The sequence below is a fragment of the Yersinia artesiana genome, assembly GCF_902726545.1.
Classification (GTDB): Bacteria; Pseudomonadota; Gammaproteobacteria; order Enterobacterales; family Enterobacteriaceae; genus Yersinia; species Yersinia artesiana.
This window is the reverse complement of sequence record NZ_CACVAD010000023.1, coordinates 1-57,671: the sequence shown is the minus strand read 5'-3', so window position 1 is coordinate 57,671 and position 57,671 is coordinate 1. Positions and strand designations below refer to the sequence as shown.

The following is a 57,671-nucleotide window of genomic DNA, read 5'->3' as shown; positions in this document are numbered from 1 at the left end:
TTCGTACACAAATTTTCGTCACCCGCAGTGATGTGGTGCTGGTTGCGGGCATCCAATCTGGTCAACCCACATTGCTCGGAATTTTTGATAGTCAGGGCAATACCATTCCAACGTCCACCGGACAGGAGGGATTATGAGTAAGTTTATTGTACTGGTCATCGACAGCTTTGGTGTGGGTGCGATGCCTGATGTCTCTGACGTGCGTCCACAGGATCTGGGGGCGAATACTTGTGCCCATATTTTACAAACTTATCCGGAATTGCGTTTGCCAAATTTGGAGAAAATGGGGTTACTTAATGCCCTGCATATTGGCTCACCGGACTTTCATGACACGGTGATGCAAGATAATCCCAATGCCAGTTTTGGTGTAGCGCTATTGCAACATGAAGGTGGCGATACCTTTATGGGCCATCAGGAAATCATGGGCACCCTGCCCCGCGCGCCCTTAAGCATGCCGTTCTCCACCGTAAAGTCACAGGTCGCTGATGCATTACGCCAGCAGGGTTATCAGGTTGAAGAGCACAGTGCGCCTGATGATAACAGCGATTTGCAATTTCTATGGGTCAATAACTGCGTCGCAATTGGCGATAATCTTGAAGCAGATTTAGGTCAAGTATTTAATATTTGTGCTAATTTAAACGCCATTGATTTTGAGCAGGTCGAAAAGATAGGTCGGATAGTTCGCGGTTGTGTGGAAGTAAACCGCGTTATCGCCTACGGGGGGCAACTGATAAATAGCCAGGCAATCATCAGTGCAGCTGAAGCTAAGCAACAACATTATATTGGCATTAACAGTCCAAAATCGGGTGTTTATGATACCGGCTTTCAGGTTATTCATCTCGGTTATGGTGTCGATGCCGATGTTCAAGTGCCTCATCAGCTTGATAAAGTGAATATCCCTACCGTACTGGTCGGTAAAGTCGCGGATATTGTAGCCAACCCGGCGGGGAGAAGTTACCAGCAATTGGTTGATTCCCAAGTTATTTTAGATATCACACTGGAAGAAGTACAACGCGCGGGTAGTGCATTCATCTGTACCAATATTCAGGAGACTGACTTGGCGGGCCACGGGCAAGATGTTGCACGCTATGCAGAACGCCTGCAATTAGTCGATAACATGTTAGGGAAAATCACCGCAGCCATGGCACCCGGTGATTGTTTGGTGGTGATGGCCGATCATGGCAACGACCCGACCATCGGCCACAGCAAACACACACGCGAGCAAGTTCCATTGCTGGTCTATCATCCGGGAATTAAACATTCACAGCAAAAAGCCATCCATCTGGGCATCCGGAAAACCATGTCAGATGTTGGCGCGACAGCCTGTGAGTTTTTCGCGGCAATTGCGCCACAAAACGGTCACTCTTTCTGGCGGCAACTTACTGACGCCAGTTAATAATGGAATATATTCAGATTATTTAAAATATATTCAGAGTTCTTAAGGGGAAGTCATGATGTTTAAAATTGCTATTGGTGGGCAACTGAATAAAAACGAAATACAAGATTGTTTAATTAAATATGGGGCGGGGAAAATCACCGCTGACATATTTACCGATATGGATGCCGCCATGAAAGTCAAAAATGGTAGCTTCGACTATTACGTAGGGGCTTGCCAAAGTGGTGCCGGTGGTGCTTTGGCGATGGCTTATGCCCTGATTGGGCGCGATAAGTGCGCCACAATAGCCAATGCTCTGACCCAACCCTCGGAGGCCAATATCAGCCAATTGATAGATCAGGGGAAAAAGGCATTTGGCTTTACCAATGACCGTGTTGAAAATTCTGTTAAAGCCTTATGTGCCGTTTTATTGGCTGAAAAGTAATACTGCAAATCTATTACAGTCATTCATTTTGTTCTAAAAAGACTGACGCAACTGACAACAATAATAAACAAATTAGCCAGGGGCCAAATGGCCCCGATGGGGTCGTGATATGGAATCGTTTAATTTAGTCAAGATTATTCTTTTCTCGCTAATGGGAGGGTATGCCACCTTTCTTGCCAATAAATCTATCGCGGTGTATCACGATGGATTGCGGCCTATCATGCCGGAGTTTATGAACGGCAATATGAGCCGGAAAGAGCTGGCGGGTATCTCTTTTGCTATCAGCATTGGGTTTATTACGGGCTTCGCCATGCCGATTACATTGGCAACTGGCATTATCGTTATTCATATTGTTTTGCTCACAGCGGATATTATTGGGGTATCGCTAAATAATACTAAGTTAGCCGTATTAATTGGCGCGGTTTATGGCGCGCTAATCACTATTGCACTGGATGGATTGATTAAGGGCTTCAGTTATCTGCCAGTCAACTTCCTTGATGCCCTCGCCTCGGTGGGTGATCCGATAATTTATGCCTTTGTGGCCTTCCCTGCCATTGCTGTCGGTTATCAATTCGGTAAGAAAGCCGGATTGATCACCATTATTATCGCCTTCCTCGCCCGTGTGGTGATTGAGCGAATTAACCCAGTAACCATTGCCGGTAATGAAGTGGCACTCAGTCCGGAAGGCATTGCGATGCTGTTTGGTATGATTTGCTTGCTGTTTTTTGCTTCCCGCGATAAACGCCACGGCGAAGAAATAGAACATAGCCTGTTTGATGACAATATTAAACGCATTCGGAAAAACGCGATTTATCTGTTACCAATGGCCGCGTTGATTACCATCACTGCCCACTACCACTGGATTGCGGGCGAACCAATTGCAGCAGCATTACTTGGAAAAGGGCAAATTACCTCTGCGGCCATAGTGGCAATTGTTCAAGCGCTTGCTTTCATGCCACTGATTATCACAACTGCAATGATAAGCGGCGTGTATGGTACTAATGGCTGGTGTGACTGGTTCCTCGGCTTAGGTTATCTGGCACCTAACCCAGTGGTGGCAGGCATACTGGGCGCTGGCGCCATGGGGGTCGAGATCACCAGTTTGAGTCGAATTGGTAAGGCGATGAACCGCTTCCCATCATTGAAAATGTCCGGTGACAACATTCGCACCGCCATGACGCAAATTCTTGAAATTGCACTTTTAGTGGGTGGGGTTAATGCGGCAAATCAGATCTGGCCCGGTACCGGTATTTTTGTGGTCGTCAGCTTGTATATCCTCAACGAAATCTGTGGTCGTCCGGTTATGAAACTGGCGGCAGGGCCGATTGCGGCCATTATCGTCGGTATCCTGGCGAATATCTTTGCTGTTCTGGGACTACACGTGGTCGCGTAATCGCACGTCATGACGGTATCTAAATGAAAAGTCCGCAAATTTCGCTTTGCGGACTTTTTTATTTATTCAGATTTGAAACTCGGACTTGAAACTGACAAATGAAAGGAGCATAATTATTGTTATATTATAACATAACAAATGGAGTTCATATGAAACCTGGCATCCATCCTAACTACCGAACTGTGGTTTTTCACGATACCAGTGCAGACACTTATTTCACTGTCGGTTCAACTATCGCCACAGCACGCACCATTGAGCGCGATGGCCAGACCTATCCTTACGTCACATTGGATATCTCTTCAGCGTCGCATCCGTATTACACCGGTAAACAAAAAGAGTTTTCAAAAGAAGGCAGCACCGCGCGTTTCCATCAGCGTTACGGCAGTTTCTTAACCAAAAAAGCCAGCTAATTCCGAGAGTTAATTATGCAAGTATTGAGTTCATTACGTTCGGCAAAAAACCGCCATCCCGATTGCAAAATCGTCCGTCGCCGTGGTCGGGTGTATGTTATTTGCAAAAGTAATCCACGTTTTAAAGCAGTTCAGGGAGGAACCCATAAGAAGCGTTGATGTTGAGTGTATTCCCTGCCGTTAAAAAGCCCCGTTGCTGCCCAACGGGGCTTTTCTATTTGCCATCAAAGGGTTGAGAACTCAGCCCCTTGGTTCCCTTCGAGGCTGAGCGAATTTCATCCTATTATTACTTCATGGCACCGACAAGGGTATCCACATTGTGTTTAAACGCTTGCGCATAGGTTGTTGCCGGGCCGCCAGCAGCAGATAGCGCCTCTGGATAAAGCTCTCCGCCGGCTTGCGCACCACTGGCTTCGGCAATTTGTTTTACCAACCGTGGATCAGTTTGGTTTTCAATAAAATAGGTTTTTATTTTCTCTTTTTTGATTTGGTTAATCAGCGCAGCAACCCCACTGGCACTGGCTTCAGACTCGGTGGAAAACCCGATTGGTGACAAGAAGTTAACCCCATACTCCTGGCTAAAATAGCCAAATGCGTCATGGCTGGTCAGCACTTTCCGCTGCCCGGCAGGGATTGCAGCAAACTGCGCTTTGGCATAAGCATCCAGTTTTTCCAGTTGCTGAATGTATTCTCCTCCGCGCTTGCGGAAATAGTCTGCATCTTCTGGATCGGCGGCAATCAATGCATTCATTACGTTGTTAGCATATTTGATACCATTCGCCATGCTGTTCCATGCATGGGGATCCGTCACCATTTTGCCTTCCTCATCCATCTTGCGGGTATCAACCCCGGTTGATGCAATCACAACCTGCCCTTTATAGCCCGAGGCGGTGATCAGCCTTTCTAACCACCCCTCCAACCCTAATCCACTGACAAACACCACATCAGCTTTGGACAATTGTTTGCTATTTTTCGGCGTGGGTTCAAAACCATGTGGATCACCATTTGGCCCGACCAAGGTAACCACATTGACGTGCTCGCCGCCAACCTGCTGGACGATATCACCTAAAATAGAAAAACTGGCAACGGCTTCAACCGTTTTAGCCATCGCCAATGGGCTTGACAGTAGGGCAGCTACCGCCAAACTAATAGGTAAATACTTCATTTAACTCTCCTTTAATGACACGGGGTTCTCAATAATAAATAGTTCTCAACGGCGCGCGATGGTTAGCACACCACCGCGCGTTCCAAATAAAATAGATAAAAAGAAAATCAAACTGGCGCTCAGGACTATCGCTGGCCCGGCAGGTAATGAAGCGTAATAAGACCACAGTAACCCGACGATGCTGGCAATCATGCCAATCGTCATGGCTATCCCCAGTGTTTGCGGCAAATTTTTGGCCCAAAAACGTGCACTGGCTGCCGGTAGCATCATTAATCCGACTGACATCAACGTCCCCAGAATCTGAAATCCAGCCACCAAATTAAGCACGACCAACGACAGAAATAGCGCATGAACCACCATCAACCAGCGGCCCATACTCACTCGCAGGAAAATCGGGTCAAATGACTCCACCACCAATGCACGATAAATAGCAGCTAATGTCAGCATAGAGAATGTGGTGATAACACCCACCATGGTCATGGCGTTGGTATCAACCGCCAAAATAGAACCGAACAACACATGTAGCAGATCCATACTGGAGCCACGCAAAGAGACGAGGGTGACACCTAAAGCCAAAGAACCAAGATAAAAACCGGCAAAGCTGGCATCTTCTTTTAACAGTGTTCGGCGGCTCACCCAGCCCGACATCATGGCAACCGCAAGCCCGGCAATAAAACCCCCTATTCCCATCGCAACCAACGACATACCTGAAATCAGGTATCCAATAGCCGCCCCCGGCAATACCGCGTGTGACAGGGCATCACCGACTAAACTCATTCGTCTTAATAATAAAAAAACCCCTAGAGGTGCTGAACTGAGCGACAAAGCTAAACAGGCCACCAATGCTCGCCGCATAAAGCCAAAATCCAGAAAAGGATCGGCGAGTAAATGAAACAACGTCATAAATTGATTGCCCTTAATGTGCCGGGCTGAGGAAAAAAGGAGCAAGATGAGCCGTGCGAGTGATGCCACTGTACTAAAACCTGCTCAGCGGACTGCCAGCAATGGCCCTGAGGTGTTAGCCATAAGGCATGAGGAAAATGTGCTTCCACCATCGACATGTCATGCAAGACAGCAATGATGGTTCGCCCTTCAGTATGTAGCTGATGAATAACCTCAAGTAGCAATCCGACAGTTTGGCTATCGATCCCGGTAAAAGGCTCATCCAATAAAATAAGTTGTGCTTGTTGCACTAAAAGGCGCGCAAATAACACCCGCTGCAACTGCCCGCCGGAAAGCTCACCTACAGGCTGACGAGCCATATCCTGCATTCCGACCACACTCAATGCCTGGCTAATTCGTTGTCTGGATTGATGATTAATCCCGCCGAGTAACCCACTTTGGGGCCAGCACCCCATGGCAACAACATCTTGAATAACAATAGGAAACTGCCAGTCTAATTCGGCTTGTTGCGGTAAGTAGGCCATTTGCGGAACTCTCCCGCCGGTAAAGGTAATCTGCCCCGCGACGGCCGGTTGTAATCCTGCCAAGGTTTTAAGCAACGTGGATTTACCCGCACCATTTGCCCCGATAATGGCGGTAAGCGAACCGGCGACAAAGTGGCCATCAATGGGCGGTGTCAGGGCATGGCCACCATATCCAATCTCAGCATTCTTCAGATTTATCATGGCAATACATTCGCCCAATAAATAGCGCACCACAGCAATACACAAAGTAAGGCAACACCAACAATGCGCTGCAAAGCAGATAATGAGAACAATGTCCAGTGTGGAAGCGGGGTAAGACGAGCTATGAATTTCATCATGTTAGAGAAGAACAGGTTATTTATTGATACAATATAACATCACAATAATTTATTGAGTTCAAGCTCACATCACTGCCTTATCGATTTCAAAAGTAACAAGCCATGACGGGATACCAACTGGATACGGACAATGAGGGGAAGCAAACCTGCCGCTGTTGATAAAACACGCAACACTCTCATAGTTAGTTACAGTAAATTAAACTATCCTTACTGAGGGGTGGCTGGTGAGTACCCGCCAAATTTTGCTAATCTGACAGCCGAATTATTCGCTGGTGCTCGCAAAACGGTAAATGATGTAATAAAAAACAAGTCATACGGTGACCTCTCCTCTTGATCAAATGCGCATAGCATCCTAAATTAATAGAAGAAGATTGAATTAATCGTAAGTAATAGTCTTAAATATGAGAATGACTATTTAGAGATTGTTATTTTATTGCCATACGGCGTTATTGAAGATAGCAGTTTTAATAACACTGCTGAGTGTTAACTAGTCAGGTTAGTTGATAAATCTCATATGATTTGATTTTTTTGATTCAAATCATTGAGTAGTGACTCAAAAACAGTTGTTTTCGCATTTTTTGCGACAATGGCAATGCGCTAATGAATTAATCTTGTCACCATAAGCGAACAATTAATGAACAATGAAATAGCTGGGGACTTCTCCTCAGGGGGTTGCGCAATTTCATTACTAACGGATGTTATCAGAAATAATATTCGTGAAATTGAAGGAAGTTTAGTTTCCGGGTTAATGTATTATTCTGAAAATGCGCAGTATACTGAAGGCTCATTAGAAATCCTTGATATTTCCGTTTTGAAAGATAACCGTTATTCAATGAGTTACTGTTATAAGTGGTATATCTTCAACCCTTGTTTGGATATCAATACTGAAGATTTGCTAACAAATACTGTAACATTTATTGTACATACCCAAAAAATCATCTTTGATATAATTAACAATGACAGACCTTCAACCGCTGACGAATTGTAAGATTAAGTAATAAAGTTGCGCGGTGAGCGGAGAAATGATTTATATTAATAGCAAGACCAGTTTATTTAGTTTCTGATAAGCCCCTGCATTTATATGATTACCGATCTACTCACATTGTGTTATCAACACCGAATTAAGTGTTTACGGAGGGGATGATATGGATGAGTACTCACCTAAGCGGCATGACGTTGCCCAATTGAAGTTCCTGTGCGAGAGTTTGTATGATGAAGGCATTGCAACCCTCGGTGATAGCCATCATGGCTGGGTAAATGATCCGACTTCTGCCGTAAACCTGCAACTCAATGATTTGATCGAGCATATAGCTTCATTTGTGATGAGTTTTAAAATAAAATACCCGGATGGCAGCGACCTTTCGGAGTTAGTGGAAGAATATTTAGACGATACATATACTCTGTTTAGTAGTTATGGAATCAATGATCCGGAATTGCAACGTTGGCAAAAAACCAAAGAGCGTTTATTCAGACTTTTCTCAGGGGAATACATCTGTACCCTGATGAAAACTTAAGAGATAGTTGACCTATATTATTTCTATATTGAGAAGAAAAAACACCATGACAAAAACTGACTACCTAATGCGTTTAAGAAAATGTACGACTATTGATACATTGGAACGTGTAATTGAAAAAAATAAGTACGAACTTTCCGACGATGAGCTGGAATTGTTTTACTCAGCAGCAGACCACCGCTTAGCAGAGCTCACAATGAATAAACTTTATGATAAAATTCCACCTACTGTATGGCAACATGTGAAATAGTCTGCTTAACGCTGGTTAAGACACACAACGTTGAGCCGATAATCGTTATCGGCTTCAATGCAGCAAGCGGGTTGTAAGTGTTTAATGTTAGATAAACGTCCTGATAGAGTTACGGTATTGAAGGTTAACTTTAATCCCGTGTTATTGCATATCTGTGTTTAGATGTAGCCCAATGCGTTATCAGAGTATTTAAGTGATGTACGGTTATGTACTATTTAATTTATTAAAAACCTGCCTGATTGCTAATAATTTAGAGATATTATTAATTATTGGCTAAAACTAAAATACAAATAGAAAATTCCATCTGTAAATAAATGAGAATAATCTTATGTCATCATTCAGTTATCAGATGAATCTGCGCTCGCGGAAACAATACCCGTGACCTACGCCTATCAGGTGAGATATTGATTTATCAGAAATGGTGGAGGCCCTGCCAGCTACATCCCGGCACACACCTCGCCTGCTGCGGCTGCTTCCTTCCGGACCTGACCGAGTTCACAAGTTAGTGTTGCGGGAGAACCAACAGGGCCTCCATTGACGTTAACGGCTCCTTATACTCTGGAGCGGTGGGCATTATCGGCCATGAACTGCGAAATAGCAAGACAACACGCGCTAACTGGTGCTTTCTTGCCCAGGTGTTCAAGGTTAAACCTAAATCTATTTTCTTCTGGCAAAAAATGCACTGATAATGTTATTTATTGCCTTTATTCAATTTATCCTGCTCTATTTCTTACTATCCCGCCCTGCCCCATCATAGTGAAAACAGATCAGAAAGAGGACGCAGTGACATCAACAAAAATAGAACTAAAAAATCCAGATGATGCAGCTGCACACAGTAAAATGGACAGCTTTCGTCAGCGGGTATTTCACGTTGTGGCTGCTATCCCCTATGGGCAAGTCACCACCTATGGTGATATCGCCCGGCTGATAGGCTCCCCCAGAGCCGCGCGTCAGGTGGGTGGTGTTCTAAAGCGCTTACCTGAAGGCTCTGCTTTACCCTGGCATCGGGTGATTAATCGCCATGGCGAAATATCGTTAATTGGAGAAGATTATCTCAGGCAGAAAAATGCATTACTGGCGGAAGGTATTGAAATAAGCCCTGCCGGGCGGATTGATTTACAGCAATATCGTTGGCAGTACGGCTAGCTTCAGCGCCACAGGGAGCAATGCCCTGTAGCGCATAAAGCCAATCAGAAAGTTACTGTATTGACCCAGCACCAGTGCTGGTCGCGACAGGAGCGGTTTCAATGGCAACTGAGGTCACAGGAACCAACAGCAGGTTAGCCTGAGTACCAGTACCATTATTAATCACTTCCTGAATGGTATCAGTAATAAACATTAGCTGACCATTATGGGTAATGGCTGCACTCACAATGATACGTGCATTTGGCTGAATCTCTGCTGGGTTAAACGGCAAGGTAAAAGTAAAGGGTGCTTGTTTACCCTCGGTGCGAATCGCTTTCTGAGCAATAACCCGCGTTGGTGCATCAGCCAGTGAGGCATCCGACAGCGTTACCGTAACGACAGCATCAGGTGGCAAGGCAATGCGCTCACGGATATTCACTGTCCCTTGTACGGCAGGTTGTGCAATAGGTGCAGCGGCTGTCGTGGTTCCTGTTGAAGCCGGAACGGGAACATCAGCCCCTTTGTGGGCACACCCAGCTAAACTGACTACCAATGCTGCCCCACCCGCTATCTGCCAGAATTTTTTTGATTGCCAAGGTTTCATAGGTCGCACTCCTTCTTATTATTAAGATGCGAGTTCTATCCAAAAAAACTCGCGTTTAATAAGTGGCTTCAACCACCTAGCAAGCTAATTATAGCACAATATGCTAGTCCCTGCCGTTTCTCTCCCGATTCAGTCATTTATCAGACTATTCCTTATAAGGCTATCTCCAGCCGTACAGCAGTTTCACAGCAATATATTGACGATAGCCCTGATGATTCAGCACACTGTGTATGAACTCAACCACCAGGGGCCACAACATGAGCCAGGCATTAGAAAAACTGCTCGATTTACTCTTTCTGGAAAAAATTGAAGAAGGGATTTTCCGTGGTCAAAGTGAAGATCTGGGTTTACGTCAGGTCTTCGGGGGACAAGTTGTCGGCCAGGCGATTTATGCGGCAAAACAGACCGTCCCCACTGATCGGGTGGTCCATTCATTTCACAGCTATTTTTTACGTCCTGGGGACAGCAGCAAACCCATCATTTATGACGTAGAAACACTGCGCGATGGCAACAGTTTCAGCGCCCGTCGGGTCAGTGCAATTCAAAATGGTAAACCTATCTTTTATATGACGGCATCGTTCCAGAGTCAGGAAGACGGTTTTGAACACCAGAATACCATGCCGGATGTCCCGCCACCGGAGGGATTAATGTCTGAGACGGACATCGCCCGCAAATTTGCCCATTTAATCCCCGAAAAAGTACGGGATAAGTTTATCGGCCATCAACCGATTGAAATGCGTCCGGTGAGATTCCACAACCCACTGCAAGGTTCAACAGCAGAACCTAGTCGCTACGTCTGGTTTAAGGCTAACGGCGCAATGCCGGATGACTTGCGAGTTCATCAATATTTACTGGGTTATGCCTCTGATTTTAATTTCTTGCCGACGGCCTTACAGCCGCATGGGATTGGGTTCCTTGAACCGGGGGTGCAAATCGCCACAATCGATCATTCCATGTGGTTCCATCGCCCATTCCGTCTTGATGACTGGTTGTTGTATGCGGTAGAAAGTACCTCAGCTTCAGGTGCTCGTGGCTTTGTTCGCGGGCAAATCTATAACCGGGATGGGGTCTTGGTGGCTTCTACAGTGCAGGAAGGTGTAATTCGTTTACATCGCTCATAGCAAAAAATAGAAGGGGCGATGTTTCCATCGCCCCTGTTGCTATCATCATTATTATTTATTCTACTGTCAGCAATAACTTACTGATATTCGTAACTTACTGATTATAAGCATTTTCGCCATGGCTGTTGACATCCAGACCTTCGCGTTCTTGCTCTTCAGGTACCCGCAGACCAACCACCAGGTCAGCAATTTTGTAGGCAACGAAAGCAACCACGCCAGACCAGACCAAACACACACCCACGCTGAACAACTGTACACCTACTTGATGCCCCATGGTGACGCCAGCCGCGTAACCTGTACCACCCAATGAGGCAGAGGTGAAGACACCGGTCAGGATACAACCGACAATCCCGCACACGCCGTGGACACCGAACACGTCACAGGTATCATCCACCCGCAGCCATTTCTTCAGCAGAACCACACCCCACAGACCGGCAACCCCACCCACTAAGCCGATAATCAATGCACCACCGACACCAACAGTACCTGCCGCAGGTGTAATCGCAACCAAACCGGCGATACAACCTGAACATGCGCCTAACAGAGACGGCTTACCACGCAAAATCCACTCAGCAAATACCCAGGAAAGGATGGCACCTGCGGTTGCAACAACGGTGTTCAAGAAAGCCAATGCAGCGATTTCATTCGCGGCGCTGGCTGAACCAGCATTGAAACCAAACCAGCCGATATACAGAATTGCCGTCCCGGTGAACACCATCGGTAAGTTGTGAGGTTTAAATGCCTCTTTACCAAAACCGGCACGTTTACCCAGTAAGTAAGCCCCTACCAACCCCGCGATCGCGGCGTTAATATGCACTACAGTGCCGCCCGCAAAGTCCAGTGCGCCGTCCATTGCCAGGAAACCGCCACCCCATACCATGTGCGCCATTGGCAGGTACGAGAAGGTGAACCACAGCACAGCAAAAATAAGTACCGCAGAGAAACGGATACGCTCAGCAAATGAACCCACCACCAGAGCCACGGTGATACAGGCGAAAGAGGCCTGGAACGCCACATGGATATATTGGTAGAAGGTACCGCTCAAGCTGGTCAGGCCGATGCCTTTGAGCATCGCCATATCGAAGTTACCAAAGAACGCATTGCCCGTACTGAACGCCAGACTGTAACCATACAGAACCCACAAGACACAAATCAGTGCAAAACTCACCATGACCTGAGTCATCATCGACAATACGTTTTTGGAACGCAGCAGGCCGCCGTAGAACAGGGCAATACCGGGCACGGTCATAAACAGCACCAACGCGGTGCAAATCATCATAAAGGCATTATCTGCTTTGTCAGCTACCGCCGGTGCAGCAGCCATTGCCAAAGAAGGTAGCATTGCTACCGAACTCAGGCCCAACACGGATAAAAGTTTTTTCATCATCAACCCATCCCTATTCACTAAATTTGAGCCTGCAAGTTACAGTGCTGCTTCGTCTGTTTCGCCGGTACGGATGCGAATAACACGTTGCAATTCAGCAACGAAAATTTTGCCGTCACCAATTTTTCCGGTATAAGCGGCCTTACTGATAACATCAATCACTTCATCTAATTGATCATCCGCAATCGCGATATCAATTTTCACTTTGGGTAAGAAATTGACGCTGTATTCCGCTCCCCGATAGAGTTCTGCATGCCCTTTCTGGCGACCAAATCCTTTCACTTCGGTTACGGTCAACCCCTGAATACCTACTGAGGACAAGGCTTCGCGCACATCCTCCAACTTAAATGGTTTGATAACCACGGTAACCAGCTTCATATTTGCCCCTTCTCGAATTAAGTCGAATTTATGTCGGCCACGAAATACTTATCTTCCACGAAACACTTACCTTTCTTAAAACAAGTAAAGCAAAGGCTATGCCATAAATAATATTGACGAGAATTTAATACCGAAATGGCGAACTAATGGGGATTGAGATGCGCAGCACAAGAGCGCGGTGATGAAATAGAGAGGATTGAACAATTTTTGCGCACCAAATTAGTGCGATACGCGTCACAGAAGTGCACGGCGGTATATTCGCGCTATGGTTTTGCCTGATTATGGTGCGGCTACATTTCCTGATAGGCGCTGGCAGAGTTATTGACTGAAATGAAAAGTAATAGCAGCGAAATGAAGAATAGTGAAAAGTGATGGGGCCGCTTGACCCCACAACGTATTATTTAACTGACCGCAGTTTCGACTTGATCAATAGCTGCCAAATCTTCACTGACTAATTGCAACTGATACATTTGATAATAACGCCCATGCGCCGCCAGCAACTCTTGATGCTTACCCTGCTCTACTGCCACACCACGGTGCAACACCAAAATAGTATCGGCATCAACAATGGTTGAAAGCCGGTGAGCTATCACCACCAGCGTGGTGTTTTTGCGAATCAGCTGTAATGCCCGCTGAATGGCCTGTTCAGTGCCCGAATCAATATTAGCGGTCGCTTCATCCAAAATCAGAATTTGTGGCGCTTGTACCAACACGCGTGCCATCGCCAATAGCTGTTTTTGCCCGACGGATAGCGTGTTGCCCTGCTCCCCAAGCAAACTGTGTAGCCCATCAGGCAGTGCACGGACTAGCGAGGCCAGTTGCACAGTTTCCAGCGCATCCCACACTTGTTGCTCACTAATATCACGGCCTAATGTCACATTGGCAAAAAACGAATCAGCCAATACCACTGGGTCTTGCTGCACCATAGCAACGCCCTGTCGCAAAGTTTGATGTGATAATTCGGCCAGAGGGCGACCATCAAGTAAAATCTCGCCTTGCTGCACCGGGTAATAACCCATCAGCAGATTTGCCAGGGTACTCTTGCCGCTACCGGTATGCCCAACTAAAGCGACAAAGCCGTGTGAAGGCACATCAAGGGAAATATTTTGCAGCACCATTTTATCGTGGCGATAAGCAAAGCTGACATTTTTCACTTGAATATGGCCGCTGGTCAGCGGGCGATCATCGCTACCATATCCTTGCTGGACGCGATCCATCAAATCGAAAATGCGCTCGCCCGCAACCACCGCCTGTTGCAAGATCGACTGCTGTGATGTCAATTCAATCAATGGCTCATTGAGGCGGCCAAGGTAGTTGATAAATGCATATAGCACCCCAACCCCGACTGAACCTTCCGGGCTGAAACCGAAAAGCAGCAATAAACCACACAGCACCATGGCCGAAAACAGGCTCAGCAGTGGGCGCAGCAGAAAGCCTTCCAGACGCAATGTTTGCATCCGCGCCTTATAATGGGCACGGCTGGCAGACTCCATACGCTCACCAAAACGCGCCTGCTGGCGGAACTGTTGAATAACACCCATTCCGCTAATGACTTCATTAAAACCATCGTTAATATCGGCCAAATAGGCCCGAACCCGGCGCACCACTGGCGTGCTGTAGCGCTGGTAAATCGCCATAACCACCAGCACCGCAGGGAAAATACAAATGGAAATCAGCGCCATACGCCAATCCAGACTGAACATCGCCACCAGCATCGCACCAATTAATGCCGCACTTTTCAATACCGTCGACACCACCATCACATACAAATCTTTTATGACTTCGGTATCGTTGGTTACACGGGAAATCAATTGCCCGACAGGTTGAGTATCAAAAGCACTGAGAGGCTGGCGCAAAGCTGCATCCATCACTTCAATCCTGAGCCGTTGAACCACGCCGACTGCCGCGCGATTAAACAGCAATGCTTGAAAATAGTGCAATGCGGCTGCCAGCAATTGCAGCAGCAAATAAGCCAAGGCCAGCCCACTGACTAATCCCAACGGTAAGGTGCCTTTCGCCACTACGTGGTCAATGAAATAGCTGATCAACAGTGGGCCGCTGACTTCGGCTGCCGCAGCAACCCACAGCATCAGCACCGCCAGCCCTAATGGTTTGCGATAGGGGGAACCATAGGAAAGCAGGCGCTTGAAGGTTGGCCAAAGTTGCTGAACTTTACTCATCGGTTTTGGCCTCCGGCTCACCATCATCCAATGCTGCCTCTAATTGTTGATAGCGATACATTTCCCGATACCAGCCAGACTGATTCACCAATACATTATGCGTACCGCGTTGCATCACTCCACCATGCTGCAACACCAGGATTTCGCTGGCTTCAGTTAAAGCAGAAAGGCGGTGTGCGCTAATAATCACGGTACGATGCTCGCCCCATTCGCGCAGGTTTTTTAAGATTTCATGTTCGGTCTGACCATCAACTGCAGAAAGTGCATCATCAAGGATCAGAATTTCAGTATCCAACAACAATGCCCGAGCAATAGAAATCCGCTGTTTTTGCCCACCGGACAGCATCACACCGCGCTCCCCCACCTCAGTGTCATACCCCTGCGGGAGACGCAAAATATCTTCATGTACGCTGGCTAAACGAGCAGCGCGTTCGATTTGATCCTGAGTGGCATCAGGTTTACCTAATGCAATGTTGCCCGCGACCGTATCAGAGAATAAGAAAGGTGTCTGGCTGACCACTGATAAACGCCCACGCCAGTCATGCAAGCGGATATCAGACAGCGGATGCCCTTGATAACAAATCATGCCGTCATCAACATCGAATTGCCGCTGAATTAATGCCAATAAGGTGCTTTTACCGGAACCCGTTGGCCCACATAAACCTAACATCTGCCCCGGTGCCAATTTCAGTGATACATCGTGTAAAGCTGGTTTTTCAGCTTCTGGGTAATAGAAATGACGAATATTCACCGCTAACGTGCCGCGATCGTTTGATAATGCGATGTCGCCATCTTTCACGACTGGCGCTTCTTCCAGCAAACTACGGATACGACTATAGGCAGCACTGCCGCGTTCAACAATATTGAACATCCACGCCAGCGCCAGCATCGGCCAGATCATTAGCCCTAAATACATCACAAAGCTGGTTAACTGCCCTAAGGTGATGCTGTGATTGACCACCATCCAGCTACCGCCACCGATAGCTAATAAATTTGCGATACCGATAGCAATATAAATGGTGGGATCAAAACGGGCGTCAATACGAGCGACATACATATTCTTGGCACCCGCTTCTTCAGCAACCTTCGCAAATTGTTGCGACTGACTGTTTTCCAGACCAAAGGCTTTGATCATGCGGATGCTGGTGAGGCTTTCCTGCGCCTGATTATTCAGAGCAGAAAATGCTCCCTGAGCTGACTTAAAACGCTGATGCAGTTGATCGCCGTAATATTTGATAACCACCGCCATGACTGGCATGGGAAGCAATGACAGCAAGGTCAGTTGCCAACTGATTTGCGTGCTCATGACAATCAGCACCGCACACCCCATTACCAGCGAATCCACCAGCGTTAATACGCCTTCACCTGCGGCAAAAACGACGCGGTCAACATCATTCGTGGCGCGAGCCATTAAATCGCCCGTACGGTGACGTAAATAGAACCCAGGAGCCTGGCGGCTAAGTTGCCGATAAAAATTCGCTCGTAGCTCCACGGCCAATTGATAGGAGGCCCCGAAAAGTAACACTCGCCAAACATAACGCAACAGATAGACCACGATGGCCGTTACCAGCATCACGCCAATCCAGACCAATAACATATTGGTCGACATCTGTTTGGTGCTGATGCCATCGACAATGACCCCAACCAATTTAGGGGGTAATAATTGCAGGATAGCGATAACGATTAATAGCAACACCGCCCCTACATAGCGACGCCATTCACGGCGGAAATACCAGCCTAGTTGTGCAAACAATCTCACGCAGTTTTATCCATGATCTGACACCGAATAACCTCGGTATTTGCTCGCTAAATGCGACAGGGCAGTAGAATACCATCGTTAAAATGGTTTTTTATACCCAATAGATGCCAAGCAGCCCACACCCCACAATGTGAAAAATAACGGGGAATCACTCAGGAACTGGCAACACGGTGGTGTATTTAATTTTTTCCATCGCAAAGCTCGATGTCACATCAATCAACCCCGGAACGCCGTTAACCATACGTTTGTAAAAGCTGTCATAACTTTTCATATCGGCAACTTCGACCTGCATCAAATAGTCGTACTCCCCCGCCATGCGATAGAAGGCCAGCACCTCTGGCATCTGCTTGGTGAACTCGACGAACTCCTGATACCAACCGCTATTATGCTGCTGTGTCTTGATCAGTACAAATGCGGTGAGTCCTAATCCTAATTTTTCACTGTCTAGCAATGCCACACGCCCACGAATAAACCCCTCATCCTCAAGGCGTTTCAGACGTTTCCAGCAGGGCGTGGAAGTTAAATTAACCGCCTCAGCCAGCACTTGCAGTGATTGTGTGCAATCTTCTTGCAACATGCACAGGAGTTTACGGTCAATTTTATCTAACATAGCGAGTAACCATAGAATAAATTTCTACCATTTGGCGATAAAGAAGGAGAAATGGCAACGTTTTTTTCTTTGATAACAGATAATCTAATCATTATTAGTTTACTACTTACATCGCAGGCCATAAAAATGACCAACACTTGGGTAAAAAATGCGATCAGCGAAATAGAAGCCGATTTCCAACGCTCCGCTGATACACACCTGATCCGCCTTAATCTGCACGCATTTCCTGGTATTTATCTCTATTTAAAAGATGAAAGTACGCATCCAACCGGCAGCTTAAAGCATCGTTTGGCCCGTTCATTATTCCTCTATGGTTTATGTAATGGCTGGATTAAAGAAGGCACAACAATAATTGAGGCTTCATCAGGGAGCACGGCGGTGTCGGAGGCCTACTTTGCTCGCTTAATTGGTTTGCCCTTTATCGCGGTAATGCCAAGCTGCACGGCGCGGCGTAAAGTGGAGCAGATCGCCTTGTATGGTGGCCGCTGTCATTTTGTCGATCATGCCGGGCAAATTTATGCTGCCTCCGAGCAATTGGCGCGTGAACTTAACGGCCACTATATGGACCAGTTCACCTATGCTGAGCGGGCGACTGATTGGCGCGGCAATAATAATATTGCCGATAGCATTTTCCGCCAAATGGCGCGCGAACCTTTCCCCGTACCTGACTATATCGTGATGAGTGCAGGTACCGGCGGCACCTCAGCCACTTTGGGGCGCTACATTCGCTATCAAGGGCATGACACCCAACTGATGGTGGTCGACCCAGAAAATTCCGTTTTTTATGATTGTTTTTGTCATGGTGATCGTACCGTAACCGGCAGTTGTGGCAGCCGTATTGAAGGTATTGGCCGGCCGCGAGCGGAGCCATCATTCATTCCAGAAGTGATTGACAGTATGTTGCGGGTTCCTGATGCAGCCAGCGTTGCTACCATCCATTGGCTGGAAGGCATTTTGGGCCGCAAAGTGGGGGCGTCAACCGGCACTAACGTTTGGGGAACATTACAACTCGCTAAGCAGATGCGCGAGCAAGGTAAAACCGGTGCTATCGTGACGTTACTGTGCGACAGCGGTGAGCGTTATCTCGATACTTATTACGACCCTCAATGGGTCTGCAACAATATCGGCGATTTAACGCCATATCGTGATGAATTAAACAATCTGTAATATCGTGATAAACGGGGCCGTAAACCGGCCCCTTTCAGAAGAAAAAAACCGGATGGTTATCCGGCTGGCTAATAGCTACCCTCAAAGTTATTAGTTTTATTGCACTAATAACCCGTGGATATACCTCAGAATTCGGGGGAATAGGTGAGGTGTGGTGAACTTAGCCAATGTTGCAAATAATGAGCTACGCCTTGTTCCTCGCAGCGACCAATAACCTGTAACTGAGGCAACTCTTGTTTCAGTTGCGGTAATGCATTTCCCATGACTAACCCACGACCGACTCGCGACAACATTTCTTTATCGTTCATCGCATCGCCAAACGCCATGCAATCAGCCAGGGTTAAATCAAGATGATGGCTCAATCGCTCTAAAGCAGCCCCTTTGTTACAACCGCGAGGTAGCATTTCGAGGCAATCGACGGCTGAGAAACAGAAATCGGCTTTATCACCCATTTGTTGCTCAAGCTGAATCTTAAGTTCGATCAGTTCCTGATGTGGCGCAATAAAGCAAATTTTGTGATTACCCGTCTTCGGTAATGCATCTAGCGCAGTCAGTTGGAACTGGAAACTGCTGGTTTTATGGGCTGCCAATAAAGCGGGATCATTGTAATCAGTAAACCAGCCATCATCGCGGAAGATATGAATGCTGGCATTGGTCTGCCAGGGGGTGCGCAGCACAAACTCCACCAGTTCTGCCGGCAAATCCATACCATCTAAATGCACGCCTTCCATGTCACACACTCGTGTGCCATTACCAGTAATTAGATAACCGTTAATCCCTGAATGAGACAGGATCCCTTTCATATCAAGGTAATGCCGACCGGTAGCGAATGTCAGGATCATCCCGTTATCCACTAACTGGTGTAACGCATTCAATGTCGCACCACCTATTCGGTGGTCACGCATCAGTAAGGTTCCATCCATATCAAAAGCGGCTAAACGGTACATTCAAAACCTCACTAAGAGTGAAACTGGTGGTATGTATAAAATTATGGCGTAGTATTTACGGAACTAATAGTGAACAAATAATTTAAACTATTCCGGATTTAGTATGCGCATTATTCACCGGCTCACCCAATATCAGCGCTTATACCAAAAGTTCGGGGATAACCTGGCTTTGACAACAGTAAGTGACGTCGCTGGCCTGCTATTTTGCAGTGAACGCCATGCTCGCACCTTAATACAACAGTTACAGGCAAATGGCTGGCTCAGTTGGCATTCGCAAGTCGGCCGGGGCAAACGCGCGCAACTGCAATGCCTGAAAAGCCCCGATACACTTCGGGCAACCTATATGCAGGCGTTTCTCGAACAAGGTGATCATCAGGCGGCGCTCGAATTGGCTCAACTGGAACCTGAACGCTTGCAGGCGTTACTGAACCCCCATATGGGTGGGCAGTGGCAAGCAGACAGCCCAGTATTACGTATTCCATATTACCGTACGCTTGAGCCGTTAAACCCACTTACCGCCACTGGTCGGGCTGAGCAGCACCTGATTTATACTTTGCACGCGGGGTTGACTCGTTTTAACACCGGCTGCCCCCACCCCCAACCGGATCTGGCACACCACTGGCAAATCAGTGATGATGGCTTAACCTGGCAATTCTTTTTACGCAGCCAGTTGCGTTGGCATAATGGGGAGCGCCTTCACGGTCAGCAATTATTGCAAACACTCAAGCTATTGCGTGCCAATACCCGCAGCCAGCCAAGTTTTGCCAATATTTTGGCCATTACCCTACCCCACGCCCTGTGCCTACAGTTTACCCTTTCTCAACCGGACTACTGGCTAGCTCATCGATTGGCTGATTTGCCTTGCCGACTATTTCATCCAGATAATCCTCTGCTGGGTGCCGGCCCTTTTAAATTGGCGACCTTCGAACAACATCTGGTGCGGTTAGAACAACATGAGTTCTACCATTTGCAGCACCCTTATCTGGAAATCATTGAATACTGGATAACCCCGAACCTCATGGTGCAATCAACCGACGGTAGTTGCCAGCATCCAGTGCGAATTACCATCGGTCAGGAAGAGGACTTCCCTCTGGCGCGCCCCGTTCAGCGTAGTATGAGCCTGGGATTTTGCTATCTGGCGATTAATCAGTACCGCAGTAATATGACATCTCAGCAACTCGCCAGGTTACTGATGTTAGTACAAACCTCGGGCATATTAGAGGAGCTATCAATCCGGCGCGGGATAATAACTCCAAGCCATGAAATGTTACCGGGTTGGCCCATCCCACAGTTTGTGTCTGATGATGACTCACCATTGCCAGCCCATCTGATACTGATATATCAACCGCCAATGGAACTTAAAAGTGTCGCCGAGCAGCTAAAAACGGTATTGGCAGCACAGGGCTGCACATTAGAAATCCATGCCAGCCATGATAAACAGTGGAAAGATAGCCACCAAATTGAAAAGGCTGATTTATTATTAGCAGACCATTTGGTCGGTGAATCACCAGAGGCCGCAATGGAAAGCTGGCTTCGGCTTGATCCCCTGTGGCATGGCATCCTGTCACCATCACAGTGGGAGCAGCAGCAAAAAACACTGGCCCATATTCAGCAAATAGAGCTGGCTTCAGAGCGACATCGCCAATTACGGGAGCATTATAATTATCTGATGCTATCCGGGTTGATTCTACCGCTGTTCAACTATCAATATCAGGTCAATGCCCCACCACGAATTAATGGTGTAACATTAACGGCTTACGGTTGGTTCGACTTCAGTCAGGCGTGGCTCCCTCCGACTGCGACGTGATAACCAAACTCAGGTAGCTACCTTTTCTTGCGCTATCTAAGTACCATACTCGTCATATTTCAAGCTGCATGTGCGTTGGCTACACTCAATAACCCGAATCACTTACTTATGTAAGCTCATCGGGATTATCTCGCTTGCCGCCTTCCTGCAACTCGAATTATTTAGAGTATATACTGCCAGTTTTCAATTTTGCTGTGAGGTTTGCTCTTTAAGGCTCACAGCCACGAGGTAACAGTATGAAACGTGCCGTAGTTGTCTTTAGTGGTGGACAAGATTCCACCACCTGCTTGATTCAAGCATTACAGCAGTATGATGAAGTCCACTGCATTACCTTCGATTATGGGCAGCGACATCGTGCTGAAATCGAGGTCGCTCGTGAACTGGCAATTCAACTTGGGGCTAAGGCGCACAAAGTGTTGGATGTGGGCATGCTCAATGAGTTAGCTGTCAGTAGTCTGACCCGTGACAGCATCCCTGTACCGTCTTACAGTGAAGAGGGTGATGATTCAATTCCCAGCACCTTCGTTCCTGGCCGTAATATCCTATTTCTGACCCTGGCTGCCATTTATGCTTATCAGGTACAAGCTCAGGCTGTCATTACCGGTGTCTGTGAAACAGACTTTTCCGGTTACCCAGATTGCCGGGATGAATTCGTTAAAGCTCTTAACCATGCAATAGACTTGGGCATTGGCCGAGATATTGCTTTTATCACCCCGCTGATGTGGCTGGATAAGGCCGAAACATGGGCGTTAGCGGATTACTATCAGCAACTCGATCGTATCCGTCATGACACATTAACTTGTTATAACGGGATTCAGGGCGATGGTTGCGGTCAATGTGCTGCCTGCCACTTGCGCGCCAAAGGGTTAGCGTTCTATCTGGCTAATAAACCTAAAGTCATATTAAGCCTAAAACAAAAAACCGGATTGGTTTAACCGCTTTAAGCCCAGAAACTAGCAGCGACCTGCCTTTCTCTACCTCCCCCAGAGCGAGGTAGAGCCTTATAAGCACAATTCTTTTTTTATAAACCCCGATTAACAAACTCCTGGAGTTTCTCACGCAACTCCCCATCAATGGGTAATGCCTTTTGATTACGCAAATCAATGCATACAAAAGTCAATTCTGCATCAGCCACTAGAGTAGACCCTGGCTCCAGCGTGATCTTTTGTTCCATCACGCCACTTCTTTCATTCAGCTTTAATAGTTGACTGTCGATCCGTAGCAGGTCGCCCAAAACCGCAGGCCGACGATAGTTAATATTGATATTAACCACAATAAAAGCGATTTTATTTTCAGCCATCCATTGTGCTGTTGGTTCTCCATCCAGCCATTCCCAGCGGGCTTCTTCGAGAAACTCTAAATAGCGGGCATTATTAACATGTTGAAAAACATCAATATGAAAACCCCTGACTCTAATATGAGTATGCATGTGACGAGCTTCTCCAGATAATGAGTTGTTATTTATAGAATGATAGATACAACTGGTATGACCTCAAGAAGAAAGCCTAGCAGAGGAAAATTACTTCATAGCGTGCTTATTATATAAGCTGGATCAACATCACAGTTTTAGCCGTCAGTTGCAATTTACATTATGAAATAATGGAAGTTTTCCGTGGTGAAAAAGCCAGGCAAACACGGCATCTGCCTGACTGCGGTTTTTTTCTAACTCTATTTACATGCTAAGCTTGCTGCGATTTTTCTCTAAGAAAGAGGGGCCAATCCCTGGCACTTCAAGCAGCTGCTCTGCATCTGTAAAAAAGCCGAACTGTTCACGATAGTTAACAATTGCTTCCGCTTTCTTCCGGCCTATCCCGCTGAGGGACTGTGCCAGTTCTTCCGCATTTGCACTGTTAATATTGATTTGGCTCTGTGGGTTATCCTGTAAATGACCAGCGGTAGCTGTTACGATCATTTTGTCATGTGTGGCTTTATCGGGAATTTTTGATTCGACATTTGCCTTGGTTGTAACCTTACCCGGCACTGACGGGTTGAGAACGTTATTATCAGAGGAGCTTGGGGCGGCATAAGCCAAAGTGGGGATATTAAAACCCGCCAATAGCGCCGTGATGACCAATAATTTTCCTATGAATTTCATGCTGTATCCTCCTTGTGTTTGACAGCATGCCTACCTTGCCTGAGCCTCCGATTTGTCGCAAAGGGCAGATTTTAGATATGCGAAAGGCCGCCAAAGCGACCTTTCGTTGTTACATCCAATTGCAAATCAATGCGAGGCTTATTGAGGTTGTTGTTGCTCCGCAGGCCCCATCTTGATAGTGGCCTGTTTGTGCAAGTTCGCCATCAGTGCATCAAAAGTCACACCGCTAGCCCCCTCTTCCATCTTGGCGATAAAGTTCTTCATTTCGCCTTCCGGTAATTTACCCGGAGTCACCGATAACAGTTCAATCAAGACAATATTGTCTTGACGATCCTGAGATAAACCATATACCGGCTGGTCTTTTTGTGGATGAGGTAAGGCAAAAATAGTCTGCACTAATTGGTCATCATCTGGCGCGCGTGACAAGGTTTTCTTCTCACCGAAACTGATACCCGCAGCTTTCATGGCTTCTTCGCCTTTGCCTTGTTTCAGCGCAGTCAGGAGCTTCTCGCCATCAACACGAGCTAATTGCTCTGCTTTCTGACGTTTCACCAACTCGGCGACCTGATCACGAACTTGATCAAATGGTTCGATTCCTTCAGGTTTGTGGCCGTCAATGCGAATAACAAAAGCACGGTCACCGTCAACAGTGATGACATCGGAGTTGCTACCAGGTGCGCCATTCTCACCAACCAGACCACCCTCAAAGATGGCTTGCACCACAGGTTTGAAGTTAATCTCCGCTGGCACCGCATCACGGGTAAACCAACCGGTTTGCTTAGCTTTCGCACCCGCGGCCTCTTCAGCCGAAGCCAGAGACTCATTATCGCTGGTAGCCGCTTCGCTCACTTTTTGTTGTAAGGCGTAGTATGCATCAACCGCTTTTTCCTGCTTAACCTGTTTAGCCAGCGCATCATGAACTTCTGACAACGGTTTTACCTGTGCAGGTTTGATATCGTTAAGACGAACAATCAAATAACCTACGGAGGATTTCACCACATCAGATAACTGGCCTTTCTCAGTCAGATTTGCTTGTTTCAGCTCATCCGCTGTTGTTTCCGGTTCTAACCAACCCAACTCGCCGCCATTTTTGCGGGAAATGATGTCGGTCGATTTCTCTTTTGCGATGGCGGCAAAATCAGCACCTTTTTTCAGCTCATCCAATGCAGCTTTGGCTTCAGCTTCAGTTTTAAACTGAATGACACTGTAGTTACGTTGCTCAGGCTTAGTGTAGGTACTTTTATGCTGATCGTAATACGCGGCGATATCTTCTTCAGTGACAGTAATTTTGTCCTGCATCGCCGCAGCATCCATTGCAATGAAACTGATTTTCATCTGTTCCGGTGCAATGAAGCTATTTTTGTTCTGATCGTAATAGGCTTGCAGCTCTTCATCAGTGACTTTCTGCTGCGCTTGAAGTGCTTTGAGGTCTAGCGTTGCCAGACGGACTTCACGTTGCTGCAAAATCAGCTCTGACATTGCTTGTGCTTCGACAGGCAGCACGAAACCAGTATCACCGAAGGCTTGTAGCAATTGCTGATTAATCAGCTGCTGGCGCTGTAATTGAGCGAATTGATCTGGGGTGTAGCCCATTCGATTGACCAGCTCAAGGTATTTATTGTTATCGAACTTGCCATCAGTCTGGAAATAAGGTGCCTGGCGAATAGCATCTTTCACTTGTTCGTCACTGGCAGTCAGGCCTAACTTTTTAGCATATTGGTCGAGCAACATATTGTTGACCAATTGACCAAGCACCTGCTGGCGCAGTTGTAGCATGTAACCTTCATTCGCGGCCAATGCGGAGAACTGTTCACCCAATTGCTGTTGCAAGCGGCCACGCTCACTTTGTACAGCCTGTTCTAACTGAGCACGACTAATCTCTTGGCCATTAACTTTGGCAGCAAAGTCGTTGGAGCCACCAATCAGATAGCTGCCAACCCCAGTCAGGATAAAGGACAACATGATCAGGGCCAGAATGATTTTGAGCACGACGTTATTAGCAGCCGCGCGTAAATTGTCCATCATAATGTGACAATACTCCGCTGTAATATGGATAAAAACTGTTGCGCAGGTCTAAATAAACCCAGCATTCCTTGCGACAGCCCTTCATGCTGCTGCGCGAAAAAAAAGCGCATCATTAACGATGCGCCTTGTATCTTACCTTACCAACTCAACTGCGTCAGGTTATTGTTAACACAAACACAGGTGAGAATTGACGCGGCAATCAGTTTACAGCGTCTTTCAGGCCTTTACCGGCACGGAAACCAGGTACTTTAGCGGCTGGAATACTGATTTCTTTGCCTGTCTGAGGGTTACGGCCAGTACGTGCAGAACGCTCACGTACTGCAAAAGTACCAAAACCAACCAGAGCTACGTCATCCCCTTCTTTCAAAGATTCAGTAACAGAAGCAATAATTGCATCCAATGCGCGCCCAGCGGCCGCTTTAGAAATATCAGCACCTGCGGCAATTTTGTCGATCAGTTGTGACTTATTCACTCTTTCATCCCCTTTAAAATTCTATTGTCGCGCCGAAAATCCCTACGGACAACACGACAGCGCAGCTGTTATATCAATCCTGTCTGACCTTAGCAAGCAGCCCAAAGACTTAAACTTTTACCAGACAGACGAACTAACTTAGCGGCACAAAAAATAGCTGGCAAGTAGCATTTCACTTACCAGCATCAGTTTTATCAATACTTCTTGCGATCCGTCACTATTTTGACGCTACCGGCTGTGCCCCGAAGGCAGGATTTTGCAAAGCAATGGCTAAAACATCATCAATTCGTTTAACCGGATGAATTTCCAGATCGGCGATAACATTGTCTGGAATCTCTTCCAAATCGCGTTTGTTATCATCTGGAATCAGCACAACTTTAATCCCACCACGGTGAGCGGCCAGCAATTTCTCTTTCAAACCACCGATTGGCAATACCAAACCACGTAAGGTGATTTCACCGGTCATGGCAACATCTGCCCGCACCGGGTTACCAGTCAAACAAGAAACCAGCGCTGTACACATGGCAATACCAGCGCTCGGCCCATCTTTCGGCGTCGCCCCTTCCGGCACATGCACGTGGATGTCGCGTTTTTCGTAGAAATCAGGGTTAATCCCTAATTTATCTGCACGCGCACGCACCACGGTCAATGCAGCCTGAATGGACTCTTGCATGACTTCGCCCAATGAACCGGTGTAAGTCAGTTTACCTTTACCCGGTACACATGCAGTTTCGATGGTCAGCAAATCACCACCCACTTCTGTCCATGCCAGGCCCGTCACTTGACCGACACGGTTTTCAGTGTCTGCGCGACCATAATCGACTTTCTGTACGCCCAGGAAGTCCTTCAGGTTGTCGCCGGTGATTTCAATGTGCTTAACCGTTTTATCCATAAGCAGATTTTTGACTGCTTTACGGCACAGTTTGGAGATTTCGCGCTCCAGACTACGCACCCCAGCCTCGCGGGTGTAATAACGGATAATGCTCATGATCGCACTGTCATCGATGGTCAGCTCGCCTTTCTTAATGGCGTTGCGCTCAAATTGTTTTGGCAACAGGTGCTGCTTGGCAATATTGAGTTTCTCATCTTCGGTATAACCGGACAGACGAATCACTTCCATACGATCCAGCAACGGCGCCGGAATATTCATGGAGTTAGAGGTCGCAACAAACATCACATCCGACAGATCGTAATCTACTTCCAGATAGTGATCGTTAAATGCCACGTTTTGTTCTGGATCTAACACCTCCAGCAATGCAGACGCCGGATCACCACGCATATCGGATGCCATTTTATCGATCTCATCCAACAGGAAGAGTGGGTTTTTCACCCCAACTTTTGCCATTTTCTGGATCAATTTACCCGGCATAGAGCCAATATAGGTACGACGGTGACCGCGGATCTCGGCTTCATCACGTACTCCGCCCAGCGCCATACGCACATATTGACGGCCGGTAGCTTTGGCAATAGATTGCCCCAGAGAAGTTTTACCCACTCCAGGAGGCCCTACCAGACACAGGATTGGCCCTTTGATTTTGCTGACCCGGCTCTGGACTGCGAGATATTCCAAAATACGATCTTTAACCCGCTCCAGGCCGTAATGGTCGGTATCCAGAACTTCTTGCGCTTTTACCAAGTCTTTTTTAACTTTGCTGCGACTGTTCCACGGCACCTGCAACATCCAATCAATGTAACCACGAACGACGGTGGCCTCCGCCGACATTGGCGACATCATTTTCAGTTTTTGCAGTTCAGCTTCGGTTTTTTCGCGCGCATCTTTTGGCATTTTAGCCGCTTCGATTTTGCGTTTTAGCGCTTCATGCTCATCAGGTGCATCGTCCATCTCGCCCAGTTCTTTCTGAATGGCTTTCATTTGCTCATTCAAATAGTACTCGCGCTGGCTCTTTTCCATCTGCTTTTTGACACGATTACGAATCCGTTTTTCAACCTGCAACAGATCGATTTCAGATTCCATCATCGCCATCAGATATTCCAGACGTTCGGTCACATCGAACATTTCCAGAACAGCTTGTTTGTCATTTAGCTTCAACGGCATATGTGCCGCGATAGTGTCAGCCAGACGTGCTGCATCATCAATACTGTGCAACGAGGCCAGGACTTCCGGTGGGATCTTCTTGTTCAGTTTGATATAGCCTTCAAACTGATTAATCGCCGTGCGGACCAGCACTTCCTGCTCACGATCGTCCATTACCGGCGATTCAAGATATTCCGCCTGAGCAGCAAAATGCTCGCCGCTGTCGGAAAGCGTGGTGATACGCGCACGCTGTAGCCCTTCAACCAGCACTTTTACTGTGCCATCAGGCAATTTCAGCATTTGTAGAATCGAGGCTACGGTGCCGACTGAAAACAGATCATTGATACCGGGCTCATCCGTCGAGGCTTCTTTCTGCGCAACCAGCATGATTTTTTTATCATGGTCCATTGCAGCTTCCAGGCACCGAATCGACTTTTCCCGGCCAACAAACAGTGGGATCACCATATGCGGATAAACCACCACATCGCGCAGAGGCAATACGGGGATTTCTATGCGTTCGGAACGCTCAGGGTTCATAGAGCTCTCTCTTAGTTTAGCTTCCGCCAGATTACTGGGAATCTCGTGAAACACGAGTCATCACGAGTTTCACTAAATAGGTAATTGAGTATATGGGGACGAATGTCTTACATTCAACGATTACAATGCGAGGAAAAAGAAATGGGGGATAAAATCCCCCATTGTCATACTAACCATCTGGATTATTTGGCTAATTATTCGCCAGAAGCTTGAGCTTCCGGTTGGCCATAAATCAGCATTGGTGCAGATTGACCAGCAATAACTGATTCATCTACTACCACTTTTTCCACACTTTCCATTGACGGTAAATCGTACATAGTATCGAGCAAAGCACCTTCTACGATAGAGCGCAGGCCACGAGCACCTGTTTTACGCGCCATCGCTTTCTTGGCAATAGCGGTCAGCGCTTCATCGCGGAATTCAAGTTCCACACCTTCAAGATTGAACAATGCCTGATATTGTTTAGTCAGCGCATTTTTCGGTTCTTTCAGGATCTGAATCAGTGCGTCTTCGCTCAATTCACTCAAGGTTGCAACCACGGGCAAACGACCAATAAATTCAGGGATTAAACCGAATTTAATCAAGTCTTCCGGCTCAGCCTGGCTCAATAACTCGCCTTCTGTCGCCTTTTCTGACTTGCCTTTTACCGTGGCCCCGAAGCCAATACCGCTACCGGTGTTAATGCGCTGCCCGATAACTTTATCCAGGCCCGCAAAAGCACCACCACAGATAAACAGAATCTTAGAGGTATCAACCTGCAAAAATTCTTGCTGCGGATGCTTACGACCACCTTGTGGTGGTACGGCAGCGATAGTCCCTTCGATCAATTTCAACAGCGCCTGCTGCACACCTTCACCCGAAACATCGCGAGTGATGGATGGGTTATCAGACTTACGTGAAATCTTATCAATTTCATCGATATAGACGATACCGCGTTGCGCTTTCTGGACGTCGTAATCACATTTCTGCAACAGCTTCTGAATGATGTTTTCAACATCTTCGCCCACGTAACCAGCTTCGGTCAGAGTGGTCGCATCTGCCATGGTAAACGGCACATCCAGGAAGCGAGCCAATGTTTCCGCTAACAGCGTTTTACCACTACCAGTCGGGCCAATCAGCAGAATATTACTTTTACCCAACTCGATACCATTACTGGTGTCGCCATTGCGTAAACGCTTGTAATGGTTATACACAGCAACAGCCAGCACTTTTTTCGCCGGTTCCTGTCCGATAACATAGTCATCAAGATGGCGGCGAATTTCATGCGGCGTTGGCAGCGAACTACGCTCCCGGTGCGGCGCAACTTCTTTGATCTCTTCGCGAATAATGTCGTTACACAAATCGACACATTCATCGCAGATATACACTGACGGCCCGGCAATTAGCTTACGCACTTCATGCTGGCTTTTGCCGCAGAAAGAGCAATACAGCAGCTTTCCAGAACCGTCTTTGCGCTTATCTGTCATCAGTAAACCTCTTCTTCAGTATCTGCCACACCTGAAACTATGCGGCAGGGAGACTATTCTCGCTATTTCTGTACGCCACGTTAGCTTTCAACGGACAGCCGATATAATGGGTAGTGTACAAACAATACGCAATTGGCCTTATTCAGCACTACGATTTGTTCTCGTTACATTCACTATAGTATATCGGCTCACAGAAATAAGTCGCTAGTCACGACGGGTGAACACAGAATCAACTAAACCGTATTCTACAGCCTCATCAGCTGACAGGAAACGGTCACGCTCAGTGTCTCTCTCTATTTCTTCAAGAGATTTACCCGTGTGTTTTGCCATCAGTTCATTCATGCGTGATTTCACTTTCAAAATCTCTTTGGCATGAATCTCAATATCTGTAGCTTGCCCCTGGAAGCCGCCCAACGGTTGGTGAATCATGACCCGTGAATTCGGCAAGCAGAAACGTTTACCCTTAGCACCCGCAGTCAACAGGAATGCCCCCATTGAACATGCCTGGCCCATACAAATCGTGCTGACATCCGGCTTAATGAATTGCATGGTGTCATAAATTGACATCCCTGCAGTAATCACTCCACCCGGTGAGTTGATATACAGGAAGATGTCTTTTTCTGGATTCTCTGCTTCCAGAAACAGCATTTGCGCTGTGATCAGGTTGGCCATATGGTCTTCAACCTGGCCAGTCAGGAAAATGATGCGCTCTTTCAGCAGACGGGAGAAAATATCGTAAGAACGTTCCCCACGTGAAGTCTGCTCAATTACCATTGGCACCAGAGCCATGTTAGGTGCAAATTGATCTCGTTCGCCACTGTATGACATTACCGTCTCCTAATAGAATTTACTTTGGCGCCATTCATAACCGATTCTACTTGAGATGAGGAATGATGACTATGTTCATGCGTGCAAACAGTCCAGTTATACCTATCATACTTCAAGCTGTGTGTGCGTTGGCTACGCTCAATAACCCGAATTATTTAGGGTATATCCAAACTCATTCTGACGGTGGTAATCAGCCAGTGTTTCATCAACATCTTATATGAACGTCTGTTAGATTAATTGGGGGATTAATATTCATTTTCAAGCCCCAACGATATTTTTTTAGCCTAACAACTCTCTTTATTAACCTTAAAACTACCACCATCTTCTGCCGTAATCACGACGCCCTATTGATTATTTATCTGTTAAGCACTTCATTTTACTTTTCAAATATAGCGCAGATTGCAGCGAAACATACCAGGTTAATCATACTATTGAGGGATTATTGTTACTAAAAGAAAAAGCCCGTAGCCAAAGGCAACGGGCTTAATCAAACAACAGACTGGCAAAAATTACAGCCAGTTTGGTGCGCTAAAAAACATTACGCCGTAGTGGTCTGATTCATCAGCTCACTGAAGGTCGTTGGTTTTTCAGTTACTTTGGCTTTAGAAAGCAGAGTTTCTACTGCTTGTTCTTCCAGAGCAACGTTGCGCATATTGTTCATCAGCTCTTTGTTTTTGCTGTAGAACTCAATAACTTCTTGTGGATCTTCGTACGCAGAAGCCATTTCTTCGATCAGTGCTTTAACGCGATCTTCGTCTGCTTTCAGTTCGTGCTGGCTAATTACTTCGCCCAGCAACAGACCGACAACAACGCGACGTTTAGCTTGTTCTTCGAACAATTCACGTGGCAATTCAGCAGCTTGTTTCTCGTTACCACCGAAACGCTGTGCAGCCTGACGGCGCAGAACGTCGATTTCACCTTCAACCAGTGCAGCTGGAACGTCGATTTCGTTCGCGCTAACCAGACCGTCGATTGCCTGAGTTTTAACACGGTTACGTACCGCGCCTTTCAGCTCGCGTTCCATGTTTTTACGCACTTCAGCACGCAGACCAGCTACTGAACCATCAGCAACGCCGAAACGTTTGATGAATTCTTCAGTCAGTTCTGGCAGCTCACGCACTTCAACTTTCTTCAACACGATGTCAAATTTAGCTGATTTACCTTTCAGGTTTTCTGCGTGGTAATCTTCTGGGAAGTTTACGTCGATGGTGAATTCTTCACCGGCTTTATGGCCGATTACACCTTCTTCGAAACCTGGGATCATACGACCCTGGCCCATTGCTAACACGAAATCAGTCGCTTGACCGCCTTCGAACACTTCACCGTCGATAGAGCCGGTGAAATCCAGAGTTACTCGATCTTCAGCAGTTGCTGCGGCGTCAGTTTCTTTCCAGGTAGCTTGTTGCTTACGCAGAGTTTCCAGCATGGTATCAACGTCAGCGTCGTTTACTTCAACAACTGGCTTTTCTACTTCAATGCTTTCCAGATCTTTCAGCTCAACTTCCGGATACACTTCGAACTCAACGGAATAAGTAAAATCTTCACCCTCTTTGTACTGCCCCGGCACATAGTTAGGTGCGCCAGCTGGGTTGATTTTTTCTTTAATGATCGCGTCAACGAAATGACGTTGCATCAGATCACCCAGTACGTCCTGGCGAACAGATGCGCCGTAACGCTGTTCAACGATGTTCATTGGCACGTGGCCTTTACGGAAACCGTCGATACGAACATTTTTAGCAGCTTTAACTAATTCGCTTTTTACGGCTTTCTCAATGCTGTCAGCAGCAACAGTAATTGTTACACGGCGGCCAAGGCCTTGGGTGGTTTCAACAGAAACTTGCATCTTGTTACCTCAAAAAAATCACAGTGCTCGGTCAACTCCAGAAGCTGCAAACGAAGCAGCACCACTCCCCTTTCAGGAATGATGCGAACTCTGAAAACACCCTCTAAGAACCGGGACGGCCGCATTAAACAGAACCGAGTATCCCAGATGTCAGAAGCGTCCCGAAACCATTCCGGAAAAATAAGACGCGACATTATAGCGGCGCACAAGGTATGAGTCGAGGAAAGCAAGCGAATGTTGTCGCGGTAAAATTCACGCGTGAATCGTTCCCTCGGCTAAAACTCCTGTGGCGCACTAATGAAATAAAGATGTCGCCTATACAGAAACACAAGCGGCCCTAAGGCCGCCTGCAAAATTCTCACCTACTAATACCCTAAATCAGACCCGAATGACTACTGTTATCCAGCCTGATTTACTTAATCTTACTGCTTAAGCGAGTGTTCCTGCTCCGCGGCAAGATGGGGAAGCTGGCACCGTGTCTTGCAATCCAGTCCACTCTTTCAGGGTATAAGTGTGTAAGGCCAGCGCATGAACGGTGCTCGCCAGCTCTTCAGCCAACGCACTATAAATCGCACGGTGGCGATTGAGAAAGCGTTGATCTTGAAATTTATTGCTAACGATCACAATTTTAAAATGACTTTCCGAACCTGCGGGAACATTGTGGCGGTAACTTTCATTAATTACCTCCAGATGATCCGGTTCGAATGCCGTTTTTAGTTTTTCTTCAATTTGTTCTCGAATCAAAATCATCATGCTCTCCTTACTGCTGAGGCAGAAAACTGCCCACTCTCTATTGCAATATTAGTGTATTTTCGCTGTTTTATAACATTTCAGATACAAAATATCCCGAATATCTCATCACGACCAGTTCTCACCAAAAAGACCCATCTTCTCGCCAACCAAAACGTGATTTGTAAGAGCTTTCAATAAAATGAAAGATCACTCGGGGTAAAAACGTATTTTTTGGTGAATTTCTCTACATCAGGATCTTCCACCAGCCATTCGCAGTGCTATGATGTCGCCACTGCAAACTCGCAAAATAACATGGCTGCTATCCCGCTCTGATTATTAAAGAATTCCATAACTATTGAGAAAGTGAACATGCTAAAGAAAATTCTTTTCCCGCTGTTGGCTGTTTTTATACTGGCGGGCTGTGCTGCCAGTAACAACACCTTGAACGTTACCCCGAAAGTCGTCTTGCCACCTCAAGATCCAACGCTGATGGGGGTGACTATCAGCATTAATGGTGCCGATCAGCGTCAGGATGCAGCCCTGGCTAAAGTGAATCGTGACGGCCAATTGGTGGTATTAACACCGTCTCGTGATCTGCGTTTCCTGTTACAAGAAGTGCTTGAAAAACAAATGACTGCCCGTGGTTATATGATTGGTACCAATGCGCCGGTTGATCTGCAAATTGTCGTGAATCAACTGTACGCTGATGTGCAAGAAGGCAATCTTCGCTACAACATCACCACCAAAGCCGATATCTCTATCACTGCTACCGCGAAAAACGGCAACAAGCAGGTTAAAAACTACCGTGCCAGCTATAACGTTCAGGGTGCATTCACTGCGACCAACGAAAAAATCACTAATGCTGTTAATACCGTGTTGAGTGATGTTATTGCAGATATGGCGCAAGACACCAGCGTCAGTAGCTTTATCAAACAAAATGCCCGCTAATCTGCTCTTTGCTTAACATTATTATTACTGCTTAACAGAATGCTCCACCCTGCGAATAGGGTGGAGCACGTAGGTCTCACATGTCCAATCGCTATTCGAACCTTTTTACCCAACGTAACTCGCTTGTGCTGCTGTTGTTGGGATTTGCCTCAGGCCTTCCTTTAGCCCTGACAGGCGGGACATTGCAAGCCTGGATGACGGTTGAAAACGTCAGTCTGAAAACTATTGGTATTTTTTCGCTGGTCGGCCAAGCCTACGTTTTTAAGTTCCTCTGGTCCCCACTGATGGACCGCTACACCCCTTCCTTCTTGGGGCGTCGCCGCGGCTGGTTGATCATCAGTCAGCTGTTATTAATTGTCGCCATTATTGCTATGGGCTTTATGGAACCGGCTAAACATTTATGGTGGCTGGCCGCTATCGCCGTGCTGGTTGCATTCTGTTCTGCATCGCAAGATATTGTTTTTGATGCCTATAAAACCGATTTACTTACAGCGGAAGAGCGCGGTACCGGCGCCGCAGTTTCAGTATTGGGTTATCGCCTCGCCATGTTGGTGTCTGGTGGGTTGGCACTGTGGATAGCGGATCGTTATCTCGGCTGGCAATCCACTTACTGGCTAATGGCCGGCTTAATGCTAATTGGTGTCTTTGCCACATTATTTGCCCCAGAACCCGATATTCGTATCGCCCCGCCGAAAACCCTGGAACAGGCAATCGTCGAGCCATTACGTGATTTTTTTGGTCGCAACAATGCCTGGCTAATTCTGCTGCTTATCGTGTTGTACAAAATGGGGGATGCTTTTGCGGCCAGCTTAAGCACCACTTTTTTGATCCGTGGCGTCGGATTCGATGCTGGCGAAGTCGGGTTGGTCAATAAAACTCTGGGATTAATCGCCACTATTATTGGCGCACTCTATGGCGGCCTGCTGATGCAACGCCTGAGTTTATTCCGGGCACTGATGATATTCGGCATTTTGCAAGCCATATCCAACATTGGTTATTGGCTGCTATCCATTACCGATAAAAATATCTTCTCCATGGGCAGCGCCATATTCCTGGAAAACCTGTGTGGTGGGATGGGGACAGCGGCCTTTGTTGCTCTGCTAATGACGCTTTGCAATAAATCTTTCTCGGCCACGCAATTTGCTTTGTTATCAGCACTTTCTGCTGTGGGTCGGGTATATGTTGGCCCGATAGCGGGCTGGTTTGTTGAAACACATGGCTGGCCATTGTTCTATTTATTCTCTATTGCTGCGGCCATTCCTGGACTCTTGCTGCTCTATATCTGCCGCCAGACGTTGGAATACACACAAAAAACCGATGAATTTATGCCCAGAACAGAGTTTAAAACAGCTTATCGCTGGGCATTGCGCTTTCTAACAATTGGCTGCGTATTATTAGCCGCATGGTTGATTCTGCTGATAGGTAATGCATTAGATTGGACTGCAGCACCAGATGTGGCCGATACACTGCTACTGCGTGGGATTCAACTCAGTGTGGTCGGTATGGTTCTGGGCGGTGTATTGGATTATCTGGCGCTTAGACGTAAGAAATTAGCTTAATAAACCACATTTGAATGTGAAAGCCGGTACTTGTGCCGGCTTTTTTTATGGTTTGAAAATATACCACCTGAACACTTCCTCAGCATTATTTAGATATAAGTCACAAATTTCAGTAACACTTGCAAATTATTATTCACAAAACGAGATCTATATCACTTTCAACTGTTTATCCTTTCGTGCTCTGAGACTATGATGAGCGCACTTTTTGTTAAGGACTGTGTCCTTTTGTTTCTCCAGTCATATTTCAACTACACAGAGGCATTTATGCGTAAAATTCTTATCGGCGCTGTAGCGCTGACTGCGATCACTTTGGCTCCGGCCGTGCAAGCTGAATATCAGTGGGGTTTTGCTAATATCAGCATGAACTACCTTGACTGGACTCGCAGCACTACGCATAAATCTGGTGATTCATCACATAAAGATGACTTTGCGTATATTGAATTGGAAGGTGGTGCAGGTTATAGCTGGGGCGAAATCTACGGCTTTTTTGATTTAGAAAACCCATTCAATTCAAAAACAGCACAACCGGGTGATAACCAGCGCTATACCTTTAAAACAACCGGCCGCTACTATTTAGGTGATTCTGGTTTCAACCTTTATGGCCATATTTATGGCACTTACTCACTGCCAAGTGCTGAGGGTAACAATTACAGCAACTTCCATGAAGTGAATACCTTGTATGGTATCGGCTACAACGCCACTGTTGCTGGTGTGTGGATGAAACCCTTTGTTGCGCTGCATTATGTTGATCAGACTTATTACTCAGGTAATAACGGTTATGTGGTGGGTTGGGTTGCCGGTTATGACTTTACTGCATTCGACGAAAACTTCAGCATCACCAACTGGAACGAACTGGAGTTCAACCGAGCTGAACGCTACGCCGCAGGTAATGGTGGTCGTAATGGGGTGAACGGCGCTATTGCACTTTGGTGGACACCAATTAAGCAATTCACCACGGGTATTCAGTACCGTTATGCTTATAACAAATTGGGCGAAGATTTTTTACAAGACGGTATCGTGTATTCCATTAAATATAATTTCTAGCTAAATGATTCCGGGGTACCTATTTTTAGCGCCCCGGAATATATTTTAATTTACCGTAGCATCACATATTATTTACATAAAATAAGTTCAGGTAATAAATAAAAATCAGTATTTCCCGTGAATAAAAGCGTAATAACCGTTGTTTTTCCTTAACATCCACCGTTTTGCAGCAACCCACCTTCGCCAACATATTGTTGCGATTAGTAAATTGTCACGCAAGGTAACATCTGTGACCCCCTTAACATAAAGTGTCAACAAGCCGCTGACACAATCTTAAGCATGTTTACAGTCCTGCAACCTTCCCGTAAAATGCCCGCACACATGAAACGACAATAGAGCCCTTTTGTAATTGAGGTCGTTAGATGAGACTTAAGAAATACATTAAAAATATGGGTATGTTGTCTATATTAGCAGCCACGGTAATGCTCAGTGGTTGCGATATGGTATTGATGAACCCCAAAGGCGCAATCGGAGTCGAGCAAAAAACACTGATACTTACTGCTATCGGTTTAATGTTGATCGTCGTAATTCCGGTTATTTTTATGGCGTTTGCTTTTGCATGGAAGTACCGCGCGTCCAACAAAAGTGCGACCTACACCCCAAACTGGTCCCATTCCAACAAAATTGAGCTTGTTGTATGGGCTGTTCCAATCATTATCATTGCTATTTTGGCAACGATAACCTGGAAAACCTCCCACGAACTTGACCCGTTCAAGCCGCTCGAAGTAGCGGGTAAAGAACCCATCACTATTGAAGTGGTATCCCTGGACTGGAAATGGCTGTTTATCTATCCAGAACAAGGTATTGCTACAGTAAATGAGCTGGCTTTCCCTACTGATGTTCCGGTGAACTTTAAAATCACCTCTAACTCAGTCATGAACTCGTTCTTTATTCCTCAGTTAGGCGGGCAGATTTATGCGATGGCCGGGATGCAAACCAAACTGCATCTGATTGCTAACGAAGCCGGTAAATACAATGGTATTTCCAGTAGCTTCAGCGGCAAAGGCTTCTCTGGTATGAAATTCACTGCGATCGCAACACCTACGCAGGAAGACTTCAACCAGTGGGTCGCACAGGTGAAAAAATCGCCGAACACTCTGAATACGACTGACGATTTCAATAAACTGGCTGAACCGAGCGAAAATAACCCGGTTGAGTATTTCTCCAGTGTTAAACCGGAGCTGTTTAAAGGAATTATTGGCAAGTTTATGGGTGATATGAACATGCACAAGAAAGGCGATGATACCCATGCAGGTATGGATATGAGCCAGGGCATGGATATGGGCGAACACGCCGCTCACGCCGGAGCCGAGGAATAAAACGATGTTGGGAAAATTAACACTTGATGCGGTTCCGCTACACGAACCAATCATTATGGTTACCGTTGCTGCAATTGTGCTGGGCGGGGCGGCTCTTGTTGCCCTCCTGACCTATTTCGGCAAATGGAAATGGTTATGGAGCGAATGGCTGACTTCGGTTGACCATAAAAAAATCGGTATCATGTACATTCTGGTCGCCATGGTCATGCTTCTGCGTGGTTTTGCCGACGCCATCATGATGCGTAGTCAGCAAGCACTTGCTTCTGCTGGTGAAGCTGGCTTCCTGCCGCCTCATCACTACGATCAGATTTTCACCGCTCACGGCGTTATCATGATTTTCTTCATGGCGATGCCTTTTGTAGTGGGCTTGATGAACGTGGTCGTACCGCTACAAATCGGTGCTCGTGACGTTGCCTTCCCGTTCCTGAACTCCCTGAGTTTCTGGTTCTTTGTCGTCGGGGTGGTGTTAATTAACATCTCTCTGGGGGTCGGTGAATTCGCGCAAACCGGTTGGTTGGCCTATCCGCCACTGTCAGGTAAAGAGTACAACCCAGGTGTCGGGGTCGATTACTGGATCTGGAGTCTACAGATTTCTGGTTTAGGTACCTTGCTGACCGGTGTTAACTTCTTCGCCACTATTTTGAAAATGCGTGCTCCTGGCATGTCGATGATGAAGATGCCTGTCTTCACATGGGCGGCACTTTGCACCAACATTTTGATTATCGTTTCTTTCCCGATCCTGACTGTGACCGTCGCGTTACTGACTCTGGACCGCTACCTTGGCACCCATTTCTTTACCAATGATATGGGTGGCAACATGATGATGTACATCAACCTGATTTGGGCCTGGGGCCATCCGGAAGTGTACATTCTGGTTCTGCCGGTATTCGGGGTATTCTCCGAAGTTACCGCGACCTTCTCAAGAAAACGCCTGTTTGGTTATACCTCTTTAGTGTGGGCAACCATCGCGATTACCGTACTGTCGTTTATTGTTTGGCTGCACCACTTCTTTACCATGGGGTCAGGTGCCAACGTTAACGCCTTCTTCGGTATAGCGACGATGATTATTTCTATCCCAACTGGGGTGAAAATATTCAACTGGCTGTTCACCATGTACCAAGGCCGCATTCAGTTTAACTCCGCGATGCTGTGGACTGTTGGCTTCATCATCACCTTCTCTATTGGTGGGATGACCGGCGTTCTGTTGGCGGTACCGGGCGCAAACTTCGTGCTGCATAACAGCTTGTTCCTGATTGCTCACTTCCATAACGTGATTATCGGTGGTGTGGTGTTCGGTTGCTTCGCTGGCCTGACTTACTGGTGGCCTAAGTCCTTCGGCTTTACGCTGAATGAGAAATGGGGCATCCGTGCATTCTGGTTCTGGATTATCGGCTTCTTCGTTGCCTTTATGCCGCTGTACGTACTGGGCTTTATGGGTATGACCCGTCGTCTGAGCCAGGATATCAACCCGGAATTCCATCCGATGTTGATGGTAGCAGCAGGCGGTGCAGCACTGATTGCTTGCGGTATCTTGTGTCAGGTTATCCAGGTGTTCGTCAGTATCCGTGACCGCGAACAAAATCGCGATCTGACTGGTGACCCATGGGGTGGCCGTACGCTGGAGTGGTCTACATCTTCCCCACCGCCGTTCTATAACTTCGCCGTGGTACCTGAAGTGACAGACCGTGACGAATTCTGGGATATGAAAGAGAAAGGCGAAGCATACAAACGCCCAGCGAAATACGAAGAAATCCACATGCCGAAGAATACCGGTGCAGGTGTGATTATTGCTGGCTTCAGCTTGATCTTCGGCTTTGCCATGATCTGGTACATCTGGTGGCTGGCCATTGTTGGCTTCGTCGGCATGATTGTGACCTGGATTGTGAAAAGCTTCGACGAGGATGTTGATTACTATGTGCCGGTTGCAGAAGTGGAGCGCATTGAAGATCTTCATCATGAACAAATCAGCAAAGCAGGCGTGAATCATGTCAACTGAAACTCTGACTAACCATAACGTCGCCCATGCAGAGCATGGGCATCACGATGCAGGAGCGACGAAAGTCTTCGGCTTCTGGATCTACCTGATGAGCGACTGTATTTTGTTTGCGACATTGTTTGCAACTTATGCAGTGCTGGTAAACGGGACAGCTGGCGGCCCTTCAGGCCGGGATATCTTCGACCTGAACTTTGTTCTGGTTGAAACTTTCCTGTTACTGTTCAGTAGTATTACTTACGGCATCGCTATGCTGGGCATGAACAAAGGCCACAAAAACCAGGTTAACACCTGGTTAGGTCTGACCTTCCTGTTCGGTCTGGGCTTTGTGGCAATGGAAATCTATGAATTCCATCACCTGATTGCTGAAGGCTACGGCCCGGATCGCAGTGCGTTCCTGTCTAGCTTCTTCGCGCTGGTTGCCACCCACGGTATTCACGTTACCGCTGGCCTGGTTTGGATCATCATTATGATGATCCAAGTAGCAAAACGCGGCCTGAATGAAACGAACCGTACCCGCCTGATGTGTCTGAGCTTGTTCTGGCACTTCCTGGATGTGGTCTGGATCTGCGTATTCACCGTTGTCTATCTGTTAGGAGCTATGTGATGAGCCATCCAACATCTAGTCATTCAACAACGACTCACGGTGGAGCCAGCCACGGTAGCTTGAAGTCATACCTTATTGGCTTCATTCTGTCGGTCATTCTGACAGTTATTCCATTCGCTATGGTGATGAGTGGTACCGCCTCCCATACGACTATTCTGGCCACAGTGGTCGGTTTAGCCGTGGTGCAGATTATCGTGCACCTGGTGTACTTCCTGCATATGAATGGATCGTCCGAAGAACGTTGGAATCTGGTGGCGTTCCTGTTCACCGCTATGATTATTGCAATCGTTGTTGTGGGCTCACTTTGGATTATGTACAACCTCAACATCAATATGATGGTTGACTAAAGAGCTGCATGTGATGATTAAGCAATACCTGCAAGTAACTAAACCAGGAATTATTTTCGGCAATTTAATTTCTGTCGTTGGGGGATTTCTCCTCGCTTCCAAAGGCGTGATTGATTACCCCCTCTTTCTCGCCACCCTGTTCGGTGTCTCGTTAGTTGTTGCCTCCGGGTGCGTATTTAACAACTATATCGACCGTGATATCGACCGCATCATGGAGAGAACGAAGAATCGTGTCCTGGTAAAAGGGCTTATCGATCCGAAAGTGAGCCTGATTTATGCTTCGATACTGGGTATTGCTGGCATGCTGCTGCTCTATGTTGGCGCTAACCCGTTAGCCATGTGGCTGGCTGTAATTGGCTTCGTGATTTATGTCGGGGTTTATAGCCTCTATATGAAGCGCAAATCCGTCTACGGCACATTGATTGGCAGCTTATCCGGTGCCGCACCGCCAGTGATTGGTTACTGTGCCGTTACTGGGCAGTTCGATATGGGTGCTTTGATCCTGTTGCTTATCTTCAGCCTGTGGCAAATGCCGCACTCTTATGCCATCGCGATTTTCCGCTTTAAGGATTATCAAGCTGCCAACATTCCGGTTTTACCGGTGATAAAAGGAATATCGGTCACCAAAAACCATATTACCCTTTATATCCTGGCATTTATGGTCGCCACCTTGATGCTGACCTTAAGTGGCTATGCCGGTTACAAATACCTGGTTGTCGCTGCTGCGGTGAGTGTCTGGTGGTTGGGTATGGCGTTGCGCGGTTACAAAGCGACCAATGACAGCGTATGGGCGAGAAAACTCTTTGTATTCTCTATCATTGCTATTACGTCATTGAGCGTCATGATGTCGGTTGATTTCAACGTTCCTTCCTCGGCTGGATTGCTGACTTACGTCGGGTAACTCCAACCCTGTTGTGATAAAAATGGCTGGCGGGCTATTCCTGGCAGCCATTTTTTATTTCTCCTCTCCCCTACTGTTATCTAAAAACTCGCCTGTAATACATTCTAAACATCAATAGATTTACCCACTGGCCCTAACATCATTACAATGGCGCAGAATGTTTTTTTGAGGTGGTAATGAACGACAATAAAATGACCCCGCTAGAGCTCCGGGCAACCTGGGGGCTGGGTACGGTATTCTCTTTGCGCATGCTCGGCATGTTTATGGTTCTCCCCGTTCTCACCACTTATGGCATGGCGCTTTCTGGTGCCAGCGAAGCATTGATTGGTATCGCCATTGGCATTTACGGTCTGGCTCAGGCCATTTTTCAGATCCCATTCGGGCTGGTTTCTGATCGTATTGGCCGTAAGCCGCTGATCGTCGGCGGCCTACTGATATTTGCGCTGGGAAGTGTGATTGCCGCACTGAGTGATTCTATCTGGGGCATCATTCTGGGCCGTGCGTTACAGGGCTCAGGTGCTATCGCGGCCGCAGTGATGGCACTGCTGTCTGATTTGACTCGTGAGCAAAACCGCACCAAAGCGATGGCATTTATTGGTGTTAGCTTTGGTATTACTTTTGCCATCGCGATGGTGCTGGGGCCGATTGTCACTCATGCTTTTGGTTTGCAAGCCCTGTTCTGGGCAATAGCGATACTGGCACTATTAGGTATTGTTATTACATTAGCCGTGGTACCGGATGCCGATAGCCATGTGCTTAACCGCGAATCCAGTATCGTCAAAGGTAGCGTGAGCAAAGTGCTCAACAACAGTCGGCTACTCAAACTTAATTTCGGCATTATGTGCTTGCACATCTTATTGATGTCGAGCTTCGTTGCTTTACCGCAGATTATGGCCAGTGCCGGTTTAGCTCCAGCCCAACACTGGATTGTCTACCTGGTGACCATGTTGGTTTCCTTCGCCGCCGTCGTGCCGTTTATTATTTATGCTGAAGTCAAACGCCGCATGAAGCAGGTCTTTATGGGCTGTGTCGCCGTGTTGTTTGCCGCTGAAGTAGTGCTGTGGTCTGCCGGGCAACAGCTGTGGGTCATCATTGCCGGTGTGCAGTTATTCTTTATTGCTTTCAACGTGATGGAAGCAATATTGCCATCATTGATCAGTAAAGAATCGCCAGCAGGCTATAAAGGCACCGCCATGGGGATTTACTCCACCAGCCAGTTTATTGGCGTGGCTATCGGTGGCAGTTTAGGCGGCTGGCTTTTTGGTATGGAAGGGGCAAGTATGGTATTTGCTGCCGGGGCGGTTATCGCGCTGGTGTGGTTTGGCGTGAGTGCCACTATGCAAGAGCCACCTTATGTCAGTAGCCTGCGAATTACCTTGTCCGAATTGGCGGTAAAAGACTCTGCTTTAGAAGAGCGAATTAGAGCGCAACCTGGTGTCACTGAAGCGGTAGTGGTGAGAGCCGAGCGCAGTGCTTACATCAAAGTGGATACCAAAAAAACCAATCGCAGCCAGCTAGAAGAGTTGGTCAACGCGATATAAACAAAAGCAGGTACAAAAGTGATCGATACTTTTGTACCTGATTTAACTAAATATTAGTCGCGGAAGTTATTGAACTGGAATGGCTGGCCCAGATCAGCGCCACGAATTAATGCCATCACACTTTGCAAATCATCACGCGCTTTGCCGGTGACCCGAACTTGTTCGCCTTGAATCTGTGCCTGAACTTTCAGCTTGCTGTCTTTAATCAGCTTAACCAGCTTCTTCGCCTGCACACTTTCAATACCTTGCTTCAGTTTGGCTTCCACACTGTAGGTTTTGCCACTGCGATCCATTTCTTCCGGGATCTCCAATGCCGCCCCTTCAATGCCGCGCTTACTTAACTGAGCACGTAAAATATCCAGCAGTTGTTCGACCTGAAAATCAGACTCACTGGCAACTTTAATACTTTCGTTCTTTTCATTTAGCTCAAAACTCGCCGGAACATTACGAAAATCCCAACGGTTCGCCAGATCACGGGTGGCGTTTTCAACTGCGTTACGCACTTCCTGCATATCAATTTCAGATACGATGTCGAAAGATGGCATATTCCCTCCTCCTGATAAGATGAATGGCGAGCATAATAACCGCTTTATCCCTACAGACAAAGCCAAGCTGCTGACAATTACTCAACTCACCCGTGGTGCTGAGTAAAACCGGTTTGTAGCTAACTCTACGTTTAATGACCAAAAAGTCTATAATCAAAGCATAACACTTAGAAACAAGCAGTATGCTTTCCGCCTACACCAAGGAGGTCTTGATGAAAATTACTGTGCTTGGTTGCGGAGCTCTTGGGCAGTTATGGTTATCAGCGCTCTACCAGCAGGGCCACGATGTGCAAGGCTGGCTTCGTGTACCACAGCCCTTTTGTTCAGTTAATGTCATATTGTTAGGTGGCGAGGCATTCAATCAGAATCTCCCCACTAATGATCCTGAGCATTTGTCGAAAAGTGAATTATTATTGGTTTGCTTAAAGGCGTGGCAAGTTTCCAGTGCAATCACGGCCTTACTGCCTAAGCTTAATCCCGAATGTAAGATTTTACTGCTACATAATGGGATGGGGACGCAGGAAGAATTACCCCGAGATGATCACCTTTTTCTCCACGGAGTGACCACTCATGCTGCACGTCGTGATGGCAACACCATTGTCCATGTCGCCAGCGGTATCACCCATATTGGCCCGATGTCCCCGATTACAACCGATATCAGCTATCTGGCAGATATCTTACATCAGGCTTTGCCAGACGTGGCCTGGCACGATGATATCTCGGCGGCATGTTGGCAAAAACTGGCAGTAAACTGTGTGATTAATCCGCTTACTGGCCTATATAACTGCCGTAATGGTGATTTGCAGCGCTATCCAGAGTTGATTGAGCGGTTATGCGCAGAGGTCGCCAGTGTGATGGAGATGGAGGGCTATCATACCTCAACAGAAAGCCTGCTTAGCTACGTCAACAATGTTATCCAGAGCACCGCCGATAATGTCTCGTCACTGCTACAGGATTTGCGCTGCCAGCGGCACACGGAAATTGACTACATCACCGGCTACTTATTGCGGCGGGCACGTAGCCATGGGATGACCTTGCCGGAAAATGCCCGGTTGTATGATTTAATTAAACGTAAGGAAAATGAGTATGAGCGTATCGGCGCTGGTTTGCCTGGCTCCTGGTAGTGAAGAAACCGAGGCCGTCACCACGATTGATATTCTGGTGCGCGCAGGTATTAATGTCACAACAGCCAGTGTCGCCAGTGACGGCGCATTGGAAATCGTCTGTTCACGCGGCGTCCGTTTGCTGGCCGACACTCGCCTGGTGGATGTGGCAGATCAAAAGTTTGATGTGGTTGTCCTGCCCGGTGGCATTAAGGGAGCGGAATGTTTTCGCGACAGCCCATTGTTGGTTGCTACCGTAGAACAAGCGCATAAAGAGGGGCGTTTGGTTGCCGCCATTTGCGCCGCTCCCGCTTTAGTGCTTGAGCATCACAAGTTATTCCCGGTGGGCAATATGACCGGGTTTCCGGCATTAAAAGACAAAATTGATCCAACAAAATGGATGGATCAACGTGTTGTTTATGATCGGCGAGTCAATCTGGTCACCAGCCAGGGGCCAGGAACATCTATCGATTTCGCGCTAAAGATTGTTTTTTTACTACTCGGACGAGAAAAAGCAGAAGAGATCGCCTGGCAGTTGGTACTACCGCCAGGGATTTATAACTACCGTGAGTAGTAATATGACGGCGGCTACTGCGCAAGCTCAGAATGGCAAAGCGCAGTAGCCGTTAACTATCCCCAACAAGGCGTCGCGAGCGAAAGGAGTTTGGGTGCGCCCTGCGCGCAGAACCCGGAGCGTACAGATAGTACGTGAGGAGTTCGAGCACAGCGCAATCCCAAAATCCACACGCGCAGTAGCCGTTAACTTATCACCTTTAAGGGCGGTAAACTTTCACGTTAGTATACCCCTGCTCTCGCAGATACAACGCCTGTAAACGGCTCATCACACCGCGGTCGCAATACAACAGATAGCTCTTGCTCTGGTCTAAATCGGCAAATTGCGAACTTAGCTTATAGAATGGCAACGCGCGCACTTCAATCCCGTCCAGCTTCAGTGGCTTTTCATCTTGCTCATCGGGAGCTCGAATATCCAGCAGCACATCGGTATCTGCCAATTCAGCCACAGTTTCAACTTCAACCACCTGCTCACGACTTTGTTCGGCGATTTCACGGATATCGACGTTTTTGGCTTCGCTAACCACTCGATCCAAAATGGAGAAATCAAAGTGAGATTCTTCTTCTTCAATCTTGGCCTTAACCGCTTTCACCGTCGGGCTTTTTGAAATCACGCCGCAATATTCTGGCATGGTTTTAGCGAAATCTTCGGTACCGATTTCACGCGCCAGATTGATGATGTGCTCTTTGTCATGAGAAATCAGCGGGCGCAGGATCAAGGTGTCAGAGGCATTATCAATTAAACGCAAATTGGTCAGTGTCTGGCTGGATACCTGCCCCAGCGCTTCACCGGTGACTAGCGCCTGCACACCATAGCGCTCAGCCACCTGAGATGCTGCGCGCACCATCATGCGTTTCAACACCACGCCCATCTGACCATCTTCGACTTTTTCGAGGATTTCGCCCACTACCGGTTCGAAATCGATAGCAATAAATCGCACCCGATGGGAGCTACCAAAACGATTCCACAGATAATGAGCCACTTGCTTCACCCCAATCTCATGGGCAGAGCCGCCAAGATTGAAGAAACAATAATGCACGCGACAGCCACGACGCATCAGCATATAGCTGGACACACCGGAGTCAAAACCGCCGGAAATCAGAGATAAAACATCTTCCTGCGTACCAATTGGGAACCCCCCCAATCCTTCATGACGCGCCTTGATCAGTGTCAATTTATCCTGATCAATTTCTAAATGAACGGTCACCTGAGGGTGAGTCAGTTTAACTTTCGCACTTTCTATGTGTTGGTTCAGGCCACCACCGACATAGCGCTCGACATCCCCAGAAGAAAATTCATGTTTACCACGACGTTTTACCCGAACACAGAATGTTTTCCCGATCAGAGTTTCGCGATAAGCTTCCAGCGTTTGCTCGAAAATATTGTGCATATCGGTGTAGCTGCGATCTTCCACTTCGAGAATATGGTGAATCCCAGGGACGCGAGTCAGGGCATCACAAATCTGTGGGCCAAGATTGTCATCTTTCGTGCGGATTTCAATATGGTCCCAATGGCGAACCACCGCTAGAGTATCATCCTCAAGGTTTTTCAATACGTTGCGAATATTGGTTGTGAGGATCTTAATGAAGCGCAAGCGCACAGATTGACTCTTGATGGTGATTTCTGGGAACAATTTAATGATAAACTTCATGGCGGTCTTTAGTTGTCTGGTTATGGAGTGATGGCGTCGCTATTGATAGCAACAGTCAAAGGCGTCAGCGAAAACATGCAAGCCGTGGAGTATATCACTATATGATACGTGGCTGCGTACTAAAAACCGGACTTAAACGTCACGATTTCCCCTTCATTATCCGCTAGAATAGCCGGTAATAAGCTTTTGACCTGAAGAGTTGCTCTCTGTAAGCAGAAAAAAGACGTTACGCGCCATCAAGGTTACGTTTCATAAAAAATATCGAGTCGAATAAAAACTATGCCGAAAAAAGCCGCATCACCTGAAACCAAAGCCGCCAGTTTTGAGACATCGCTCAGCGAACTGGAACAAATCGTTACTCGCCTGGAGTCTGGCGAACTTCCGCTGGAAGAAGCGTTAAATGAGTTTGAGCGAGGCGTACAATTAGCGCGTCTTGGCCAGCAGACATTATTGCAAGCCGAACAGCGCGTTCAGGTTCTCCTGAGTGATGATGTTGATGCGCCACTCGCCCCTTTCACCCCAGATGCTGAGTAGTCTAATGTCTAACACCTCCTCCTCTGTTGATTTTAATCAACAGCTTGCCGCACACCAGCAGCGAGTCAATCAGGCTCTGTTGGATTTCATTGCGCCCCTTCCTTTTGGCAATAGTGATTTGGTAGAGGCAATGCGCTATGGCGCTGTGCTGGGTGGTAAGCGGCTGCGCCCTTATCTGGTTTACGCCACCGGCCAAATGTTCGGTCTGTCACTGACCAATCTGGATGCCCCAGCGGCGGCAATTGAATGCATCCATGCTTATTCATTAATTCATGATGATTTGCCGGCGATGGATGACGATGATTTGCGCCGTGGGCAACCGACTTGCCATGTGAAGTTTGGTGAAGCCAATGCCATTCTGGCCGGAGACGCCCTGCAAACGCTGGCATTTTCTATTCTGGCAGAAGCGCCGATGCCGGATGTGGCTGATAAAGATCGGCTGTCGATGATTGCCGAATTAGCCCATGCCAGCGGTGTTGCCGGTATGTGCGGCGGTCAGGCATTGGACCTGGAAGCAGAAGCCCGTCAGATAACACTGGATGATCTTGAGAAGATTCACCGTCATAAAACCGGAGCACTCATTCGTGCCGCCGTTCGTCTCGGTGCATTGGCTGCTGGCACCCCTGGGCGCGAAGCTCTACCCTTACTTGACCGTTATGCAAATGCAATCGGTCTGGCCTTTCAGGTACAGGACGATATTTTAGACGTTATCGGCGATACAGCTACAATTGGTAAACGCCAAGGTTCTGATCAGCAACACGGGAAAAGCACTTATCCGGCCCTTCTGGGGTTAGATTGCGCCAAAGCCAAAGCCATTGATCTTTATCAGGAGGCACTTAGCGCCCTGAATGCGCTGTCGGCGCAATCCTATAACACAGCGCCACTACAGGCGTTAGCCTGCTTTATTATTGAGCGTGATAATTAGAAATATGCTGGCAGTAAGTCAATGCCTACTTAACCTTTTGATATGAGCATCGAATGAGTCTTGATATAGCCAAATACCCGACATTGGCACTTGCAGAAAATCCCGAAGAACTGCGCATGTTGCCGAAAGAAAGTCTGCCGAAGTTATGTGATGAACTGCGGCAGTATTTGCTTGCCTCTGTCAGCCGATCCAGTGGGCATTTTGCCTCTGGATTGGGTGTCGTTGAGCTGACTGTCGCGTTGCATTACGTCTACAACACGCCGTTTGATAGTTTGGTGTGGGACGTCGGCCATCAGGCTTATCCGCACAAAATATTGACGGGTCGCCGCGAACAAATAGGGACTATTCGCCAAAAAGATGGTTTGCATCCTTTCCCTTGGCGTGGCGAAAGTGAATATGACGTCCTTTCTGTCGGTCACTCCTCAACATCCATCAGTGCTGGCTTAGGCATGGCGGTAGCTGCGGAGCGTGAAGGTAAAGGGCGGCGTACCGTGTGTGTGATTGGTGATGGTGCTATCACCGCAGGTATGGCTTTTGAAGCCATGAATCATGCAGGCGATATTCACTCAGACATGCTGGTTATTCTTAACGATAACGAAATGTCTATTTCCGAAAACGTAGGCGGCCTGAATAACCATTTGGCGCAGTTATTATCTGGCAAACTCTACGCCAGTCTGCGTGAAGGTGGCAAAAAAGCATTTTCGGGTTTACCGCCGATTAAAGACTTGCTGAAACGTACCGAAGAACATCTGAAAGGCATGGTGGTACCCAGTACCTTATTTGAAGAGTTAGGCTTTAATTATATCGGCCCGGTTGATGGTCACGACGTGCAAGCGCTGACGCAAACATTGAAAAATATGCGCAGCCTGAAAGGCCCACAACTGCTGCATATCATGACCAAAAAGGGTAAAGGCTATGCACCGGCTGAAAAAGATCCCATCGGCTGGCACGCAGTACCCAAATTTGATCCGGCCTCCGGCACACTGCCAAAAAGCCAAGGCAATATACCCACCTACTCCAAGATTTTTGGTGAATGGTTATGTGAAACCGCCGCCAAAGACAGCCAGTTAATGGCCGTAACGCCAGCAATGCGTGAAGGCTCAGGGATGGTGCGCTTCTCGCGTGAATATCCACAACAGTATTTTGATGTGGCGATAGCCGAGCAGCATGCGGTGACCTTTGCTGCTGGTCTGGCAATTGGTGGCTATAAACCTATTGTGGCTATCTACTCCACTTTCCTGCAACGAGCTTATGACCAGTTGATCCACGATGTTGCCATCCAGAATCTGCCGGTACTATTCGCCATTGACCGAGGCGGTTTGGTGGGTGCTGATGGGCAAACTCATCAGGGCGCATTCGATCTATCATTTATGCGTTGCATCCCTAACATGGTGATCATGACCCCAAGTGATGAAAACGAGTGTCGTCAGATGCTGCACACCGGTTATCACCACAACGGGCCAGCAGCAGTACGCTACCCGCGTGGCAATGGTACTGGTGCTGTGCTTGAGCCATTGGCAATAATGCCGATTGGTAAAGGGATCGTGCGTCGCGAAGGTGAAAAGATTGCTATTCTGTGCTTTGGAACATTGCTCGCTCAGGCGCAAATCGTAGCTGACAATCTGAATGCCACACTGGTTGATATGCGTTTCGTTAAACCATTGGATGAAGAGTTAGTGCTGGAACTGGCTGCCAGCCACGAGATACTGGTTACCGTAGAAGAAAACGCCATTATGGGCGGCGCGGGCAGTGGTGTGAATGAGCTGCTGATGGCAAAACGCCAGTTAGTGCCAGTATTGAATCTCGGTTTACCAGACCATTTTGTTCCACAAGGTGAACAAGATGAAATGCGCGCTGAGCTTGGTTTGGATGCTGCGGGAATACAGCGCCAGATTGAAGCATGGTTGGAGTAACTCAGACAGATAACACCGTGAGCCAAGGGCGACCACTCCTACGGGCGCTCCGGCGGCTTTCGCCGCTACGACCCGAACGGAGCGTTTCCCTTGGTTCGGCTTTTACCTGCACTTTGAAAGATAACCACACATATACCCTATAGATTTCAAGGTACAGGAAGGCGGCAAGCGAGATACAAATCGGTCGGGAACCGATTTGAACAGCATTTATGCTGCCCGCAGGGTGAGCCTCAGGGATGAGGCTCATTAATCCCGATGAGCTTACATAAGTAAGTGATTCGGGTTATTAAGCGTAGCCAACACACCTGTAACTTGAAAGATGACGGGTATCAGTAGAACAGATCTGCTGGCCAGTAATGCCCCACAACAAAAATAATTGCCGCCGCAACCACCCCTGCGATAATGTCATCCACCATGATCCCCATGCCGCCGTGAACATTACGATCAAACCAGCGAATCGGCCAAGGTTTCCAGATATCAAAAATACGAAATGCCACAAAACCAGCGACTATCCATTGCCAATCATTGACCGGCAATGCCATCAAGGTAATCCACATCCCGACAAATTCATCCCACACGATACTACCGTGGTCATGAACTTGCATATCTTTGGCGGTGCGATGGCAAATATAAACACCAATACAAATGCTAAACATCACCGCGAGGGAGTACAGTTGCCAAGGCAACTGAATCAATAACAGCCAGAAAGGAATGGCAGCAATTGATCCCATGGTACCTGGTGCCCACGGCGATAATCCGCTGCCAAAACCCGTTGCCAACAAGTGCCACGGATTAGATAACCGCAGACGACGTTTGGCTTCATCCATGCGCTTTACCTACTGAGAAATGGTCGAAGCCACGCAGATTCATCTCAACTGCCTGACCTTCACGGAAGAATTTAACCCCTTCCGATTGTGGGCCAATCTGCCCGATACAAGTGTAGGCGGCCCCGGTGTGACTCAATGCAACTTTTAGCGCACCACGGTTTATTTCTGGCACGGTAAAGCACAGTTCATAGTCTTCACCACCGCTCAACGCCCAGCGCAGAGCTTGTTCCGCATCCACCTGATTTTTCAGTGCATCAGAATAGGGCAAAGCATCTAACTCAATGCGAGCACCGCAACCACTGGCTTTGAGGATATGTTGCAAGTCAGAAATCAAGCCATCGGAGATATCAATGGCCGAGCTGGCAAGATCGCGCAAAGCCTGCCCCTGTAAGACTCGGGGTTGTGGCCGCAAATGGCGGTGAATGAGCGCGGCTCTGTCGGCCTCGTCATCAACCCGCAGCTCATTTTGCAAAATTGCCAAACCAGCGGCACTGTCACCCAAGGTACCGGTCACATAAATCCAGTCACCAACCCGAGCGCCAGCGCGCTTCAATGCTCGCCCCTCAGGGACTAAACCTTGGATGGTTAACGTCAGACTCAATGGCCCACGAGTGGTGTCACCACCAATCAATTGCATACCATAATAATTAAGCTGATCAAACAAGCTATCACTGAATGATTGCAGCCAGTCCTCATTGACATCAGGAAGGGTCAGCGCAAGAGATAACCAGGCGGGATCGGCTCCCATAGCCGCTAAATCGCTAAGGTTTACCGCTAAAGACTTGTATCCGAGATCGGCCGGATCGATATCCGGAAGGAAATGAACACCAGACACCAGTGTATCTGTACTGATGGCCAACAGCTGTTTCTCTGCCACTGTAAGAAGTGCGCAGTCGTCTCCAATACCCAGTTCTACATCCCGGCGATTACTTCTAAACCGGTCAAAGTAGCGGGCAATGAGGTCAAATTCGCCACATGCCATAATGCAATTCCAGAAATGTTAACTGATCAATAAATTAAGGCCGGAAACCGGCCTCAATTCAAGTCGTTAATGCAACTAACTACTTTCGCTTACGTACCGTCGGAGCAACCTTATCCAGCACCCCGTTGACAAACTTATGGCTATCAGCAGCACCGAACGTTTTGGCAAGCTCGATCGCTTCATTGATCGCCACTTTATAAGGGACATCATCACGTTTGCTCAGTTCAAACAGCGCAATACGCAGAACCGCTCTTTCAACCTGACCTAATTCTTCGAGCTGGCGAGAAAGAACAGGCGCCATTAGCGCATCCAGAGATGCAGCGTTAACGGCAACCCCAGACAGCAATTCGCGAAAATAGGCGATGTCCACATCTTTGACATCCTGCTCAGACAGGAACTGTAATTCAACATCAGCGATGTCGTTTTTAGACAACTGCCAAGAATAGAGCGCTTGAACAGCGCACTCACGAGCGCGGCGACGAGCAGCAGGTTTCACGGAATTCCCCTTAACTTAACTAAATTCAGCCTTTAATAGCTTTGATTACATTAATCATTTCAAGCGCGGTCAGGGCAGCTTCTGCACCTTTATTACCTGCTTTAGTACCGGCACGCTCAATTGCCTGCTCAATACTTTCTGTGGTCAGCACACCGAAAGCCACCGGAATATCGCTGTTCATCGCGACACTTGATAAACCAGAACTCGCTTCACCAGCAACATATTCAAAGTGCGCAGTGCCCCCACGGATAACCGTACCCAGCGCAATTACCGCATCGTAACGATTTGTTTTTGCTAACACATTAGCAACCAGCGGCAATTCATAAGCACCGGGAACCCAAACAACAGTGATGTTGTCATCCGCTACCTGGCCAATGCGCTTGAGGGCATCGATGGCACCTTCCAGCAGGCTGTCGTTGATAAAGTTGTTAAAACGCGCAATCGCAATCGCCACGCGGGCATTAGGAGTAGCAACAACACCTTCGATAACGTTCATAGCTTTCCTCAATATGGGTTCATACCCCGCAGGGGGGCGGATTCTATCATATTCTTTCACGCCCTGCCCCTGCGCATTTGTAAAACACTGGCAAGACTATGATTAGCAGAGGTAATCCCTGCCAGATAATTTCATTAATACTTCGGTTTCAAGCGCAGTCGCAAGTCTGGGCCCACCTGACGGACATCTGCAAAGTCAAACTCAGGGGCATCCCTTAGGAGGGTTAACCCAGCCAACTGACATAATCCACGAGCATCACTGCCTAACAATTTTGGTGCAATATACAGAATTAGCTCATCAACCACACCCGCCTGCAATAACGCGCCGGCAAATTGTGGGCCGGCCTCAACCCAAACAGAATTAATTTGCCGCTTACCTAATTGCATCATTAATAAGACTAAATCCACCCCATTACCATGACGTGGTAGCAACAATTGCTCGACATTATTTGGCCATGACTGCTCATCTGCCTCAACTCGAGCTAACCAACACGGGCCGTCTTGCTGTATGACTTTATGCTGTGGCGTCACGCGGTTCTGGCTATCAACAATAACTCGAACCGGTTGACGCAGCGTATCTTGCGGATATAGCGCTTGGGTTTGTGTATCTAACTCCTGCCAGCGTACAGTCAGTGAAGGATCATCAGCCAATACGGTGGCACTGGTGCTAAGGATAGCAGAGCTTTGCGCCCGAAAACGTTGCACATCCTGACGCGCTTGTGGTGAGGTAATCCACTGGCTTTCACCCGAGGCCATTGCGGTGCGGCCATCCAGTGAAGCAGCCATTTTCAATTGCAGATAAGGAAAACCGGTACGCATCCGCTTCAAGAAACCGAGATTAACCGCTTCGGCTTCCGCCAGCATCAAACCGTGGTCAACTTCAACCCCAGCCTGTTTTAATTTATATAGTCCGCGCCCGGCAACTTGCGGATTAGGGTCTTGCATCGCAGCGACCACACGTTTGACGCCAGCAGCAAGCAAAGCATCAGCACATGGCGGCGTACGCCCATGGTGACTGCATGGCTCAAGGGTGACATAAGCAGTCGCACCACGCGCTTTCTCACCCGCCATCCGTAAAGCATGTACTTCGGCATGAGGTTCGCCAGCACGCAAATGATAGCCCTCACCGACAATCTCGCCATCGCGCACTAGAACACACCCGACATTAGGGTTCGGTGGCGTGGTAAAACGCCCCAACCGCGCCAACTCAAAGGCACGGGCCATATAGAATTCATCGGGCTGCATGGCTTTCCTTACTTTTATACTGTGGCAATTAGCAGGGAGCTAACGGCTTTGACGTCGATGTTGATTAATCCTGCAAGCGGGCAATTTCTTCGCCGAATTCACGGATATCTTCAAAACTGCGATATACCGAGGCAAAGCGGATATAGGCCACTTTATCCAGGCGCTTCAGTGCTTCCATCACCAGATTACCGACCATTTTGGTGGGCACTTCGCGCTCGCCGGTGGCGCGTAACTGCGATTTAATGTGACTGATCGCCGTTTCGACATCATCAGAGCTAACTGGCCGTTTTTCCAATGCTTTCAGCATGCCACGGCGTAATTTATCTTCATTAAAGGGCTCGCGCACATCATCACTTTTAATCACGCGCGGTAACACCAGTTCAGCCACTTCGAAAGTGGTAAAGCGTTCATTACAATCTAAACACTGGCGGCGACGGCGCACTTGCGAACCATCGCTCACCAGACGGGAGTCAATGACTTTGGTATCCACAGCGGCACAAAACGGGCAATGCATAGCGCTTCCTGATGGGTGAACTTAAACTTAGCGACAGTTTACCGCGAACTGCCGCGACAACAAAGGGTGGATCAGTCAGTGTGGTGTATCAATGTCATCGTTTGGGCTCCAGAAAGATTATCAGCGGGCATTACAGAGCTTTATCCGCACGTTTAATGGCCTCTTTGCGATATTTCCATGCTTCCATCCAGCCCACATCATGGCTATCTAAAAAGAAATCTTTTTGGTAAACCAAGTTTTCCATAGCCAGAGTAAATTGTTTACTCATCTCACTTTTTTCTAACTTGGGTTTGCACTTAGTAATGAGATAGTAGAGGCCGAAGCAGCATATTCCGATGGCAAGAATGGGGGCTAGTGGTGCTAAGACGGTACTTAAACTGCCTGCAATTAAAACCCCCACAGAAAGTGCTGCCACCATAGGGACAACAAACTTGGCCTTAGATCTAAATTTATTAAAATTGATTGATTTCGATTGTTGTTTCAGATCAACACATTCAGATGCAATTGAATAGCAAAGGGCGAAGGTTAAGTTCTTTGCCATATCCTCTGAAACAAGGTGGTGGGTCACCAAATGTTCTAATTTTTGAGCATGTTTTTCTATACGCTCAAGTCCTTCGTTAATGATTTGATATTTAAAACCATTTAAAACACTTTTCTCGTAATTCTGGTTATTTACATTTCTATTTAAGATCTCACGGAGATTTTTTATGGTGTCTATTGGTTTGTCATTCTTGCCACCAAAATAGGTTTCTTTAGTAACACTACCAATGACATTACCCAACTTAACTTGTATCCAGCGCTTAGCTGAAATAATATTTCCCCGTGGCTCTGTATAATTTGAGGAATGGATATCAAAAGCCAACATTTGTGCATAATGATACTCCTGTAACTGTGCAAGGGAGGCTCCCTCTCCGGGTCTAGTAGGAAAGTTAACTAGTACTGTATTAATATGTTTTAAATGTCTGCCAATGAAATCCATTAGATCGCTTAAATGACTTATTTTGTCGTTTACCGATTCAACCGTATCCTGATTGACGCTAACCTGTATTTTTAGCTTATCTGGTAGAGACTGTAATTGCATATAGGCCCCTAGCCGCGATATTTTTAAAAACTCAGCTATCTTTTGACTTAATGTACCTTTCGATTGGTGTTGTTCCAGCAATGCGGTAAGAACCAACGCTATTTTTCTGTTATCATCAGGGAAATTTCTGATCATCACATGACCATTCGTTTCCAATTCAATCGATATATTATCTCTGATAGTTATATTTTTTAAATCATTCTTTATTTTTTTAACATGTCCAGCCCGCAGCGTAGATGCTTCTATATTTACATATTCATTTAACATCTTTTCCAATAGCAGTCCATTATTACAGAGTTTTACTGTTGGTTTAACATAAAAGTCCTTCGGAGTACCTTCCATTATGCCAATTAACTTTTTGACTTCTTCATCTTTAGAAAAATCGAATAACAATTTATAACGAGTGCTGAGGAGAGTTTCATTAGTATCATTTTTTATCTTATTCATCTTTCGACAAAATTCAGCTACAGAGCTAATATTTTCATTTGTTAGTTTTAATTTTTTGGTGCCTTTGCCATGAGAGTTATTACTTTGATATGGCGCTTCAACCATTGCACTATAAGTCGCTTTCAACAGATCAAGCTCTGTTAACTGAGCAACTGCTGGTGGCTCATCCCCAAAGGGGTTGCCTGGTATTTGGGTTAACTTATTGGTATCTAGTGATGGAATAGATGCAGATACACCTGAAACCGCTGTTAAAAAATCAATATTCTCTTTGGTCTTTGCTGGATTTTTTTGTTCTTCAACCGGAGCTGTTTCTTTTTTAACAAACTGATAAAAGAATTTGCTATTATCTCGGCGACCAATATGATGCTTAACATCTTTATGCTTAGCGAATTTATCAAGAATTGGTTTTAGTGTGCTAAACCGCGGATGACTTACACATGCATATATACGATTAATTTCATCACAAAAAACTTCTCTCGTGCTAATACTATCATTCAACTTAACGCACTTGTCATTCTTATGCTTCTTATCATTATTATATTTTCCAACCACTTCCGCATTATATAAATCTACCATCATCTTAACTTCAGAGGCTACATCTCCAAATGGGTTAGTCGACATTTCTATTTTTTTCGAACTATTTACGTC

56 protein-coding genes and 1 other RNA gene (1 of these 57 running past the window's edge) are annotated in these 57,671 nt (G+C 47.2%); 28 read left to right on the top strand and 29 right to left on the bottom strand.

Features of this window, described 5'->3' with window-relative positions; genetic code table 11:
- From HU019_RS09975 to ykgO, 6 genes are all read left to right on the top strand, one after another.
- Positions 1-137: the final stretch of a YhfX family PLP-dependent enzyme gene (locus HU019_RS09975; protein ID WP_174849258.1), read on the top strand. 1,039 nt of this gene lie to the left of the window's left edge; 137 of the gene's 1,176 nt are visible here — the last part of the coding sequence; the start codon falls outside the window, past its left edge; the stop codon is at positions 135-137.
- Positions 134-1,396 carry a phosphopentomutase gene (locus HU019_RS09970; RefSeq protein WP_174849259.1) on the top strand — a complete coding sequence of 421 codons (1,263 nt, stop codon included), beginning with the start codon at positions 134-136 and terminating at the stop codon, positions 1,394-1,396. The genes HU019_RS09975 and HU019_RS09970 overlap by 4 nt, the downstream gene beginning before the upstream one ends.
- A 58-nt stretch (positions 1,397-1,454) precedes the next feature.
- Entirely contained in the window at positions 1,455-1,820 is a 366-nt protein-coding gene (locus HU019_RS09965; RefSeq protein ID WP_174849290.1) for a DUF2620 domain-containing protein, read from the top strand.
- A 109-nt stretch (positions 1,821-1,929) separates the two neighbouring features.
- The gene (locus HU019_RS09960) at positions 1,930-3,213 is read left to right on the top strand and encodes a YhfT family protein (RefSeq protein WP_174849260.1); all 1,284 of its coding nucleotides are present in this window, start codon (positions 1,930-1,932) and stop codon (positions 3,211-3,213) included.
- Between the two features lie 149 nt (positions 3,214-3,362).
- On the top strand, positions 3,363-3,623 hold the full coding sequence (locus HU019_RS09955) for a type B 50S ribosomal protein L31 (protein ID WP_019081286.1): 261 nt from the start codon (positions 3,363-3,365) through the stop codon (positions 3,621-3,623).
- 15 nt (positions 3,624-3,638) lie between these two features.
- Positions 3,639-3,782: a type B 50S ribosomal protein L36 gene (gene ykgO, locus HU019_RS09950; RefSeq protein WP_002208618.1), complete on the top strand. Its 144-nt coding sequence runs from the start codon at positions 3,639-3,641 to the stop codon at positions 3,780-3,782.
- Between the two features lie 127 nt (positions 3,783-3,909).
- Here ykgO and HU019_RS09945 read toward each other — a convergent pair whose 3' ends face one another.
- Genes HU019_RS09945 through HU019_RS09935 form a run of 3 tightly spaced genes read right to left on the bottom strand, consistent with a single transcriptional unit; the run spans position 3,910 to position 6,416 of the window.
- Complete coding sequence (locus HU019_RS09945; protein ID WP_174849261.1) at positions 3,910-4,788, bottom strand: metal ABC transporter substrate-binding protein; 879 nt, start codon at positions 4,786-4,788, stop codon at positions 3,910-3,912.
- A gap of 45 nt (positions 4,789-4,833) precedes the next feature.
- Positions 4,834-5,691, bottom strand: a complete 858-nt coding sequence (locus tag HU019_RS09940) for a metal ABC transporter permease (RefSeq protein WP_174849262.1) — start codon at positions 5,689-5,691, stop codon at positions 4,834-4,836.
- Positions 5,688-6,416 carry a metal ABC transporter ATP-binding protein gene (locus HU019_RS09935; protein ID WP_174849263.1) on the bottom strand — a complete coding sequence of 243 codons (729 nt, stop codon included), beginning with the start codon at positions 6,414-6,416 and terminating at the stop codon, positions 5,688-5,690. Before HU019_RS09935 ends, HU019_RS09940 begins: the two co-directional genes overlap by 4 nt.
- Before the next feature lie 771 nt (positions 6,417-7,187).
- Here HU019_RS09935 and HU019_RS09930 point away from each other — a divergent pair.
- From HU019_RS09930 to ymoA, 3 genes are all read left to right on the top strand, one after another.
- Positions 7,188-7,541 (top strand): hypothetical protein, encoded by a 354-nt coding sequence (locus tag HU019_RS09930; protein WP_174849264.1) that lies wholly within the window; start codon positions 7,188-7,190, stop codon positions 7,539-7,541.
- A 157-nt stretch (positions 7,542-7,698) separates the two neighbouring features.
- On the top strand, positions 7,699-8,067 hold the full coding sequence (tomB, locus tag HU019_RS09925; RefSeq protein ID WP_050077354.1) for an Hha toxicity modulator TomB: 369 nt from the start codon (positions 7,699-7,701) through the stop codon (positions 8,065-8,067).
- 46 nt (positions 8,068-8,113) lie between these two features.
- Positions 8,114-8,317, top strand: a complete 204-nt coding sequence (ymoA, locus tag HU019_RS09920; RefSeq protein WP_002208622.1) for an expression modulating protein YmoA — start codon at positions 8,114-8,116, stop codon at positions 8,315-8,317.
- A 428-nt stretch (positions 8,318-8,745) separates the two neighbouring features.
- On the opposite strand, the gene ffs is transcribed toward ymoA, so the two are convergent.
- Positions 8,746-8,842, bottom strand: an RNA gene (gene ffs, locus HU019_RS09915) — signal recognition particle sRNA small type.
- Positions 8,843-9,157: 315 nt separating this feature from the next.
- Here ffs and HU019_RS09910 point away from each other — a divergent pair.
- Entirely contained in the window at positions 9,158-9,463 is a 306-nt protein-coding gene (locus HU019_RS09910; RefSeq protein ID WP_174849291.1) for an MGMT family protein, read from the top strand.
- Between the two features lie 52 nt (positions 9,464-9,515).
- Here HU019_RS09910 and HU019_RS09905 read toward each other — a convergent pair whose 3' ends face one another.
- On the bottom strand, positions 9,516-10,046 hold the full coding sequence (locus HU019_RS09905) for a YbaY family lipoprotein (protein ID WP_174849265.1): 531 nt from the start codon (positions 10,044-10,046) through the stop codon (positions 9,516-9,518).
- A 257-nt stretch (positions 10,047-10,303) separates the two neighbouring features.
- On the opposite strand from HU019_RS09905, the gene tesB reads away from it, so the two are divergent.
- Positions 10,304-11,167, top strand: a complete 864-nt coding sequence (gene tesB / locus HU019_RS09900) for an acyl-CoA thioesterase II (RefSeq protein ID WP_174849266.1) — start codon at positions 10,304-10,306, stop codon at positions 11,165-11,167.
- A 94-nt stretch (positions 11,168-11,261) separates the two neighbouring features.
- Here tesB and amtB read toward each other — a convergent pair whose 3' ends face one another.
- The 5 genes from amtB to HU019_RS09875 all read right to left on the bottom strand — a co-directional run bounded on the left by amtB (position 11,262) and on the right by HU019_RS09875 (position 17,478).
- On the bottom strand, positions 11,262-12,551 hold the full coding sequence (gene amtB, locus HU019_RS09895) for an ammonium transporter AmtB (protein ID WP_174849292.1): 1,290 nt from the start codon (positions 12,549-12,551) through the stop codon (positions 11,262-11,264).
- Positions 12,552-12,590: 39 nt separating this feature from the next.
- The gene (gene glnK, locus HU019_RS09890) at positions 12,591-12,929 is read right to left on the bottom strand and encodes a P-II family nitrogen regulator (RefSeq protein ID WP_002208627.1); all 339 of its coding nucleotides are present in this window, start codon (positions 12,927-12,929) and stop codon (positions 12,591-12,593) included.
- Between the two features lie 401 nt (positions 12,930-13,330).
- A complete protein-coding gene (locus tag HU019_RS09885; RefSeq protein WP_174849267.1) occupies positions 13,331-15,109 on the bottom strand; it encodes a SmdB family multidrug efflux ABC transporter permease/ATP-binding protein in 1,779 nt (592 codons plus the stop codon).
- Positions 15,102-16,868, bottom strand: coding sequence for a SmdA family multidrug ABC transporter permease/ATP-binding protein (locus HU019_RS09880; RefSeq protein ID WP_174849268.1), 1,767 nt, complete (start codon positions 16,866-16,868; stop codon positions 15,102-15,104). Before HU019_RS09880 ends, HU019_RS09885 begins: the two co-directional genes overlap by 8 nt.
- 148 nt (positions 16,869-17,016) lie before the next feature.
- Entirely contained in the window at positions 17,017-17,478 is a 462-nt protein-coding gene (locus tag HU019_RS09875) for an Lrp/AsnC family transcriptional regulator (protein WP_174849269.1), read from the bottom strand.
- Positions 17,479-17,604: 126 nt separating this feature from the next.
- Between HU019_RS09875 and HU019_RS09870 the strand changes: the two genes are divergently transcribed.
- On the top strand, positions 17,605-18,645 hold the full coding sequence (locus HU019_RS09870; RefSeq protein WP_174849270.1) for a PLP-dependent cysteine synthase family protein: 1,041 nt from the start codon (positions 17,605-17,607) through the stop codon (positions 18,643-18,645).
- Positions 18,646-18,770: 125 nt separating this feature from the next.
- Here the strand turns inward: HU019_RS09870 and cof are convergent, their stop codons facing one another.
- Entirely contained in the window at positions 18,771-19,592 is an 822-nt protein-coding gene (gene cof / locus HU019_RS09865; protein WP_174849271.1) for an HMP-PP phosphatase, read from the bottom strand.
- A 103-nt stretch (positions 19,593-19,695) separates the two neighbouring features.
- On the opposite strand from cof, the gene HU019_RS09860 reads away from it, so the two are divergent.
- Positions 19,696-21,399 (top strand): SgrR family transcriptional regulator, encoded by a 1,704-nt coding sequence (locus HU019_RS09860; RefSeq protein ID WP_174849272.1) that lies wholly within the window; start codon positions 19,696-19,698, stop codon positions 21,397-21,399.
- A 236-nt stretch (positions 21,400-21,635) separates the two neighbouring features.
- Positions 21,636-22,334 (top strand): 7-cyano-7-deazaguanine synthase QueC, encoded by a 699-nt coding sequence (queC, locus tag HU019_RS09855; protein WP_174849273.1) that lies wholly within the window; start codon positions 21,636-21,638, stop codon positions 22,332-22,334.
- 86 nt (positions 22,335-22,420) lie between these two features.
- Here the strand turns inward: queC and HU019_RS09850 are convergent, their stop codons facing one another.
- The 9 genes from HU019_RS09850 to bolA form a co-directional block, all read right to left on the bottom strand.
- On the bottom strand, positions 22,421-22,828 hold the full coding sequence (locus HU019_RS09850) for an acyl-CoA thioesterase (RefSeq protein WP_174849274.1): 408 nt from the start codon (positions 22,826-22,828) through the stop codon (positions 22,421-22,423).
- A gap of 243 nt (positions 22,829-23,071) precedes the next feature.
- A complete protein-coding gene (locus HU019_RS09845) occupies positions 23,072-23,494 on the bottom strand; it encodes a ComEA family DNA-binding protein (protein ID WP_174849275.1) in 423 nt (140 codons plus the stop codon).
- Between the two features lie 138 nt (positions 23,495-23,632).
- Complete coding sequence (gene ppiD, locus HU019_RS09840) at positions 23,633-25,519, bottom strand: peptidylprolyl isomerase (protein ID WP_174849276.1); 1,887 nt, start codon at positions 25,517-25,519, stop codon at positions 23,633-23,635.
- A gap of 199 nt (positions 25,520-25,718) precedes the next feature.
- Positions 25,719-25,991: a nucleoid-associated protein HU-beta gene (gene hupB / locus HU019_RS09835; protein ID WP_004392663.1), complete on the bottom strand. Its 273-nt coding sequence runs from the start codon at positions 25,989-25,991 to the stop codon at positions 25,719-25,721.
- A 217-nt stretch (positions 25,992-26,208) separates the two neighbouring features.
- Positions 26,209-28,563, bottom strand: a complete 2,355-nt coding sequence (gene lon, locus HU019_RS09830; RefSeq protein WP_050077342.1) for an endopeptidase La — start codon at positions 28,561-28,563, stop codon at positions 26,209-26,211.
- A gap of 194 nt (positions 28,564-28,757) precedes the next feature.
- Positions 28,758-30,029: an ATP-dependent protease ATP-binding subunit ClpX gene (gene clpX, locus HU019_RS09825; protein WP_005163503.1), complete on the bottom strand. Its 1,272-nt coding sequence runs from the start codon at positions 30,027-30,029 to the stop codon at positions 28,758-28,760.
- A gap of 204 nt (positions 30,030-30,233) precedes the next feature.
- On the bottom strand, positions 30,234-30,857 hold the full coding sequence (gene clpP, locus HU019_RS09820) for an ATP-dependent Clp endopeptidase proteolytic subunit ClpP (protein WP_174849277.1): 624 nt from the start codon (positions 30,855-30,857) through the stop codon (positions 30,234-30,236).
- Positions 30,858-31,395: 538 nt separating this feature from the next.
- Positions 31,396-32,700, bottom strand: coding sequence for a trigger factor (gene tig / locus HU019_RS09815; protein ID WP_174849278.1), 1,305 nt, complete (start codon positions 32,698-32,700; stop codon positions 31,396-31,398).
- A gap of 429 nt (positions 32,701-33,129) precedes the next feature.
- The gene (bolA, locus tag HU019_RS09810) at positions 33,130-33,450 is read right to left on the bottom strand and encodes a transcriptional regulator BolA (RefSeq protein ID WP_174849293.1); all 321 of its coding nucleotides are present in this window, start codon (positions 33,448-33,450) and stop codon (positions 33,130-33,132) included.
- Positions 33,451-33,801: 351 nt separating this feature from the next.
- Here bolA and HU019_RS09805 point away from each other — a divergent pair, with 351 nt between their 5' ends.
- The 9 genes from HU019_RS09805 to HU019_RS09765 all read left to right on the top strand — a co-directional run bounded on the left by HU019_RS09805 (position 33,802) and on the right by HU019_RS09765 (position 43,691).
- Complete coding sequence (locus tag HU019_RS09805; RefSeq protein ID WP_174849279.1) at positions 33,802-34,380, top strand: lipoprotein; 579 nt, start codon at positions 33,802-33,804, stop codon at positions 34,378-34,380.
- An 80-nt stretch (positions 34,381-34,460) separates the two neighbouring features.
- Entirely contained in the window at positions 34,461-35,939 is a 1,479-nt protein-coding gene (gene ampG / locus HU019_RS09800; protein WP_174849280.1) for a muropeptide MFS transporter AmpG, read from the top strand.
- 264 nt (positions 35,940-36,203) lie between these two features.
- Complete coding sequence (locus HU019_RS09795) at positions 36,204-36,983, top strand: nucleoside-specific channel-forming Tsx family protein (RefSeq protein WP_050077337.1); 780 nt, start codon at positions 36,204-36,206, stop codon at positions 36,981-36,983.
- A 362-nt stretch (positions 36,984-37,345) separates the two neighbouring features.
- Positions 37,346-38,302 carry a cytochrome o ubiquinol oxidase subunit II gene (gene cyoA / locus HU019_RS09790; protein ID WP_174849281.1) on the top strand — a complete coding sequence of 319 codons (957 nt, stop codon included), beginning with the start codon at positions 37,346-37,348 and terminating at the stop codon, positions 38,300-38,302.
- A 4-nt stretch (positions 38,303-38,306) separates the two neighbouring features.
- Positions 38,307-40,298, top strand: a complete 1,992-nt coding sequence (cyoB, locus tag HU019_RS09785; RefSeq protein WP_005163523.1) for a cytochrome o ubiquinol oxidase subunit I — start codon at positions 38,307-38,309, stop codon at positions 40,296-40,298.
- Positions 40,288-40,902 carry a cytochrome o ubiquinol oxidase subunit III gene (locus HU019_RS09780; RefSeq protein WP_005163525.1) on the top strand — a complete coding sequence of 205 codons (615 nt, stop codon included), beginning with the start codon at positions 40,288-40,290 and terminating at the stop codon, positions 40,900-40,902. Before cyoB ends, HU019_RS09780 begins: the two co-directional genes overlap by 11 nt.
- Positions 40,902-41,249, top strand: coding sequence for a cytochrome o ubiquinol oxidase subunit IV (locus HU019_RS09775; RefSeq protein ID WP_005167623.1), 348 nt, complete (start codon positions 40,902-40,904; stop codon positions 41,247-41,249). Before HU019_RS09780 ends, HU019_RS09775 begins: the two co-directional genes overlap by 1 nt.
- A 13-nt stretch (positions 41,250-41,262) precedes the next feature.
- Positions 41,263-42,150, top strand: coding sequence for a heme o synthase (gene cyoE, locus HU019_RS09770; protein WP_005163530.1), 888 nt, complete (start codon positions 41,263-41,265; stop codon positions 42,148-42,150).
- A gap of 176 nt (positions 42,151-42,326) precedes the next feature.
- Positions 42,327-43,691 carry an MFS transporter gene (locus HU019_RS09765; RefSeq protein ID WP_174849282.1) on the top strand — a complete coding sequence of 455 codons (1,365 nt, stop codon included), beginning with the start codon at positions 42,327-42,329 and terminating at the stop codon, positions 43,689-43,691.
- Positions 43,692-43,744: 53 nt separating this feature from the next.
- Here HU019_RS09765 and HU019_RS09760 read toward each other — a convergent pair whose 3' ends face one another.
- On the bottom strand, positions 43,745-44,236 hold the full coding sequence (locus HU019_RS09760) for a YajQ family cyclic di-GMP-binding protein (protein ID WP_042542336.1): 492 nt from the start codon (positions 44,234-44,236) through the stop codon (positions 43,745-43,747).
- Between the two features lie 212 nt (positions 44,237-44,448).
- Here HU019_RS09760 and panE point away from each other — a divergent pair, with 212 nt between their 5' ends.
- Together panE and yajL are read left to right on the top strand one after the other, a co-directional pair.
- Positions 44,449-45,360: a 2-dehydropantoate 2-reductase gene (gene panE, locus HU019_RS09755; RefSeq protein WP_174849283.1), complete on the top strand. Its 912-nt coding sequence runs from the start codon at positions 44,449-44,451 to the stop codon at positions 45,358-45,360.
- Positions 45,323-45,913: a protein deglycase YajL gene (yajL, locus tag HU019_RS09750; RefSeq protein ID WP_174849284.1), complete on the top strand. Its 591-nt coding sequence runs from the start codon at positions 45,323-45,325 to the stop codon at positions 45,911-45,913. The genes panE and yajL overlap by 38 nt, the downstream gene beginning before the upstream one ends.
- 199 nt (positions 45,914-46,112) lie before the next feature.
- Here yajL and thiI read toward each other — a convergent pair whose 3' ends face one another.
- Positions 46,113-47,564 carry a tRNA uracil 4-sulfurtransferase ThiI gene (thiI, locus tag HU019_RS09745; RefSeq protein WP_174849285.1) on the bottom strand — a complete coding sequence of 484 codons (1,452 nt, stop codon included), beginning with the start codon at positions 47,562-47,564 and terminating at the stop codon, positions 46,113-46,115.
- A 279-nt stretch (positions 47,565-47,843) separates the two neighbouring features.
- Here thiI and xseB point away from each other — a divergent pair, with 279 nt between their 5' ends.
- Genes xseB through dxs form a run of 3 tightly spaced genes read left to right on the top strand, consistent with a single transcriptional unit; the run spans position 47,844 to position 50,936 of the window.
- Positions 47,844-48,098 (top strand): exodeoxyribonuclease VII small subunit, encoded by a 255-nt coding sequence (gene xseB, locus HU019_RS09740; RefSeq protein ID WP_048619455.1) that lies wholly within the window; start codon positions 47,844-47,846, stop codon positions 48,096-48,098.
- Positions 48,099-48,102: 4 nt separating this feature from the next.
- A complete protein-coding gene (gene ispA / locus HU019_RS09735) occupies positions 48,103-49,023 on the top strand; it encodes a (2E,6E)-farnesyl diphosphate synthase (RefSeq protein ID WP_174849286.1) in 921 nt (306 codons plus the stop codon).
- 53 nt (positions 49,024-49,076) lie between these two features.
- Complete coding sequence (gene dxs / locus HU019_RS09730) at positions 49,077-50,936, top strand: 1-deoxy-D-xylulose-5-phosphate synthase (RefSeq protein ID WP_174849287.1); 1,860 nt, start codon at positions 49,077-49,079, stop codon at positions 50,934-50,936.
- A 329-nt stretch (positions 50,937-51,265) separates the two neighbouring features.
- Here the strand turns inward: dxs and pgpA are convergent, their stop codons facing one another.
- The 7 genes from pgpA to HU019_RS09695 form a co-directional block, all read right to left on the bottom strand.
- On the bottom strand, positions 51,266-51,763 hold the full coding sequence (gene pgpA / locus HU019_RS09725; protein WP_019081315.1) for a phosphatidylglycerophosphatase A: 498 nt from the start codon (positions 51,761-51,763) through the stop codon (positions 51,266-51,268).
- Positions 51,756-52,745: a thiamine-phosphate kinase gene (thiL, locus tag HU019_RS09720; protein ID WP_174849288.1), complete on the bottom strand. Its 990-nt coding sequence runs from the start codon at positions 52,743-52,745 to the stop codon at positions 51,756-51,758. The genes pgpA and thiL overlap by 8 nt, the downstream gene beginning before the upstream one ends.
- Before the next feature lie 79 nt (positions 52,746-52,824).
- Complete coding sequence (nusB, locus tag HU019_RS09715) at positions 52,825-53,241, bottom strand: transcription antitermination factor NusB (protein ID WP_005166503.1); 417 nt, start codon at positions 53,239-53,241, stop codon at positions 52,825-52,827.
- Between the two features lie 25 nt (positions 53,242-53,266).
- A complete protein-coding gene (ribH, locus tag HU019_RS09710; protein ID WP_025377400.1) occupies positions 53,267-53,737 on the bottom strand; it encodes a 6,7-dimethyl-8-ribityllumazine synthase in 471 nt (156 codons plus the stop codon).
- Between the two features lie 134 nt (positions 53,738-53,871).
- Positions 53,872-54,981: a bifunctional diaminohydroxyphosphoribosylaminopyrimidine deaminase/5-amino-6-(5-phosphoribosylamino)uracil reductase RibD gene (gene ribD / locus HU019_RS09705; protein ID WP_174849289.1), complete on the bottom strand. Its 1,110-nt coding sequence runs from the start codon at positions 54,979-54,981 to the stop codon at positions 53,872-53,874.
- Positions 54,982-55,045: 64 nt separating this feature from the next.
- On the bottom strand, positions 55,046-55,495 hold the full coding sequence (gene nrdR, locus HU019_RS09700) for a transcriptional regulator NrdR (RefSeq protein WP_004707531.1): 450 nt from the start codon (positions 55,493-55,495) through the stop codon (positions 55,046-55,048).
- Positions 55,496-55,625: 130 nt separating this feature from the next.
- Positions 55,626-57,671, bottom strand: a 2,046-nt coding sequence (locus HU019_RS09695; protein WP_235921480.1) for an MFS transporter permease, incomplete at its 5' end; no start/stop codon positions are given.

Excerpts from the sequence above, each read along its gene's own strand:
- tomB (WP_050077354.1), top strand. The coding sequence starts at position 7,699 with ATGGATGAGTACTCACCTAAGCGGCATGACGTTGCCCAATTGAAGTTC.
- HU019_RS09775 (WP_005167623.1), top strand. The coding sequence starts at position 40,902 with ATGAGCCATCCAACATCTAGTCATTCAACAACGACTCACGGTGGAGCC.
- HU019_RS09850 (WP_174849274.1), bottom strand. The coding sequence starts at position 22,828 with ATGCATACTCATATTAGAGTCAGGGGTTTTCATATTGATGTTTTTCAA.
- ymoA (WP_002208622.1), top strand. The coding sequence starts at position 8,114 with ATGACAAAAACTGACTACCTAATGCGTTTAAGAAAATGTACGACTATT.
- bolA (WP_174849293.1), bottom strand. The coding sequence starts at position 33,450 with ATGATTTTGATTCGAGAACAAATTGAAGAAAAACTAAAAACGGCATTC.
- HU019_RS09945 (WP_174849261.1), bottom strand. The coding sequence starts at position 4,788 with ATGAAGTATTTACCTATTAGTTTGGCGGTAGCTGCCCTACTGTCAAGC.
- HU019_RS09960 (WP_174849260.1), top strand. The coding sequence starts at position 1,930 with ATGGAATCGTTTAATTTAGTCAAGATTATTCTTTTCTCGCTAATGGGA.
- HU019_RS09795 (WP_050077337.1), top strand. The coding sequence starts at position 36,204 with ATGCGTAAAATTCTTATCGGCGCTGTAGCGCTGACTGCGATCACTTTG.
- lon (WP_050077342.1), bottom strand. The coding sequence starts at position 28,563 with ATGAACCCTGAGCGTTCCGAACGCATAGAAATCCCCGTATTGCCTCTG.
- cyoE (WP_005163530.1), top strand. The coding sequence starts at position 41,263 with ATGATTAAGCAATACCTGCAAGTAACTAAACCAGGAATTATTTTCGGC.
- dxs (WP_174849287.1), top strand. The coding sequence starts at position 49,077 with ATGAGTCTTGATATAGCCAAATACCCGACATTGGCACTTGCAGAAAAT.
- cyoA (WP_174849281.1), top strand. The coding sequence starts at position 37,346 with ATGAGACTTAAGAAATACATTAAAAATATGGGTATGTTGTCTATATTA.
- tesB (WP_174849266.1), top strand. The coding sequence starts at position 10,304 with ATGAGCCAGGCATTAGAAAAACTGCTCGATTTACTCTTTCTGGAAAAA.
- HU019_RS09965 (WP_174849290.1), top strand. The coding sequence starts at position 1,455 with ATGTTTAAAATTGCTATTGGTGGGCAACTGAATAAAAACGAAATACAA.
- panE (WP_174849283.1), top strand. The coding sequence starts at position 44,449 with ATGAAAATTACTGTGCTTGGTTGCGGAGCTCTTGGGCAGTTATGGTTA.
- HU019_RS09845 (WP_174849275.1), bottom strand. The coding sequence starts at position 23,494 with ATGAAATTCATAGGAAAATTATTGGTCATCACGGCGCTATTGGCGGGT.
- ykgO (WP_002208618.1), top strand. The coding sequence starts at position 3,639 with ATGCAAGTATTGAGTTCATTACGTTCGGCAAAAAACCGCCATCCCGAT.
- ampG (WP_174849280.1), top strand. The coding sequence starts at position 34,461 with ATGTCCAATCGCTATTCGAACCTTTTTACCCAACGTAACTCGCTTGTG.
- ribH (WP_025377400.1), bottom strand. The coding sequence starts at position 53,737 with ATGAACGTTATCGAAGGTGTTGTTGCTACTCCTAATGCCCGCGTGGCG.
- nrdR (WP_004707531.1), bottom strand. The coding sequence starts at position 55,495 with ATGCATTGCCCGTTTTGTGCCGCTGTGGATACCAAAGTCATTGACTCC.
- ppiD (WP_174849276.1), bottom strand. The coding sequence starts at position 25,519 with ATGATGGACAATTTACGCGCGGCTGCTAATAACGTCGTGCTCAAAATC.
- HU019_RS09860 (WP_174849272.1), top strand. The coding sequence starts at position 19,696 with ATGCGCATTATTCACCGGCTCACCCAATATCAGCGCTTATACCAAAAG.
- cof (WP_174849271.1), bottom strand. The coding sequence starts at position 19,592 with ATGTACCGTTTAGCCGCTTTTGATATGGATGGAACCTTACTGATGCGT.
- HU019_RS09970 (WP_174849259.1), top strand. The coding sequence starts at position 134 with ATGAGTAAGTTTATTGTACTGGTCATCGACAGCTTTGGTGTGGGTGCG.
- HU019_RS09885 (WP_174849267.1), bottom strand. The coding sequence starts at position 15,109 with ATGAGTAAAGTTCAGCAACTTTGGCCAACCTTCAAGCGCCTGCTTTCC.
- glnK (WP_002208627.1), bottom strand. The coding sequence starts at position 12,929 with ATGAAGCTGGTTACCGTGGTTATCAAACCATTTAAGTTGGAGGATGTG.
- queC (WP_174849273.1), top strand. The coding sequence starts at position 21,636 with ATGAAACGTGCCGTAGTTGTCTTTAGTGGTGGACAAGATTCCACCACC.
- amtB (WP_174849292.1), bottom strand. The coding sequence starts at position 12,551 with ATGAAAAAACTTTTATCCGTGTTGGGCCTGAGTTCGGTAGCAATGCTA.
- thiI (WP_174849285.1), bottom strand. The coding sequence starts at position 47,564 with ATGAAGTTTATCATTAAATTGTTCCCAGAAATCACCATCAAGAGTCAA.
- HU019_RS09760 (WP_042542336.1), bottom strand. The coding sequence starts at position 44,236 with ATGCCATCTTTCGACATCGTATCTGAAATTGATATGCAGGAAGTGCGT.
- HU019_RS09870 (WP_174849270.1), top strand. The coding sequence starts at position 17,605 with ATGACCAACACTTGGGTAAAAAATGCGATCAGCGAAATAGAAGCCGAT.
- HU019_RS09805 (WP_174849279.1), top strand. The coding sequence starts at position 33,802 with ATGCTAAAGAAAATTCTTTTCCCGCTGTTGGCTGTTTTTATACTGGCG.
- thiL (WP_174849288.1), bottom strand. The coding sequence starts at position 52,745 with ATGGCATGTGGCGAATTTGACCTCATTGCCCGCTACTTTGACCGGTTT.
- HU019_RS09765 (WP_174849282.1), top strand. The coding sequence starts at position 42,327 with ATGAACGACAATAAAATGACCCCGCTAGAGCTCCGGGCAACCTGGGGG.
- ispA (WP_174849286.1), top strand. The coding sequence starts at position 48,103 with ATGTCTAACACCTCCTCCTCTGTTGATTTTAATCAACAGCTTGCCGCA.
- HU019_RS09910 (WP_174849291.1), top strand. The coding sequence starts at position 9,158 with ATGGACAGCTTTCGTCAGCGGGTATTTCACGTTGTGGCTGCTATCCCC.
- HU019_RS09930 (WP_174849264.1), top strand. The coding sequence starts at position 7,188 with ATGAACAATGAAATAGCTGGGGACTTCTCCTCAGGGGGTTGCGCAATT.
- HU019_RS09875 (WP_174849269.1), bottom strand. The coding sequence starts at position 17,478 with ATGTTAGATAAAATTGACCGTAAACTCCTGTGCATGTTGCAAGAAGAT.
- tig (WP_174849278.1), bottom strand. The coding sequence starts at position 32,700 with ATGCAAGTTTCTGTTGAAACCACCCAAGGCCTTGGCCGCCGTGTAACA.
- yajL (WP_174849284.1), top strand. The coding sequence starts at position 45,323 with ATGAGCGTATCGGCGCTGGTTTGCCTGGCTCCTGGTAGTGAAGAAACC.
- cyoB (WP_005163523.1), top strand. The coding sequence starts at position 38,307 with ATGTTGGGAAAATTAACACTTGATGCGGTTCCGCTACACGAACCAATC.
- clpX (WP_005163503.1), bottom strand. The coding sequence starts at position 30,029 with ATGACAGATAAGCGCAAAGACGGTTCTGGAAAGCTGCTGTATTGCTCT.
- HU019_RS09935 (WP_174849263.1), bottom strand. The coding sequence starts at position 6,416 with ATGATAAATCTGAAGAATGCTGAGATTGGATATGGTGGCCATGCCCTG.
- pgpA (WP_019081315.1), bottom strand. The coding sequence starts at position 51,763 with ATGGATGAAGCCAAACGTCGTCTGCGGTTATCTAATCCGTGGCACTTG.
- clpP (WP_174849277.1), bottom strand. The coding sequence starts at position 30,857 with ATGTCATACAGTGGCGAACGAGATCAATTTGCACCTAACATGGCTCTG.
- ribD (WP_174849289.1), bottom strand. The coding sequence starts at position 54,981 with ATGCAGCCCGATGAATTCTATATGGCCCGTGCCTTTGAGTTGGCGCGG.
- HU019_RS09940 (WP_174849262.1), bottom strand. The coding sequence starts at position 5,691 with ATGACGTTGTTTCATTTACTCGCCGATCCTTTTCTGGATTTTGGCTTT.
- xseB (WP_048619455.1), top strand. The coding sequence starts at position 47,844 with ATGCCGAAAAAAGCCGCATCACCTGAAACCAAAGCCGCCAGTTTTGAG.
- HU019_RS09905 (WP_174849265.1), bottom strand. The coding sequence starts at position 10,046 with ATGAAACCTTGGCAATCAAAAAAATTCTGGCAGATAGCGGGTGGGGCA.
- HU019_RS09955 (WP_019081286.1), top strand. The coding sequence starts at position 3,363 with ATGAAACCTGGCATCCATCCTAACTACCGAACTGTGGTTTTTCACGAT.
- HU019_RS09780 (WP_005163525.1), top strand. The coding sequence starts at position 40,288 with ATGTCAACTGAAACTCTGACTAACCATAACGTCGCCCATGCAGAGCAT.